Source organism: Candidatus Poribacteria bacterium (assembly GCA_028820845.1).
Taxonomy (GTDB): domain Bacteria; phylum Poribacteria; class WGA-4E; order WGA-4E; family WGA-3G; genus WGA-3G.
Genome location: JAPPII010000013.1, coordinates 1 through 57671, shown reverse-complemented (window position 1 = coordinate 57671; position 57671 = coordinate 1). Strand labels below are relative to the sequence as shown.

The following is a 57671-nucleotide window of genomic DNA, read 5'->3' as shown; positions in this document are numbered from 1 at the left end:
GGCGTTCCGTTGAAGTTCGTTTCGATGAGCATTCGATCTGCCAAAGCGTCGATGGAGAATCCGAGTCCGTGGCAATTCATGCAGACACTCCGAATCATCTTTTCATTCGGTCTCAGACTGTCATTCTGATTGTGCTGAACAACAACTTTTTCAATGTTAGCCTGCTTATGGATTTCGCGTGGTAGATGACAAGTAGCACAGGATACACCGCTACCCGCTTCTGCTTCACCGCTCATTTCTGATTCCCATAAGGCGAAGTGCTGTGAGTGCGTATATGCCAAACTGTGCGTATCATTATGACAGAAGAGACATGCATTCACGGCAGCATATCGTCTATCAAAGCGATGTGCACTGTGACAAGATACACATGTCAAGTTTCTGGCGTGTGCTTCGGACTTCATCGGGAGTCGTGCGATACCGGGGGACATCGGGCTTAGTTCCTGCGCGAGGCGCATGCCGTGCTTACCTTTTAGGAAACCGTCCACTTCACTACTATGGCAAGTCTGGCATGCGCGATGTGTGAGTTCATTTTTCCAGACCCCACTCTGTGTATGACAGTTCTGACAGTTGACCCCAGCTTGCGCATGTGCCGTGTTTTCCCATTCATATAGTAGCGTAGAATCCAAATTCACGTCAACGGGTGCATCTTGTTCAGTGGCACTTAGCGGTTCGGTCGCGATTCCCTCAAACAGATGGAGAAACTGTGTCATGTTTGGTGCTGGTCCGGTTGCTTCATCTAAAACATCCGGTTCATCAAGGTGTTTACTTAGGAAATCTTCGTATAATGCCCGATTGTCGTGAAAGTTGTGACATCCAGCAGAAGCACATGTATCAAATCCGAGGCCCTGATGACTCGGACGTTCATTACCGATATCAGCATGGCAGCGGAAACAGTAATCTGTTGGAAGCGTCAGTCCTATTGAACGGGTCATATCTGGCTCATGCTCCACATGACAGGTGATGCATCTCCGAGCATCCAAAACAGCAATAAGATCAGCGTTCCGTGGGTCGGTAAACTTTTTTTCTGGATGTGTATCGTTGGCAATTTTTAGTTCTGCGGCGTGGCACTGGAGACATGCCTCCTGTTTTACCCCTCGCATCGGTGTATGGCACGCTCCACATTTCACCTCAATTTGGTAATGTCCATGCGAAGTCTCACCGGGTAAGAATATCCGTTTGTTATGATCTGTTACCAACAAAAAGGTAAAATAGCAGCCAATACTCATGGTGAGTAGGAGCCAGCACAACCAAGAGGCGTTTCTTCTAATCCAACCCATTTTAAAAATAGTAGATGGCAATGATATGAAAAAGAATTAATACCGGTAGTGGCCAGAATAACACAGTATGCACTCGGATGAGCCAGTTCTGCCATCGATGCAATGGAGTACTCCCCCGTTTTGCTGACAAGGCTGTTATTCCTCCACCTAACGTCCCAACAAGGTTTAGCATAAGGAAGCTCATCATCAATATTTGATTTAGATTGTTCCCCAACCGAAAACCGGTATGGGCGACAAGAAAAACGAGGGTTCCAATCCCAATTAACGCATGAATGAGTCTCCAGATTCCGAAATCTCCAAACGGAAGCCATTTCCACCGCTTCCGTAATGATAAAATGAGTGCACCCGCCGAGAGTCCAAGGAGCGTATAACCAGTGACCTGTTTCCAGAAGTTATCGCGCCACAACGCGTCAATGACGTGATGGAGATTCTGCGCCGTAGCGGAAAAAGGGATAGGCCTTGAAAAATAGGTCAATAGCACCAGAAACAAACCGACAAGCGAAGCACCAAACAGTCCTCTCCATGAATATTGTAATGGAGGATTGTCTTCGTATCGCTCGCTAACAGTCGGCATCCCGATAATTAATTCTTCCAATAAAGGGACGCACATCCCACAAACAGTCGCGGCACCCGTGGTTTCCGACAACGCTGCAACAGTCCGACACCCGGTTGTACAAGCGTGACTCAGTTCACCGCGTTTCACACCAGTACAATTACAAATAACCGTGTCCTCTGACCAGTTTTGGACACCTTGCATACTTTGTTCACGCCAAAGTTTGCCTTTCCTTCGGAAACGCCAAGAGTTCCAGAACCATATTCGTCTATTCGCAGCCACTGCTTGTTGTACCTTTCCCATCTCTCGCCAAATTCCAACCACCGTTGCACCCACACACTTACCATTGCGGTACGCTAATTGTCGATAGACATCGCTATTAGCAAAGGTAATGTGTGCATCTTCTGAACGATATTCACCAAACACAGCAACATCAACGCCCATCAACTTCAGCGTAGTTGATACATCACCACCTTCAAAGCGTTGAAGCCGCTTCTCATTCTGTTTTTCTACCGCTGTGAGGTTTTTAGCCAGAACTTCAGCCATTTTATAGCCGGGCGAAACGAGCCCATAGAACTTTCCCTTATGTGAGGCACATTCGCCAATAGCGTAGATGTCGGTATCTGAGGTTTGTAATTCATCATTAATTTCAATTCCACCGTCAACACTACAAATGAGATTGCATGCACGTGCCAACTCATCCCGTGGTCGAACGCCTGCTGAAATGACAACCATCTCAACAGGAAGCAGAGATCCGTCTGTAAAGTGCAACACACGGGTTTTCCCCTCCGCTGTAATATGTGTTGTCTGTTTATTGAGATGCACCCGTATATCCATCTCTTCCACTTTGTTTTGAAGGACTGCGGCTGCATCTGGGTTCAATTGCCGCGACATCAAGTGGGAAGAACGATGTACAATATGCGCCTCAATGCCTCCCTCTTCTCTACTAATTTCAAGGGCGCGCGTCACTTCCAACCCCAGAAGTCCACCGCCTATCGCCGCTACACTCTTGGCATTGCGACTGTAGTCCTCAATATCCCTAAGATCATCAATCGTTCGGTAAACAAACACACCCGGTAGGTTCGTTCCATCAATAGATGGAACAAAAGGGTATGAGCCTGTCGCGAAAACAAGTTTATCGTACTCGATATAGAGATCTGAACTCGTATGGATAATACGCTGTTCGCGATCTATCGATTCAACCGAAGTACCAAGATGCAGCTCAATTCCATTTTCCGTATACCAGGTTTCCGGGGCTAACAGGAGGTCCTCTGTATCGTCACTGCCGAAGAATTCAGTGAGATGCACCCTGTCATAGGCGGGTACACGTTCTTCACCAAACACGACAACATGAAATTGGGCAGTTGCACCGTTCTCGACAAGTCTCTCACAAAATTTGTAACTCACCATGCCGTTACCGACGATGACTAAGGTTAGACGTGAATCTGTTTCCATAACAGGGTCGTAATTTTTTTTTATAAGCAACTGCGTTTAAAGGGAATTTTCAGCAAGGTATACCCAGATTTTATGCAAAAAACGGGTGGATTTTCACATCCACCCATCCAAAAATAAAGAAGCACTACAAAATCCACACCGACATCTGGCTACTGCCTCGATTGCACCAGGCATAATATGGAATCGCTGTAACTTCCAACTGCCGCATTTTCGGTTTTGTGGGCAGATAGAGATTGTTCTCCCACTCAGAAGCATCCAACATCGTTCCCATACCACGGATTAGCGTCACACCACCAAGCAATTCCTCATTAAATGTCGTTTCCAATGCGACATCCGCGGAGAGTGCCAACGTCTGAAAAACACCACCCGGATTGTCAACGTCTTCAAAACAGTAGACAATCGGACCGCGGCGCAAAGCGAAACGTCCAACATTTTCCCTAACGAGTGGATGCGCATAAACACGGGCAATAGGCATATCGAACTGAAGTTCAACACTATCATCAGCGTGCCACTCCCGTGTAATTGAGAGGTAACCCTCGGCGTTTGCTTCAGGTCTGTAGCGTCTACCGTTGATGCATGCTTCAAATTGCTCGCACCAACTCGGTACCCGTAAATTCAGACCAAAAGACGCCGGAACTTCGGGATCAATCGTCAGCGTCACATCACCCGTCCACGGATAATCGGTCTCTTGTGTCAGTTTCACGGGGATATTGCCTGCGACGGTTGCCTCGGCAGTGCCACCGACGTAGAGATTCACCCACACACCTTCAGCCGTTTCAGCGTAGATGTATTGTCCGACAGATGCGAGAAGCCTCGCGATATTGGGTGGACAACATGCGCAGCCAAACCATTCGTGTCGGGACCGATCGCCGTAACTCGCCAATGGATTCTGATAGAAGAAACCCGTACCATCAAGCGAAATTCCAGAGAGAGCGCCGTTGTAAAGTGCCGTCTCCAACACATCTACGAAGCGCGACTCACCATGCAACAAGAACATCCGATGTGCCCAAAATATCAGTCCGATTGAAGCACAGGTCTCAGCATAAGCCGAGAAATTCGGCAGTTCATAATCATTTGTGAAACCTTCATTGTGACCGGAGGGACCCACACCACCCGTGACATAGAGACGTTTCTCCGTTACATTCCGCCAGAGCATATCCAACGCCTTTGAAATCTCGGCATTGCCTGTTTGATGAACGATGTCAGCAGCGGCACTGTAGAGATACATCGCGCGTACGGCGTGTCCGACGCATTCTGTTTGTTGCTGTATTGGGAGATGTGCTTGGGCATAGTGTCCTTCAAATTTTCCGTCACGCGTGTAGTGATGCCGATAGGCATCAAGTCCGCCGGGAATGTCGGAATTTCCCAATTCTTCCTCAAAAACTGATGGAGAATGCCCGCGCCGGGTGACAAAATATTCGGCAAGCGCGGCGTAGCGTGTCTCACCTGTGGCCTCCGCCAACTTCACAAGTGCCAACTCAATGCCCTCGTGCCCCGGAAGACCGTCCCGTTTGTCGGGTCCAAAGATGCTGTTAATTAGGTCTGCGAATCGGCATGCAACATCCAATAACGTCCGCTTTCCGGTCGCTTGGTAGTGCGCGACTGCTGCCTCAAAGAGATGTCCGGCGCAATACAACTCGTGCATGATGCCGAGATTCTGCCACCGCTTCGTCGGTTCAACCAGTGTGAAATAGGTATTCAAGTAGCCATTAGGTTGTTGGCTCGCAGCGATCTTCGCGAGGACTTCATCCAATTCTGCTTCCCACACTGGATTCGGATGCGTCGAGAGAGTATACGATGCCGCCTCCACCCATTTATAGACATCAGAATCATTGAAAAAGATACCTTCAAACGCTCCAGACATCAAACCCGCAGCCTTTGCAAAGTTATCTATTCTACCGGTTTTTCGGCACTGTACCAATTCGTGCGGAATCGTCGCTTCAGAATTCGTTTTTTGTCGGGGTGCCCAAAATCGGTCATTAATTGTAACAGCCGTAAAGGGAAGTGCTGTGATACTCACAACGTCTAAAGACGTGTGCTTCTTGTTTCTCAATTTCGTGCCTCCCGCAAGTGGAGGACTTACAGAAACTCCACAAGCGTTTTACGTCTCGGTGTATCCCACCGCGACATGTTTTAAGTTGATGGCTGCGTTTTCGTCTCTATCTATAGACACACTGCAGTTGCTACACGGATATTCTCTGTCCGAAAGCGGTAAGTCGTCTTTCTTGTGTCCGCAACGACTGCACGTCTTGGAACTCGCGAAGAACCTGTCCGCCTGCACAATCGGTATACCCAGACTTTCTGATTTCGTCTTAAGTTTCTCAAGGAAACCACCTAACGCTGCGTCTGATAACGCCTTCGCGAGTTTCCTATTTTTCAGTAGGTTGGTAACTCGCAGCGTCTCAATTCCGATTTTCGATGCACATTTAAGTATATCCGTTGTTGCCTTATGGTGCGCGTCGCGTCGGATACAAGCAATACGATAATGCAGGCGTTCTACAAGCTGCTTTTGCTTATACCAATTTTGGGACAAAAACACCTTTCGGCTTAGCTTGCGTTGCTCACGGGCTAACTTTCGCTCGTAGCGTTTGAGTGCCTTCGGATTCTCGTATTTCGTGCCATCATCCAATGTTGCAAGTGTGGAAATGCCTACGTCTATGCCGATAGTGGGGTAGATGGATCGTTCCATCTGATGAGGTGTTCCAATATCGACGCTCGACGCAAACCAATCCACAAATTCTGACGACGCTGGGCATCTCTCCAAAGGCGGTTGCACTTCTACAGATACAGACGCAAACCAACGGTGTGCTGTTCTTGATATGGTGACAGATACGATTTTACCCACAAACCGCAACTTCTCAAAAGTGCGTATCCAACCGATTTTCGGCAACTTGATACGTTTGCCCTCTACACGCACGGCTTGTTCGTCAGTTGTGTAGGAATGACGACAACCGCGTTTCTTAAACTTCGGAAACTTGGCACGTTTACCTTTCCAATTCTCTATCGCACGCCCGAGATTGTGAACGGCATACATCGCAGCACGCTGATCTTGTGCCTTCGTCCAATCAAACGCCTTCTTTTTTTGATTATACTAAAGCCCATAATTACTTATACTATTTCTAAAAGTTTATCTCGCATTAACCGAACCCACTCACACCACACCCGGTAGGTGCGGTTTCTAACCGCACCGAGCATCGCTGAAAAATAGTCAACCTTTTAAGAGGAATTATCAATTAGAATTGGTATTATACACTTTTATAATATCATCAATGGAAGTCTCAGCGTTGTATTGACGTATCCGTTTGATGTTGGCGAAATCCTTCTCAATCGGATTTAGATCCGGAGAATAGGGCGGTAAAAATAACAAACTCGCACCTGAAGCCCGGATCAATGCCGCCGTTTCTGAACCTTTGTGAAACGACGCATTATCCATAATCACAACGTGGCTATCATCAAGCAATGGACACAGCATCTCCGAAAGCCACGTGTTGAAGGCAAGCGCATCACAACACCCCTCGAAAAGCACAGGGGCCCTGAAAGGTCCGTCAAGACGAGCCGCTATCAACGGCGGCGTCGTATACCGATGACTTGGCACTTTCACTTCAATACGGAGGCCTTTCGGGGCATAAGCATACCGGCGAAAATCGGTTTTCGTGAAACCACTCTCATCAATATAAACCGGCTTTTTACCCTTTTCTATTTCTGCCTGAAGCCTCGAGAGAGACTCTTGGCACTTCATAGGACACTGTTCTTTGTAGGTGTGTGTCTTTTTTTTCGCGTGATATTGAGCTTTCGCAACGCATACCAAATACCATGTTTCGAGACGCCAAAAGGAGCAGCACGCTCCTGCTCGGTGGCATCTGGGAAATCGGCAACGTGTTGCTTCAAGGCTTGATAATCGATGTTTCGAGGCCCTTGAGACCCCGGTTTCTTAGAGATCAACCGGTCTTGAGCAGCCAACCACTCATAGATGATGCCTCGAGAGATACCAAAACGGCGTGAAACTTCGGTTTTACTACCCCCATTAGCAACGAAGTCAAGCACGCATTTGCGGAAATCTGATGAATAACTCATAAGACTTAGAGGATACCAGCAATCTTAGAATATGTCAAATTATTTCAGGGCTTTACTATAAAACTAAAACGCTCTGACGCCACCACGGTTTTTTGCCTTGATACGATGAAAGGAGTTTTGAAATCTCTCTCGCCCTTTTGTTCAAACGCAACACCGCCTCACATGCCTCAATAACCTTCTCTTTGGCAGACTCGTCTTGGGTCGTCTCATAGAGATGGTGATAACTCTGGGCAACAGCTGTGTAATATGCTTCAAGGTCTACGCCTTCCGGTACATCATCAGGAAGCTGCGATAGCACTTCGACTGCTGCCTCCCACGCTTCTATCTCGGCATGACAGATAACTTGTCGGTAGCACAACTGCTGTTGTGATGGATCGAGCCAGAGTGCCTGTTCATAACACAGTATCGCCTCTCTATAATCCGAATTGTCAACGTGCAACTCGGCAAGTGCGGTATAAAAGGCGTACAACCCGCTCTCTGCTATCGTGTAAAGCGACATACCAGTGCTAACAAGCCATTCTCGTTCCAACAGGAAATCAATCGCTGAATTTCGTTCTTCTTCAGTAATCTGGATGTCGGTGAGGAGATGTTTGGCGATAGCGGCGTTCGGAAAGATTTTGGTGCGGCTTTTTAATAGCGGGTAGGCTTGAACGGGTTTGTCCATAGATATGAGTTTAATCCCCGTAGCGATTCGGAAGAGAGATACAATCTGATCGCTGTTCTTGCGGGTCATCTCATCCGCAATTAGTTCCCGATTCTCTGAAAAGTGCAGATTGAGTGCCTCAATCGCGTCTCGGATATCTGTGTCGCTTGGGGAAAGTTGATGTGCTTTTGCTAAAAACCGCTGCGCCGTGAAGAGTTCCCGCCACGTCCGATAGATAGTGCCAAGTCTAAAGTTAGCCAGCGCGAGTGTGGATGTTTCGTCGGTTGTGTTAAGGATGCTATCGTAAGCCTGAACGGCTTCGTTTAAGTTCCCTTCGGTTTCTAAAGCTTGTGCATGGGTGATTGAATTTGACATGAGATATATCCGTCCAAAAATTGGAAGTGAACATCCAGCCTACGGGGCCCCCTCCGAAACCCAATCCTCCGTCGCTGCTTCAAATTCCTGCGATAACTCATCAGAAACAGTCTGCTCTAAGAGTTGAATTATGTCCTCACGGAACTTAATCCAATCGTCCCCACGACGCGTAAACCGATGCCTATCTTCAATTTCAACAAACATCGTGTCGTTGGGGGTAGACATGGACTCAAAATAACGCCTAACGTTCATAATTGTTCTGTTCCTTTCTTATTTTTTTACATCCACTCGTGCAGCTCCCAACCAGAGTCAAGTGCTTTCTGGCGGAGTGCTTTTCCTGGGTTTACAACGACAGGATTCCCGACACATTCCAGCATCGGCAAATCCGATTGGCTGTCGCCGTAAGCATAACTGTCTTTTAGTGAAATTTCGTGTTGTTTGGCAAATTCTTGCATCACTTCCGCCTTGCGTTCTCCAATAAGCGGGGCAGTTGTGAGTTCGCCTGTAAATTGTCCATCTTCTTCGCGGAGCTGCGGAGCCAATACAGCGTCAATATCGAGATAATCGGCAATTGGTTGGACGATAAAATCGAGCGAGCCGGTTACGAGGATTACCGCCATGCCTTGTTGTTTGTGTTCCTGAATTTCCGATACCGCCTCGGAGAAGATTTTTGGACGAAGGTAGGTCTCAAACATTTCCACCGATAACGCTTTAACCTCGGCAGCGTCCATCCCGCGATAGTTCCGATAGAATACCTGGTTGAAACGGGTTCGACTTATCCTGTCTAAAATCAGGTAGTAGACAACCTTCGGTAGAAACCCGACAAGCCAGACCAACTTCAGAGGTCTCGGAATTTCAGCAGTACGCATCCAGATGTAGTAATGCACAATTGTAGACTTCAACAGCGTGCCATCTACATCAAAAAATGCGACTGTTCCTTTCATGTTAGGATCCCACATGATTATTTTTAAGCACCTTTCTGCTGTTTTAACGCTGCTCTCAGTTCCGCGACGCGATGCTGTGCCAATTCCAAGAATTCCTGATATTTGTCCGGATCGATCGGTGTTTCGTCGGGATCGCCCCAACCTTCAGGTGGAAAAGTGAGCGGTTCTCCAAAAATAATGCGCACTGGGTGCTTCTTCGGTAAATTCTGCCCTTTCGGCAAGGCATGATAGGTGCCGTCAATATACGCCGGTATAATCGGGACATTAGGACCATAGATGAGCAGGCTGAGGATTCCCGACTTGAACGGTTGAAGCTCCCCGTCAAGTGAACGCGTGCCTTCAGGAAAGATAAGCAAACCGTTATTTTCCGCCATCACCGCGTTCGCCATCCTCAGATCCTGCAGAAACTCCGTAAAATTGCCCTCCCGTTCTATCGGGAGTGCATTGAGACACGTTCCCGCGAACCAACCTTGGAGACGGGTAGCGAACCAGTAGTCCCGCGCAGCGAGCACCCAGAGTTGGTACGCCCTCTTTCCAAGCGCAGTGATAACCGTCAACGTATCAAGGTGACTCGTGTGATTTGGCATAATAATATAGGGTTTGCCTTGCGGAATATGCTCAAGTCCATAGCACTTCAGCGAGAAATAGTTCCTATAGATGCCAGTAATCACAGAACGGAAGGCACGTGCGTACCATCGCGGCACCTGCCGCAATTCCATCCTGTGAGAGGCGTCTCTAACTCCGAAATCATTAAGGGGTTCAGTCTGTCTCTCAACGTCAGATTGAAACGTCTCAATGAGTTTGACAACATCACCGACTGTCTCCAAGTTCGCGAGTAACGCATCGGGAATCGTCTCGCCGAGCCTGGCTTCAAGCATCAACAACAGGTCAAGTCGTGTGAGAGAATCAAGCCCTAAATCAATATCCAATCGACTCTCTAAGCGAATTTGATGGTCTGGCATGCGTGCCAATCGTGAGAGAGTAGAGAGTACTTCTTGCGGTACATCAGTCCTTGGTGCAGCGGATTCCGCGTCCATCGCCCCTGCTTTGGGGGTCTCATGAAGGCGCGTTGTATTTTCAATATGTGTTTGCAAACTGCACTTTAGGTGCTGCCGGTCTATAACACCGTCCTGAGTTTTGGGTAGCGCATCGTCCCAGAAATGGAACTTGTGAAATTGTTGGTAACTCGGCAGCTCCTTTGCCCGCGTTTGAAGATGATGCTGAATCGCCTCTTTGGTTGTTTCATCCGGCACTGTCGGTACAATTACGGCATGGATAGCCGTATCGGATCCATCTTCATAAGGAACACCAACCACACATATTTCAGAGATAGCCGGACTGTCTCGATAGAGTGCTTCCAATTCGACCGGATAGACATTCTTGCCAGAAGCAGGAACGATAACGTCTTTGCAGTGTCCTGTAAGATAGAGGTAACCATCAGCGTCCATATAGCCGAGATCGCCTGTGTAGAGCCAGCCATTCCGGACAGCCGCTGTTGTAGCAGCTGGGTTCTGATAGTATGCCTTCATGGTACTCGGTCCCTTAGCAACAATCTCACCAACGCCATCGGTATCTGGATTTTCAATCCTAAGTTCGACCCCTTCTACTGCGGGTCCGACAGAGGCGCGCTTACTCTTTTCGTAAGGGTTGACAGTCAACACAGGGGCAGTCTCGGTCATACCGTAGCCTTGGTAGATTGTCATACCGAATTTCTGAAATCCGTCATAAATTGCATCGGAGAGCGAGGCACCGCCGCTCACGAGGACGCGAATTTCACCGCCCATAACAGCCTTCGCCTTCTCCGCCAAAGTTTCACCGGGCGTGTCTTCTCGCACCGCCTGTCGTTCAATCGTGCTTTGGAGTAACTGAAAGAGACGTGGAACCCCGATAAAGGCAGTTGTTTTCGCCTCTCGCATCGTCTTCAGAAGCGTGGTCGGACGAAGAGCATTGACATAGGTCGCAGTCGTCCCACTGTAGAGCGCCATTAACAAACTGCACGAAAAACTCAAAGCGTGATAGAGTGGCAGCGCCGACAAGATGCGTTCTGTGTCTGTCGGTGGAAGTGCTTTTGCGACTGCTTGTACGTTAGAGAGGAATCCCCCGTGCGTGAGCATTGCCCCCTTAGCGTCAACGGTGGTACCCATCGTGAAAATAATAGAGGCAACGGTATCAGGGGATATTTCCACATTCGGAAAATCGGCAGGAATCTCTGGGGTTAGCGTTCCGTTCTCAGAAGGTTCGGAACCGACAATTTCGCAGCCATTATTGATGTTTTGTAACATCGTCCCCGCCTCCGATAAAACCGCACCAGACTTTTCCAAAACGGCATCGGAGGCTAAAATCGATTTTGCGGCAGTGAATGCTGCAATCGCTAAGATTTCGTGGGCAGGGGTCTGTGCGTCAAGTGGAACTACGGCAATCCCAATCTGGGTAGCTGCAAGGTAGGCGATACACCATCCCGGCTGATTTTCCGAGACTAATACGACCCGATCCCCTTTACGTAAACCGCTCTTCCATAACCGCCATGCGACCTCTCGCGAGCGCGTATAAGTTTCGGCGTAGGTGTACTCTTCCCATTCATCCTCTTTTACCATCTGCAGCGCAATCCTATCAGGGATACGCGATGCCTGGGTCTTAATCAAGTCTACAATAGTTTTTGGGTAAATATGTTCAGCGGGTGTAACAGACTCCTCCGATTCCTCTTGTGCGTCCACCTTACTCGGTTTTGTCTCCGAATCATCTGCTGTCCCATCTTCAATTTTCAAGACATGCCGCTTGATGCCGGGGATATGAATCTCTTGAAAATACCGCTTCCAGTGGATTTTCGAGACATCGAAGTTAAAACGCTGCTGTTCTGTGGGTGAGAGTGCCGTGTAAAGCCCTTGCATCTTCTCAGTCTCAAACTCAAAGTTGGTCCGAGTGTAGGGAGCATAAATTTTGATGTAATGCAGAAGTGCTTTGACCCCGCTCTGCTTCAGGACAAGTTGACGGCGTTTCCGTTTGGCAGCACGCATGGGGAGGTGTCCGAGTACTGCTGTGGTAAAATCAATGAGCCGCATCCGGCTGTCCAACTTCTGTTGGAATTCTTCCAAACTTGGATACTTCCAGATAGGCACAGTGATCGGTTTTCCATCTTCGAGCATCGGGTTTTTGACAAAGTAGTCGTAAGTCGCCTCAAAGATACCTCGAAAGTAGAGTGGGTTCTGTGTTCCGGTTGCAACATGATACACCTCAATGCCACCCCGTCTTGCTGTTGCTTCGGCAGCTGCCAAGGTGGCATTTACAACAAAGTCGACCGGGATAATATCCAAAATTATGTCTGGGTTCGCGGGGAAGTCCGGCAGTCGTCCCTTCCCGAAACCGACAATTAGCGGTTCAGACATCCGAAACTTTCCGAGCCAGCCAGGGACAGGTTCATCAAAACTACTTTCAATAATCGAAGGACGTATAATAGCCGTCGGAAGGTCGCCGCGCAATTCCATAACCATCTGCTCGGCAAGGAATTTCATATAGGTATAGGTATCGTTCCAGCCACGCGAGCGAGCGTGTTCTAATCCTGCTTCGACCAAACGATTTTCAAGCCATTCTGCTTTCAATTCTTTAACCTGCGCCGCCAGCCTTTTGCGAGTCCCTCTTATCTGCCCTTCAGCCACTTGCTCGAAACGTTCAAGATTCTCAGGGGCATCGGCTTCAGCATGAATAGCAGCACTGAGAGCTAGCAGTCCTTCGATCTCTTCGGAGAGCGTCTGTGGAATAGCTGTCCCGGTTTTTTCCTGATGCTGCGCTGCGTATTGTGGATATGGAAGCGGTAATTCCTCAGGCACCCGTCCGGATTCGCTTCCCCGAACGTACGCCGTTGAAATATGCAGGAATACGGTATCTTGGCAGCCTTTTGCGAAGTTAACCACATGCTTAGCAGCAAGAGCGTTCCCCCACAAAGAATCATCAAAAGGTGGATCGAAATCCACAAGTCCTGCGATATTAATAAAAACCTGTACTTCGTTTTGGAGCCGTTGGTATTCGGCATCGCTGAATCCGAGACGGTCGTGAGTCAGTTCACCTTCAACAGCAATTAACTTCTGTTGCGCCCATTCATCAAAATTTTCGCCGTGCAAGCGACGGAGAGATCCGAAAACATCTGAGACAAGGAGTTCATTTTCTAAGCGCTCTTGTGCAGAAACATGCTTCCCTGTTCTATCAGTGCGGCTTCGGATGAGAAGATAAATCTTTTCGACATCAGGCAATGCGGTCAAAATTTTTGCTACCATCGGTTGACCTAAAAACGCCGTGCCCCCGGTGATCAGCAGAACTTTCCCTCGAAAAAAATCAGTTATTGACATAATTTCCTTTTCAGTGTCATGATAGATACTGGAACGTATAGCACGAGGCTGCGGTCTCTTACATTATCTTCAACTTATCTTTGCGAATTTCGTCTAATTTTTTAGGTTGCCACATTTTAACACATTTTCTACAAAAAGTCAAAGGCTCAAATAGATAATGCTATCAGAAGCAGACAAGTTACAATTCTTACACAAAACAGAACTTTTCGCGGAAATTTCGGAAACTGAACTGAAAGCGATTTCTCAGATTGCAAACGAAGTCACTTATCCCGCGGGTTCACTACTATTTGAGGAGGGAGACGAAGGCGACTCACTTTACCTTATCGTTGACGGCAAAGTGAGTATCATCAAGGCAGGCACGGAGGTTTTGTTCTTTGATGAGAAAGGTTACTGTCTCGGCGAAATCGCCTTGATTGACAACAAACCCCGGAGCGCTACTGTCAAAACTGTGAAGCCGACCCGATTCCTGCGTATCACCCGAAACGACTTCTTCAACGCGATGGCGCGTGAACCTCGAATTGGCAGCGGTATGTTTCGGGTACTCAACGAAAAGATCCGACGCGACCTTGAAATTCAGATGAGTGCTATCCGTAAAGAAATCGCACAAGAAGAATCGATGCGTTTCGCCGCTGAAGTCCAACAGTCCCTCCTCCCGAACCAAGAAATTTCGCATCCCTGCGTCAGTACCGCTGGATATTGCCAACCGGCGAATAGTGTGGGTGGCGACTATTACGATTACATGGAACTCTCGGAAAACCGGGTCGCTATTTTTATTGGTGATGTTATGGGGCACGGTTACCACTCAGCGATGGTAGCCGCAATGACGAAAAGTTGTTTGGAGACACAGATTCGCTTTGACGCTTCCGTGCCGGAAGTCATGAAGGCTATTACACGTGTCATCGAAGAAGACTCGCAAGCCTTTATCTATATAACCTGCTGTTATCTGATTATCCATCCGGACAATCGATTGGAATACACCAACGCAGGCCACCCAGAGATGCTCTTGTATCGTGCCGACCCGAATAGGCGCGACAACGAAGACGAGGAACCACTTGAATTAGAATCTGCCTTTCTGCCAGTCGGCATTTCATTTTTTCCAGGACCATCGGAATATCACAGTATAGAGGTGGCGTGGCATCCGGGGGATCTGCTTGTCCTTTATTCAGACGGTATCACGGAAGCGTTCAACCCGAACTCGGAAATGTATGGATTGGAGCGGCTCAAATCACTGATCTCCAAAAAGCGTCATCTGTCTCCCGAAGAGATTAAAGATGAGATTCTGTCGGATCTCCGAGTACATCAGCAAGGCGAAGGTACGAACGATGACATCACGCTGGTTGTCGCGAAGTTCATGTAGAGATGCGAAAATCACACTCCCCAAAAATCGGCGTTACTTGATTTGGCTGGCTACATAGTGCATAATATTCTCTATGAGTTTTTTGTTCATCGCAGTTGTATACTGGCTATCGTTGCGGAGGCTGGTGATGACGTACATTCCCTTACCATATCGCCTTGCGCCGACAACTAACTCTTTTTTATCCTCGGTGGTCGCAAAAATTTCATCGCTGCGATGCCAGTCCGTCCACGCATCATCAATAAAGATTTTGCCTGACGCAACTTTGTTGGGTGTGGAGAAGAGAGATTTGCCTTTTTCAGTAACGACAAACTTCTGGGTTGGTGGGCTTTCAATGCCTTTCAATTTCCCTTGTAACCACCCGGTCTCGCACGGTTTTTCGTCACTGCTGTCCTGCCCCGCGACAACGACGACACCGCCGTTTTTCACAAATGCCTTAATCTTTTTCTCCGTTTCACGCGAAAGGAGGTAGTGTCCATAACTTGAGATCTCTTCGTAACCGATCCATAACACATCAGCACTTTCTAACTGTGGGAGCGCGTGTGCTCGGGTGAGTTCGTATGCCACGACACGTTTCCCTACCTCTTTCACAGAGCGTAGTGCTTTATACTCGTACGTTGCCGTGTTGGTGTACACAGGGGTCTGGCTCCATGTCGGATGTGTGCTGTTTGCAGTCAAGACTAAGACTTTTATTGCATCTTTGGGTGTACCAACCCACATTTTACCGGCTAACATATCGCTAACAATCTTCTGGAACGCCTTCGTTTTGCCATTAAACGTGCGTGACATCATCGGGTCAATGTGTGTAAAGGTCCACCAAGAACCGCTGTAGCCGCTCCGATAGGCACGCATCTGAAACCATGTATTATCAATAAAACACATACTATCAATGCCGTAATGTTCGCGGTAGAAAACGATAATAGGCATTTTGGGTTTGAGCAAACCCACCATTTTTTCTGGCGAGGTGCCTGACTTGTAATGTCCAGTGGCGAAGTTCATCTTAATTTCTTTGAGATTGCTCTTTCCTTTGACATCTTTTTTGACGGTAATAACACCCCGCAACCGTCTTTTGTCAACACTTTCTACTTCGCCGAAGACAATGTTCGTGCATGCATCAACGACTTCTCGAATTGTATATTCTCGCTCAATAAACGCCGAGGCAGATGGTGTGAAAAGCAAACCTACAAGACTAAACGCCAGAAGTGATGCAACGAGGCTGGATGTAAAGCGCATGGCGAAATCCCCTTTAAATGTTATAAACGTAGTTAATGAACCACGCTCGCTTTTAGATATGTTTGGATTTTCCAATTAACAATATTGTATTACATCCCAACGAATTTTCCAACACCTTTTTTATCAGGGTTGAGGGGTTTTTGGTTGACATCTTCGCTGAGACACGGTATGCTATATGTAATGTCAGGGAGGGTATTTTGAAAAAAAGTATGAATTATGGAAGAGTGTGCGGGACTTTTGGAAAACAGGTTTCGCACTGTTCCTGGTTTCGCGCATCGGTAGTATCTACAACTACATGGCACTGAATTATGAAATATCAAGCCGGGTCGGTGTCCGCATCGGGGGTCTGGTGTTTCTGAAGGGCTGCATCCTTATACGCAGCAACGAGTTCATTCTCAAACTCAATCCAGAGTTGGAGTTTCCGCCACCGAGAGACCGTCGAATCCGTGACGTTGAAGTGTGCGGCAATCTCAGCATTGCTCTTCCCTTTGAAAGACATCTCGCAGGCTGCAAGAATCCTGCCTTTTGCATTACTACGCATCGTCCCCTCCGTGTCAGTCGCCTTTGCCGATTTGCGGATGGGTGTGTAAATATTTCGTCGCCGGTCGCGATGCGGAGTTCCCTCCTACCCGCTGTGTTTGTAGGAGGGAACTCCGATTCCCGACTTTTGACCGCTGACTGTCAAAAACTTTACACACCCTTTGCGGATTGGCGGTTGTGCGCTGATACCGGTGTTTGTTTGCGGTGTGATTGGTTTGTTTGATAAAACGTAGCGATGAGAGTGTCGACGGTTCTCATCGCTACATTAGGTTTGGTCAGTTCCGCGCGTTGCGCGCATGGCCCCCTGACCGCCAGCATTTAGTTTGAATTTAGGAGGTTAATGTCGTCCTAAAAAGACAGGGTGAGTTTAGCGTCATCCCAGGACGTGTGTTCTTCCGTGGTTGCTGTCCGCGGTCCGCTATTCGCGGTTCGCGGTCCGCTAATCGCTATTTCAAAATCACCATTTTCCGCAGCGGTGAAGCCGTTTCGCCCGTCTGCAACTGATAAAAATAGATACCACTCGCCACGCGTTCACCGAGTGCGTTCCGACCATCCCAATACGCCGCACGACTCCGAGATGTGTAGTAACCCGCCGATTGATGACCCACGGTCAACGCACGCACCAACACGCCTTGCGCATCGTAGATGTTGATTTTCACAGCCGTGCTTTCTGCCAAGTGATACGGGATCCACGTCTCCGGGTTGAACGGGTTCGGATAGTTTGCCAACAAGACGGTCTCGTCCGGACGTGCGTTTGCCAACAGATGTTGCAGATACAACAATGCACGCTGCGCTGCGATCGACGCATCCCCCGATGCCAACAACACCTCGACCTGCTCCTGCACACGATCGAAGTCGATGTCAAGTGCCTTCACATCCACATCAATTGCCGGTGCCGCGACATCGTCGTCAAGGTTACCCAAGACGAGAATCAGGTCGGTCACATCCACTTCGCCGTTACCGTCAACGTCCGTGCGTGGGTTCGCGATGTCTGCACCGCTCTGTCCGATCGCTGCGGCAACTGCCCGTGTATCGGCATTGTTCACCGCACCGTCGCGGTTGATGTCATACCGTGAGAAATTCGTCTGCGCGTTGTTCGTCTGTTGCGTATTCCGAGTCCCTGGCTGCGTCGTCGCCATCTGTCCATCTGTCGCCGTGATGCTCAACGCAATACCTGTCGGACCCATCAGACCCGAAGCAACGTCTCGGACGAACTTACCCGCAAGGTTGGAACGTTGAATCTTACCGGCACCCTTCGTCCAGTAAATCTTGTTGTCCGCAGAATCCACAGCAAGCGAGGTCGGCACACCCGAGGCGAAGGTCTTCAACGCCTGCGCGTTAGACCCGTCAAGGTTCGACCGATTCAGACTCCCGCTGCCGTCAGCGTTCCGTTCTATCCAGTAAACCTTCCCTTTCGCAACGGAAAGTCCTAACGGCTCGCCTAAACCTGTAGCGATGTTCTGGATCGTTAACTGTGCGTCTGTGAGATCAATCCGACGGATCCTGCCGATAGATTCCGTCCAATACAGATGTCCATTAGAGACGACGATCGTCGGATTGCGAAGGTTCTCTAATACGTTCGTCAGTTTCGTGCTACCCGCCGTCGGCATGCTCTGGATACGACCGCGTGAGTTTGCCCAGTAGAGGGTATCCCCCGTGCTATCCACCGTTATCCCGCTCGGCACGGCAGTGATCGTCTTCAACGTCCGGATGTTGCCACCGTTCAGGTTCGCACGCCGGATGTCGCCCCGGTTCTCGCCTGTTTGCACACTCAGATACAGAACGTTATTTGCCGCATCCACAGCGACGTTCGTGATGCCCGTGACGTTCGGTGCGAGACTCTCGATTTCGTCGTCAACGAGTCGATAGAGTTTCCCCTCGTTTCTGCTAATCCAATACATTGGGGGACGTTGTGAAGCGTTGAGGTGCACCTGCATGCCGGAAGTCGCTTTGAAGGAGACTCTATCCGTGAGTCCTGTGACGCTTGCGCGGACGGTGTTCTCGCCGGGGTCATCGCCGAGTGTCAAGGTCGTCTGTGCGCGTCCGTTATTGGTGGTGGTGGCAGATGTCGGGGAGACGCTCCCGCCGCCTGCGGTGACTGAAAATGACACACTTACCCCAGAAACAGGATCGTCGTTCCTATCAATCACTTGCACAACAAACGGATTGGCGAGTCTCGCCCCGGGTCTCCCGCGCTGGTTGTTACCGGAGACGACCGTAATTGCATCGGGGAGTTCACCACCGCTAATTGTGAAGGTTACTGGCGAAATTGTGTCGATGCCGCGGACGCTTGCCTCGACCTCAATGTTCCCCGTGCTGCTCGGAGTGAAATTAACTTCCGCAAACCCTTGGTTATCCGTGCGTGCCGTGCGAGGCGAGAGTCGACCCCTGCCTTCGGTCACCTCAAACGCAATTGTAAGACCTTGAATCGGGTCCCCGTCTTGGTCTAAAAGTTGAACAACCAACGGAGATGGCAGCAGTCTATTCAGTTCCCCGCTCTGGTTATTACCCTCTTCAATCTCCAGTCGATTGGCGACGCTCACCCGTTCCGCTGTTGCGGTAAAGGTGACGACACTTGACACGCCACTCACACTTGCCTCCACGGTGTTCGTGCCCTCAGCACTTCCCAAGGTAAGCGTCGTGCCGGCTTCTCCACTGGAGTCGGTGGTATCCGTTGACGATGAGACGCTACCGCCACCCCCGGTTACCCGGAAGGTCACGGTTTGCCCTGGAATTGGATTATTGCTACTATCTTCTACTCGCACCACAAACGCCGAAGACAGTTGCGCACCCGGCTCACCTGTCTGTACAGGACTATCGCCAGAGACCTTTACAATCTCATCAGGAACAGCCTGCACGCTAACACTCAGGGAGCGCGAACCATAGTTAGAGGCACTCACAGAAATGGAAGTCGAGCTGCTCGGTAATGTGATAGAGACGGACTCACCTGTTCTGACAGAGGCAGGTACCGTAACGCCGCTGCTGCTGAGATTCACGGATATGCTCTGTTGTCTATTGTTCGCATCGAAAGCAGAAACCGTGAAACTCCGCTGTTGACCTGGGTTACCTGTGAGACTACTGGGAGAAATTGAGAGATATGGATTTCTGGTTTGTGGGTTGTTGTTTTGGTTGTTGCTAACACCGCCACTACCAATAGTGAACGTCTGATGCCTAATCTCGAAATCATACTGTTGCGCGCCCTGTTCCGAAGCAATCTCTGCTCTGACGGTCTGTGCACCGCTGATAGCCTGGTCCCTACGATAGAGAATCCAGGCTTCACCAGAAGCATCTGTCCGGACGAATATTTCTTGACCACTCCGAATCGGTGAGGTTATGTCAGCCTCGGCCTGGGCCTGATTGTTCGATATCGTTCCACGTCCATTCACATGAGTGATTATTCCGTGGGTTGTGGTCCATCTGATATTCACATCTGGGAGTCTATCTCCAAATACATTTTCCGCGCGAACAGCCAAAGTTTCAAGATTATCATCGTTAGGACGCAAATCGGGCACATCAATCTTCTTTAGATCCCCCGCAATTGTACCGGCTTGTGGTTGAACTGTGAAACTGACGCGCTCACTTCCCACTGGAAGTTGAGCTGTGATTGTGTGAGAGGCACCAGCGGTAGTACCCATCTGGAGATAAACTTTCGCCTCGCCCTGATCATCGGTTCTGACAAATATTTCCCCGTTATCAGCAGCCGTGTATTCTTCTTGTCGAAGAACAGTAGTAACGTGGCTACCGGAAGCCGGTGTTAAATCAGTAGGAGATGCGCCAGCAGACAATGTAAGACCCCTCGGTTGTGTGACAAATACTTCTGTCTCAGGAACAGGAATAAGAGCACCTCCACTGGTAGTATCGACTGTAAACTTGACAGTCTGCCCAGGTGCGGGTCTGCCTCCGATCATTGCTCTAACCACAAATGGATCATCGCGCAATCCGCCGAGGGCCCCTCTGACACGGGGGTTATTAGAGACCACTTCCAACTCAATACTACCTGCGATATACTGAATAGTACGCACGGCAGTATCTAGCGAACTGCGAAGGATTTGCGCCTTAACTTCTGCGATTCCAGAAGATGCCCTGACGAACAGAATCGGGGCAGCCGCAGTCCCTATATTACCAGTAGCATCGGTGCTGACACGGAGTGTTGTAACATATTGCGGTCTATCTGTAGATTGCTTCAGGCTAATGGCATCTAAATCCAGACGTGAAGGATCCAAATAGAGCTGTCCGCCGGTAACTGTAAACTCAACCTCAACTGGTCCAGTAGCCGAGGTATCCACCCAGATTATCTCCCGATCCGGGTCAGCATTCTCTACAGGTGTTACGGGTGCCCCGGTAATTGTCAATGGGCTCAATGTAGCGGAGTCCCTTTCCACTGCAAAAACCGAAAATCGCTCACTTAATTGCGCAAGCGGACTACCACTGCCATCAGCCCTCCCAACGACGGCGGGTGGTGTTTGTGCGATCTCAGCATTAACACTGACCGCTGCCGCTGCAGCGGGTACTGTGAGATACACTTTTGCTTGACCGCTACTGTCCGTCTTTATGGATATTGCAGTAGTAGCCTCCACTGAACCTGTCTCGTTAATGAAGGTCGAGCCTGTGACAGACCGCAACTGACCACCAGAGGCAGTGAATCTAACCCGTTGATCCCGAACCGGTCTAGTGCCATCCAACACACGCACAACAAGGGGCTGAGCGAGCCTCTCACTCTCCTTCGCATGTTGATAGTTCCCCGACACCCTGTCTATGGTAACCACTCCACTATCGAAATAGGTAACGGTATGCGATGCATGGTCTCCCGTGGTCCCAGAGATTTTTGCTGTAACCATGGCAGTTTGGCCTCTATTTGGGGCGACCGTCACGCCAGCTATGTCTCCGCCTGCACCGGTGAATACAGAAAGGTTTGTATAGCCGTTATCGTTAGCCTCGTTTGAACTATAGATCCTGTTACCGCTCACAAATTGACCTGTCGGATAGAGTCTACCATTGGTGATGTTCAAATCAACTTGAACCCATGTCTGCCCAGTCGACCCATCAGTTACCTGCACTTCCATGGCAGTATTCGTTATTTGGGGTGTTTGGGTTATATTGGCAGCTGCGATTTTATTAAGATGATAAGATGCGGCTCTACCCTTGCTTTGCACAACGTAAGCCGCTATCTCCGGACTAGCGGTATTGCCATCCACCTCTATGGAATAGGCTCCTAAGGCAGCAACCGTGTAGGTAACCTTGAATGTCCAGTCCGCTGTATTAGGGTCTCCAGTAGCAGTAGCGCTATCGCTATCATCCTTAGTTCCCAAACCGCCAAATGTAATAGTAGTGCCACTGATTATATCATCTTTGGCTGGACTTGGATCCGGATCATCAGTATCTTGTGGGTCAGATGTCGGATCGCTTGGTGCTTTTGTTACTCTTATCTCCGTCACTGTCGCGCCCGTAGCCTGAACTTCAACGGTATTCGTGTCTGCTGCCTCAGTTACTGTAAGCGTGAAGGAACGTGTAAGCAGATTGGTTGTGGATATATCGAAAACAGGTATGGTCGTAGTCCCTGCCGTTGCACTGGTAACGGCAGAGTCTCCACTCACCGATGAGGTTTGTGCCTCTACGACACCCTGCACACCCAACGCCAACACAAGAGCCATTAGTAGACCAAAAATGAATTTCTGTGTCATTAAGTTTTTCATAAGAAATACCTTCTCCATTTCTATGTAGGAGGGGTTTGTACCCCCGAGTTTTCTATTGTAATCTCAATTCTTTGATGTGTAAGAGGGTTTGTGGGGAAACACCCAAGCAAAAACACCCCAACCTGTAAAGAAAGCAGTTCCACTTTTTTATCGTTAAAAATATGATGTTAGATAATATTCCCGTCTGAAGCAGGATTTGCGGGATTATACGGATTTTCAGGATTACAGCACTTTTGATTGCCCTTTATTTTTCAGTAGATAATCAAGCTATTTGTTGAAACCGTATGCACGTGGGCATCTCAGCACGCAAACTAAAAGTTTGCGCTACACCAACTAATACTCTCTCATTCTGCAAATCCCAATCATCCTGTAAATCCCGCTTCAGACGATTTCCCATAATCCGCGTCCATCCGCCTCATCCGTGAAAATCCGAGATTCAGACAGATAAAGCCTTTTCGCCTGCGGGTGAGGTGCCGAGCCGTGCCACTTGATATCTTTGTAGCACAATCTTTAGATTGTGCATTTCATCACGCAAACTGAAGTTTGCGGTACAGCAACCGATACGCCCCTCCTCGTGCAAATCCCAATCATCCTATAAATCCTGCTTCAGACGATTTCCCATAATCCGCGATTCAGAAACGATGTAAAAAAATAAAGGCGGTGTAGGGATACACCGCCTTTATCGGTTGGTAGGTTAGTTCAAATAGATTGTATCCCTGAAATAACCTTGTTTGTCTCGCAGCTTAGTCAACATCTTTCAAATCACCCCAGGTCGTGGTGACCTTCCCTGCTGCAGAGACATGACCTTTCAGACGCGTCGTCGCAAGGCGCGTGCGCTTGCCGTCTAACGACACATCTTCGATTTGATAATAATAGACAACGTTGGGTTTCGCCGTGGTGTCCGTCCACTCGTAGACATGCTTTTCAGATGTCGTGCCGTGTCCGGGAACGATACCTTTGACGTTGACGACTGTGAATTCACCCGTCTTGCTTTCACTCCGCAGGATGTTGAATCCGGCGTTGTTCAATTCAGACTGTGTAATCCAACGGACGACGACGTGTCCAGTGGCGTCATCACGGACGGGACGGAAGCTGGAGAGCGAAACGGGCAGTGGACCACCGAGACGGTAGCCGGGGGTGCTGACATCATCGCGATGGCCGTAGTAACTGATACCCGCACCCGCAATATCGGATTGATTCCAAGAATCTACCATTATGCCATCAAGGGCTGCTTCGGGACCACTACCAATACTGCGGCTACCATATTGGCGTAGAAGCGACTGACGGGCTTCAGGATCGCGCATAGGCAGATCCCACATAATCACGCGCTCAGCACCCTTCACATCAACGTTCCCTGCTACATCGACCGGAACACCCGTTTGACGGTTCGCATCTTTGTCCCAAAGTTTCAGAACGAAACCTGTACGGCTCAGAAGCGTGCTTCTGCGACCCGCAGGCTCTAACCCTAACTCCGTACGATGTCGCTGATAAAGGTTATAGACACGATTACGTGCGACGTTGTTTGTAGCACTTCCTGAAACCAGCAAGAGCGTCTGGTTCGGTAGAATGATCGCACCATCTTCAAACTCGAAGATAGAGTCGACGTAGGACGCAACATCTTCCTTGTTGCGAATTTCCAGGTGCCATCCTTGGAGGTTAACCGCTTCTGTCATTGAGCTATTATAGAGTTCGACCCACTGGATGAGGTTCCAGCGTGGACCGGCATCATACATAATTTCGCTGATTGTGACCGTCGCAGTGGCAGCAGTTAAATCCGCGTTTTTGCCTTTGACAGCGTTGTTCGCATAACCGGGTGTACCCGGCGCAACTGCTAAATCTACACGGGCATCATAGCCGAGACCACCTTGATGACCGAAGGATTTCCAGTCGTCCTTGTGGAGCCTGTTGTCTCCGGTCTTCTGGGCATCCCGTCCGAAGGAGTTGTTCGCGGAAGCGAAGGTGTTATCACCACCGAAGTCACCGCCATCATCCCGGTCCCCCGGCACCGTCCAACCTTTGAGCGGAAATACATCCGTTTGATCGACTCTGGTTTTGTCGGTGACGGCGAAGAAACCGTTACCTGCGATATCAACAACCTTTTCATGGTTCGTCTTATCGTTGCCGTTCCGGAGAACGAGTAGGTATTTTCCGGTGTTGTTCAACTTCAGATCTGGATCAACGAAATACATGTGGCTCGCGCCTTTTTGGACGCGCTCATTGAGCGGATCCGCAATATTGACCCCATCTGCCAGAATGGTATCTGCGGGATCACGGTTATAGATAACCAAGAAACCCCCTGCGGGGATCTTCGCATAACCCGCATCGGGGAACTCTACGATCCGCTTATGATTCTTCGCAGCATCCGAATTGTTGTTGATGACCATATCGATCACCCACTTCTTGATTTCAACATCAGCAGTGCCGGTGTTGTGGAGTTCAATCCAGTCAAGATTGGCATCGGCTGTATCGTTACGGACTTCGTTGATAATAACAGAGGTAGCAGGCAGCGAAGCCGGAGCTTTCGCATAATCGATCTCTGTACCTACGGGAGGTCTGTGAACGGAACCGGGTGTACCGGTAAAGAACCCTGTCATGTTAAGGCGTCCTGAAGAGGCAGCCCAAGAACCGCCCGCACTGCCGTCGTTCCAACCAGCGACTTTGTATTCGCGATTCAAATCTACGAGATCATGTTTCCGATACATGGAGACGAGACGGGTCGGTTCAAACTCCAATGCTGCGTCTGCAGTGATTCCAGCACCCGAGCCACCGGTTTGAGCCGCTACTGGAAGGGAACCGCTGTTCCCGGGAATGCTGCCCCACCAATTAGAACCGAAGCGCGCTGTAGTGCTGATCATGTCAACGATGTAATACGTAACTTCATTATCCGCAGTACCAGGATCTGGATCATACGTTACTGTCTGTCCAAGACGATCCCTTCTGTTGTTCTCAGTGAAGATGAACAGCATTGTAGCATTATTAACACCACCAGTAGCTGGACCCTCTACCGCAACTGTCAAGGGATCGTCTACTACTCGCGTTGCATCCGGAAGCGTAAAATTATTGTAGATTTCAATCCATTGGGGCATTGCTCTGGGATCACCAGTAACAGACTCGTTCTCTCCCCACATAACCTCAGTCATGACGAAACGATGTGCATAGCTTTTATTGGCTTTTACACCTGTAGTACTGATCGCCAGTTCGATAGTACCCCCGTCACGAAGGATATGATACAGATTCGGGAACCTCTCGTCTTCAACCGAAACACCACCAATAGTAGGTCTTGGAGTCCGAGCAGCTGACGCTTCTGCCGTTATTATCGGTGTATTCGTAGTACTTCTGGCACCTGCTGCCGCTGGTATGACAAAGGTCCCTGAATCCGTACCTGCTTGTGCAACGATCCCATTGGCTGTTTCAATAGCTACTACGCTGGGTGTTGCAATAGGCATTTCAAAGACAGCAAAACCGTTGGCTTTTGGGAAAGTATTCGTCGTGCTGTTTACCGCAGTAGCAGTGGCATCACCACCGATTACCCGACTAATATAGGTCTTCTGTGCCTCTGCTGGTGTCGCAACAAAGATAAGCCCGACGGCTAACATTACAACTAAACTTGCTAAGGAAAATGTCAATTTCTTTGACAACATTACTTCTATTCTCCTTAATACTAAATATAAAGATAAACTTTTATCGGAGGCGCGGATTTTAGGATCCCCACCCTTCCGATGTCTCTAACACTATATACATAAGAATCTGTATCCAGAGATGTGGATATCTATTCTTTTTTGAACCTAACCTAATGTGCTGCATCGTGTGCAGCGATAACGAGGTGTTTTTCTTCGCTGCCTATTTGGATACAGCATCGTCCATTTTCAAACTTGTGCCGAGGGGGGCATTTATCCCCTGCGCGAGCCATGCCTTTAATAGATACGCGTTGTTTTCCTATTTCCCTTGTTACTTCTTATAATAGGAGAAACCCTTCGCGTCTCGGAAATCGACTCACATTCTGGCAAAACGTGTGTGAAAATTAACTTTGTAACACTCGTTGCTATTAAGTATAGGACATTTTACGTTAAACGTAACCTTCGCCGCAAATGCCAGGGGATGTCGTTCGCCTTTTTCCTCGCCTGGGGCTGATCGTGTCTACCTCCTTGTAATTGCGTTCGCTGGCAGCTTCTTTGAGAAATGTTGTGTTTCGGACGCGAAAAAGTGTTGACAAAAGGACCTGAAATGTGTTAGACTCTCTCATATAAGTAGGAGGCAGGTGCTGCGGATGCCCCCGTGTCCGAAGAGGAGAACGCATGTTAATAGAACGCGACCTGCGGGAGTTGTCGAATGTTTCGAGCCACCACTTCCCCGATAGGAGTGCGAAATGGCTGATCCGTCAGCGCGAACATCTTGAAGCGTTACTGAGAATGGTTGCAGGACAGATCGCCGATGCCCTTGACTTTGCACACGTCGAACAACTCAATCGAAGTTTCATCTCCGATGAACTGCGACCCCAAGAATCTGATATGGTCTTCAGGGTGCCGTTTCGGTCCCCGACGCAGACGCGTCAGGAAGTCATCGTCTATCTGCTCATAGAGCACCAATCCACAATCGATCCCTCCATGGCACTTCGCTTGCTCTCTTACATGATTCAGATATGGATGGAGGAGCGCCGGCAGTGGCAGGAAGAGAGACATCCACAGAGCGAGTGGCAGCTGACACCGATCGTGCCGATCGTCTTTTACACCGGTAAAGGCGCGTGGCGGGTCCCGCTCTCTCTGACCGCCCTCCTGGACATCCCGGAAGTCCTTACCCGTTTCGTCCCGACTTTCGACACCTTGCTCCTCGATGTCAAAGCCACGGACCCCGACGAACTGACAGAAGCCGGTCATCCGTTGGGATGGTTGTTGACTGTCTTACAGCATGAGGACTCCGATGCCCCTGTGATGCGGAAAGTCCTCCTTGAGGCTTTAGAAGGGCTCACGGACTTGCACACACACGATGCGGATCAGTATAGGCGTGCGATTTTGTATATTTTCCTACTCATTCTACACCGCAGAGACGCAGCTGAACATCAAGACTTACTTCGTATCCTCACCAAAGAGCATACACAGAATCAGGAGATCGTAGACATGGCAGCATCCATCATTGAACTCAGTGAACAACGCGGACATCAACTCGGTATTGAACAAGGTATTGAACAAGGTATTGAACAAGGTATTGAACAAGGGGCGCGTCGGACGAGTATCGAAAGCACACTCGCTATCCTCAACACTCGCTTCCCTGATGCTAACGTTCAGACGCTCACGCCTATCCTTGAAGCTATTGCGGACCTCAACCGACTCAAGCAACTCAATATCGAGGCATCTGTCGTAGACTCCTTTCACGCCTTCCAAGAACGCGTAGACGCATAAGCCGAAAGAAAAAGCGAGTTATCAGTTCATAAGAAACAACACATCTATTGAAGGATGTTTTTCATGGATCCTCTTTTCCGATTTAATGAATGAGCATTAACCACGCAGAAATCGTCCAAACTATAGGTTACCATAAATACCCCTAACCTTCTCTGTCCTTATGTCAGAACTGAAATTTCTGTTGCCTTCACGGTGGACATCGGCAAAAGTCTTTGGGACTGTAACCTATATCGGACTCTTCGTCTTTGTTTTAGCACTTCCCTTCGGTTACTCGACGGCGTTCCTTAACATCGGACTCTCGCTTGTGCTATTCGGATGGATCGGACGCATCGTTTCGGAACGGAAACTCGGCTGGCGACGGACCCCGCTCGACCTTCCTATCGCGTTGTTTTTAGGATCAGCCCTCATCGCATCCCTCTTCGCACCGCACCCTTCCACAAGCAGCCTCGGCTACTTTTGGAAATTACTGCGAGCGATCCTACTCTTCTATGCCGTTGTCCACAGTCGCTTGGGAACCCGATGGCGACACGTCGTCATTGTCTTTATCGCTACAGCGGGTATCTCTTCTACACTCGGGCTCTCGTATTACGTAAACGACACCCGTTTAGCACTCGACTTTATGGGACGAATTGGGTTACAATTTCAGGAGGAATTTACTGTAGCAGAAGGGTTCTCGGACGAATTACGTGCCGAATTGCGTACATGCCGTGTCCCGCTCTCGGAAACGGCTTTCCACGTAACCGACAGAAACCCGTCAGCGCAACCCGACACATGGCGTATTGACGATCCGGCGAGAGACAGACGCTACACAGTCCGTCCGGGTGAAACACACCTTATGGTATATATGATTGAGCAACGTCTCACGGGGACGTTCAAAATGCCCAATGACCTCGGTGCATACCTCGCGCTCAGCCTTCCATTCGTCATAGGCTACTTTGCTGTTGGTTTAATAGCCATCAGCGATCAGCGGTCAGCGGTCAGCGGTCAGCAGTGCGTCATCCGTAAAGATTCCTCTTTGCCGAAAACCGAAAACCGAAAACTGATAAGTATAACCGTAATATTAGGAATAATCTTAGTCTTGATGAGCGCGAATCTTGTCTTGACCTTGACGCGTGCGGCGTGGGTGAGTGTTACCCTCGCAATCATCTTCAGTGTCTCCTATCTTACCATCAGCACGCTGTCCACAACTATCCCATGGAAACGAGGCTTATTGGTATTGGTTTTAATGAGCATTGTGTGCTGTGTACTACTTCTGAATACAAATACTCGACAGATACTAATTGATATGGTGCCGCGGCACATCAAGACCCGTTTTCAGACCATGATTACGCATCCCACAGGCTTCATGAGTGAACGTCCACAGTGGTGGCGAATGTCCCTACAATTCATTCAGCAGTATCCACTTACCGGAATCGGACCCGGTAGATTTCGCTACGAGTACCAACTAAACGGACCCCCTGAACAATACGACACGCCTTATCACGCACATAACATCTATTTGCACATCGCCGCCGAGCAGGGGATTCCATCGCTTTTGCTGTTTTTGTGGATAGTAGCGATCATCTGCCAATCTATATTCGCCATGCGGCAGGCAACAGATTTTTGGGGGATGGGGACCTTTATCGGCGCGAGCGGATTCCTCATTTCTGCGCTTGTTTACGGGCTTGCAGATAACATTCTACATCAACGCACAGTGTTGCTTTTCTGGTTTATCATCGGCATAATTTTTTATTCACAACTATCAAAGGACACAAAATATGAAAAAAACTCGGACACCGGTTGATCTATCTTCCGTGACAACCTATCCACTCAAGGAACGTATCAATAAAGTCTCGGTTCACGATTTTGCGACGCTGCCAGAATCAGAGACGGATATTTCCGTATTTTTAGCGAGCCTCCCGAAAATTCTCAAAGGATCAGATTTCTTAGCACTCGTCGACGATATCGTCACAGCGCATCAGCGCAAGAAACCCGTTATCGTAATGATGGGTGGCCATGTCATCAAATGCGGATTGAGCCCACTCCTCATCGCTTTGGCGAAACGTGGTGTGATTACCGGGTTTGCCTTTAACGGCGCGAGCAGTATCCACGATTTCGAGATTGCCCTTATCGGGGAAACCTCTGAGGATGTCTCTGTGTATCTTCAGACCGGACAATTCGGGATGTGGGAGGAGACTGGACGTTTGATGAACACGGCAATTCAGCACGCTGCGGATACAGGTATGGGGATGGGCGAAGCGTTAGGTCAGCAGCTCGTAGAGATGAACGCGCCTTATAACGCGGCGAGTCTCCTTGCTACCGGTGTCCAATACGATGTCCCAATTACGGTGCATGTCGCTATCGGCACAGACATTATCCACCAGCATCCTGCAGCGAACGGTGCTGCCATCGGTGCTGCGAGTTTTACGGATTTTTGCCTGTTGACGGCGTTGGTAAAGGAATTAGAGGGAGGTGGGGTCGTGCTCAATTTGGGTTCAGCTGTGATTTTGCCGGAGGTCTTTTTGAAGGCTTTAACAATCGCGCGAAATTTAGGGAATACGGTATCCCATTTCACGACTGCTAATTTTGACATGAATCAGCAATATCGTCCTGTAGAGAATGTCGTCAAACGTCCGACGGAGATGGGAGGGAAAGGCTATACGTTCACGGGACACCACGAGTTGATGATTCCGCTTCTGGTGCAGGCAGTGCTTTCGCGGCTATAAGGAATTTTACCGTAATTGCACGAGAATATCTGCTGCTCTGACAATAAGAATATCTTGATAACTTTGGAGAGGAAGGAGATGCTTTCGATCACCAGTAACGATGTGAGTAGCACCAGCGACAATAGCACACTCTATTATCTTGTCGTCATCAGGATCCGTGGTGACCCCTCGGAGTTGGTTGGGAATTCTCACCGTCCGAAGAAAACTGAGGAGATTCGTAACTATTTCCGAGATCTGCAATGGAGGGACATTTAACTTGGTAGTCAACTTTTCTTCAAACTCATCAAGTATTTCAGAACATGTTATTCCTACAACTTTATCACTCTTTGCAAGTTTAATGCAATCGTAGGGAACGCCGCCCTAAATCATACCTGATATCAAAACATTTGTATCATAAACTACTATCAGCTGCATTCCCTGTCCTCATGAACAAGGTCATCAATAAAGTCCTCTCGTTCCTCTTCTGTCATGGTGTCCCAATTCAATCCTCGGGATGCACAGAGCTGTCGGACCTGCGACTCGGCATATTTCATCCGCTCTTCTTCACCGACACTGGTTCTCTCTGCAAGCGCAACCAAGACTGCCCGTTTTTCTTTTGGGGGCATCTGCTGGATAAAATCGATAAGCTGTTCGGTTGTTAACTCAATAGTTGCATTCATTCTATAATTTCTCCTTTGGAAGAAAAAATTACCTACTAACACAAACAACACAGAAGATACACTATTGCCCTCTCCTGCGTTGGAACGTCCTTTTTAATTCTGCTAACAATGCTCGGCGCGCCCGCAATTGTGGTAAAGACGGAATGTGCAAGTAGATCCTTAGGAGTTTGCCCCGTTTCGCACGATCCGCATCCGTGTAAGTTTCCAAAATCTTTTGATATATTGAACCGTCCATCTCAAATCCCTCCGGTCTCTATGAGATAGTGTCACCCAAATCAGTCACGACCTTTGCACAATGAGATCGCTGTAGGAAACAGCAACCGGGTCGGTAGTGTCTAAGCGAAGTATGGTTTTAACGTGTTGATGTTCGTTTACGGCTTCAGTTTTAGTTTGTCCCTGAAACACCGTCTCCAATTCAACGAATTGCCCTAAATCAGCAACCGTATCAAGGTGGATACGCGTGTGATTGAACATCCAAAGTTCTCGCTGTTTCTTGACAATTGCTTTGATACCCAGCGCGGCGGTTAGGAACGCTTTGAGGGTTACGGGATTAACGATCTCACAGAGTTGGTACTGACTGTAGCGGGACGCCTCCATGTTCGGACGTTCATAATAGATGAGCCACGCCTCTGTTATCTCATCAATTTCACGTAGTTTAAGACGAGGTTGGCACTTTTCCGACGGTACATAAAAATACGTATCAATTTGACGCACAGTTTCATGATATGTTGCATTTAAGTCAGCCAATCTTGGATAGAAACTCTCAAGCGACTGACACTGTGCCTTGAACTCTAAATTTGTTGCCATATTTGATCAGATATAACGTTAAGCACGCCTCATCAGACTGGGTAGGTGCGGTTTCCCAACCGCACTGGGCATCATTCCAGGTCTCTAATGTCTTCATCAGATTCAAAACCGTCAATACACGAGCGATTGCAGCGTTCTCCATGCGCCAACAACCAACAAACCTCATGTCGTAACTGAAGTGAACTCATCAGACAGGTACGCAACTGCTCTGGATCGAAATCGCGTCCTAATAGAAAACTGTAGCTGCCCAAACGCATCACGTGTCGTCCGGCATTGTTATTACGGACAATAGGAACAATTTTCACGTGAGGCTGATACCTCTCAACATATTCAAAGAGTCTCCAGCGCGAGCGCCGCAAACAATCAGGGATTACCATCTGATATTTTGCCACCTTCAGCATACCGATGGCTTCTCCAGTGCGTTCTGGAATATCGCATCCGTAGCCTGCAGAATGAACGAGATCCCTCACCTTATAATGTAAATCCTCGTTCCTTGAGAGGAACATCACATCGCCTTGTAATTCAGAGATGCCGAAATCCTCTTGAATATCAAGGGGAATACGTGCCTCCCGAGTCCGCCAATCCAAGGTTCGACGCGCCCGCCTCACCCGCTCGTTGACATCGTCAAGTCTCTCTTCCAAATCTGGGAGTGGCTTAAAAAATTTTCGCATTTTGTTTCTGCAAGCCCTTTGGTCAAAAAAATAGGAATCGATTACTGCTTTCTATTGTAGCACACCTCTTTGACGTACATCAACCAATTTTGTTGATAAAAACCGCGACATGCTATAAAATTAGGGCATTCAGAGATCAGTAATTAGCAGACAGCAGTTAGGGCGTTCGCTACCTGCTAACAAACGAGTCGCGAAATAGGAGCATCACAATGCCTACACTACAACTCCCACTCCCACCACATTTCGATGCAGATCGGGTAGACAAAGTTTGGCGGATTCCCTATCAAGAACGCCAAGGTGAAGCACAAGAGTGGGCACGGAAACACGCAATCCGCCCGGCATCGGAGGATACGTTTCGGACGTTTCTGCTACTCGTCGATGTCCAAAATACATTCTGTATCCCGGACTACGAACTTTTCGTTGGTGGAAGATCTGGGAATGGTGCCGTAGAAGATAATATCCGCTTGTGTCAATTCATCTATCGCAATCTACCAAATATCAGCAAAATCGCTTGCACGATGGATACACACACAGCGATGCAGATATTTCACGAAGTCTTCTGGATCAACGATGCCGGTGAACACCCCACACCCCTACAGACCCTGATTACACAAGAAGACATCGAAACAGGTAAATGGCGCGTCAATCCTGCGGTTGCGGAAAGCCTGATGGGAGACCAAAATCGGTACGAATGGCTCAAGGCTTACGGTGAACACTATGTCAAAACCCTCACAGCAGAGGGGAAATACCCGCTTGCGATATGGCCCTACCATGCAATGCTCGGTGGGATTGGGCATGCCGTTGTCTCTGCTGTTGATGAAGCCTGCTTTTTCCATACAATCGCACGTAAGACACAGATACATTACGAAATTAAAGGACAGAATCCGTTAACGGAAAACTATTCCGTCTTGCGTCCGGAAGTCCTTAACGATGCCGATGGAAAACCGATCGCTGAAAGAAACACCACCTTCCTACAAATGCTTCTCGAATACGATCGAGTGATTGTCGCTGGACAGGCAAAAAGCCACTGCGTCGCATGGACCGTTAGCGACTTGCTCGAAGAGATTCAGCAAACGGATATTGAATTGGCAAAGAAAATCTATCTTGTGGATGACCTAACTTCACCCGTTGTTGTGCCAGGTATAGTGGACTATACAGAACCTGCAGACGCTGTTTTTGCCAAAGTTTCGGATGCAGGGATGCATGTGGTGCAGTCAACAGAGATGATTGCGGAGTGGGTTAAGTAGCAACTTGGGTCATTACTGAAGAAGGCTTAGAATGATCGAAAATCTGTCCGAAACGAAGTGGAGGACAGTCCAGGAGTAAGAAATTAAAAAATGGAAAATAGACAAACAGGATTCGGAACTTACGTGCGCTTGTCAGGGATGATGTTTCTCCAGTTCGCTATATGGGGCGCATGGGCAGTACTTATTGCTGGACACATGCAAAACCTCGGATTCACCGGCAAACAGATTAGCTACGTCTTCGGCACGACCGCCATCGGTTCAATGATTTCTCCAATCATCGCTGGCTGGATTGCGGACCGATTAATGCCTGCTCAGGTGTTCGCAGCGATCTCACACTTACTCGGCGGTGTCTGTCTGCTTTTCGCCTGGAGACAGACAAGCTTCCCGATGATGTGGGGCGCGATTTTCCTGCATGCCGTCCTCTACATGCCCACGATCGCACTGACCAACGCTATCGCTTTCCACCACATGGGACAATCAGATAAATTTGGTAATATTCGGGTCTTTGGGACGTTTGGCTGGATTGCGATTAATTGGGCGTTGAGCCTGTATCTACGGTACTGCGAAGGCCAAGCGATAAACCTTTCATTCATCTCTGACTGGTTCTCCTTCTTAGGTAATGTTGTTTCTTTTCTCATCAATCACCTTCTTGATGGGGCTGTCTCCGACTGCCTCTTCTTCGGTGCCATCCTTTCCTTTATTATGGGCATCTACTGCCTGACACTTCCCAACACACCGCCAAGCAAAGAGGCAAAGAACCCGTATGCATTTCTTGAAGCGTTCTCTCTCGTCTCAAACCGAAATTTCGCTGTGCTTCTGATTATCTCCTTCGTTGTTGCCATTGAACTTCCCTTCTATTACAACTTGACCTATCTCTTCCTAACCGAAGCAGAGCATGGCGTTGGATTGGCAGGGAGTAGTGCCAATTTTGCAATGAGCCTCGGACAAGTTGCTGAGGTTGCACTTATGCTCCTCCTATTCCCGTGCCTACGGTGGTTTGGGATGCGGTGGACAATCTTCTTGGGGATCCTCGCGTGGCCCGTTCGGTACGCCATTTTCGCCATAGGTCAACCGGTGTGGTTAGTTGTTGGCGCGCAAACCCTACACGGGATCTGTTACTCGTTCTTCTTCGTTGGTGGAATGATTGCAGTAGAGCGGTTGAGTTCACAAGATATCCGAGCGAGTTCTCAATCCCTGCTCCTTTTTGTTACCAACGGGTTCGGGATGTTAGTCGGACATATCATCAGCGGACGCGTCCACGACTTTTTCGCCTACGCTGACGGTGGACACGCCTGGGCAAAAATCTTCATGGTGCCTATCGTTGTAACAGTCTTTGCCGCAATTGCCTTCATTGCGTTATTCGACGAGCAGAAGTATCAAGCAGACGCGGAAGCAATGGGACAAAATTCTACATAGTGCAAAATTGAGGTAAGAAATTATGTCAACGGATAAAACACTTGCGTTTTATCCGACTGGCGGCAAGCTAAGGATTTCAGCAAGGCGAAATCGCGTTGTGCCAGCGTTACAACATGTCACATGCCGCGGAAACACAAACAGCAGAAGCATATTTTGAAGAACTTCGTTGATCGCTGCTGGTTGTCAGGCTGTTCCGCTTTCAGGACGTTCCGCTGCACACTAAGATGTCAGTAACTTAACTTGTATCATGAAAAGACGCTCTAATAAGCAAACGCCCTGCTGACCGCTGAAAGCCTACGCAGTAGGCGACCTGACTGCTGACGGCTAAATATTATGTTTGATTTCCGAGCACCCCTTTTCTTAATTCTACTCGCTGCAATCCCGTTACTAATTTTTCTGCAACGACGGGCACACCGCAGCACAGCGCAGTGGCGAAAAAGCGCGATCTTCTTCCTCAGAGGTACCGCGCTTTTATGCGCTATCTTCGCCTTAGCCGATCTGCACCGAACCCATAAAGAACAACGTCTCGCAGTCGTTTTCCTGATTGATACCTCCGAAAGCATCCCATCTATACAACACGAAAAGGCACTCAAAAAGATAAACGCCGCTGTCGCGAGTTTAAAACCTACTGATCGGTTCGGTATTATCAACTTCGCGAGGGAGACCGCTATCCTACGAGAAATCCGTTCTAAACAAGACCTACCCGTTGCAGATGCGTCTGTAGCGTCAGTGGAAACACTCGCGGAACAGACGTTCCAGCGAGACGGCACGGATATCCTCACAGCACTCAAACGCGCAATTGCCCTCTTGCCAGACAATTATCATCGACGGATCGTACTGTTCAGCGACGGCATACATAACGCTGGCGGGACACCCATCAAAGACTACCTACCGCTGCTCTCTGCAAGCGATGTTGAAATATTAACAATCCCACTCGAAACTATCAAGGATGCCGTTCAAGTGGTGCAGCTGCAACTCCCCGCTGAAGTCCACAAAGGACAACATTTTGGAATCGACGTAGTGATTGAAACCGACGGGAGTATCCCAAACCTGAACGCCACCCTCTATCGCGAAGACACCCCGATTGACGAATTTGAATGGACATTACCGAGCGGCAGATATGTACGCTCTTTACTGACAGAACAGATTTCGGAAGAAGGAAGTCATACGTACCGACTGAAGTTGAACGTAACCGATGAAATTCCAGAAAACAATCAGGCGGATGCCGTTGTGCAAATTCAGGACAAACCCCAGGTTACCGTATACACAGAAGGTAATTTGTCAAACACTACGCCCCTTAAAACCGTTCTTGAGGAAAATGGCTTCAGTGTGGAGGTAATGTTCGCAACGGAGATGCCGACAGAACTTGTAGCACTCCAACGCAGCGATGTTCTGATACTGAACAACGTCCCTGCAGATGCGCTTTCGGTGGAACAACAACAACACATCGAAAATTACGTCCGCGACCTCGGACACGGATTGGTTGTTATCGGTGGAAGGCGTGCCTATGGACCTGGCGGCTATACCGATACGGCGTTGGAACGGACACTCCCGATAGAGATGACCCCACGTGAACGCAAGGACGCTGTCGCTATTGTCTTTGTGCTGGATACATCGGGGAGTATGGCGAACTACGTCGGGGCGCGACAGAAAATCCAACTCGCCATTGAAGGGGTCCGTACCGGTATCCGTAACCTCGACGAAGAAGATATGGCTGGCATCCTCGGTTTCAATACTGATGTTCATCGCATTTCTGACCTCATTTCCGACCAGAATGCGCTGATCTTTGCCGTGAGCAAACTCCGTCCAACGGGTGGCACTACGAAGATAAAAGATGCCACTGAGAAGGCGTACGAGATGCTCAAAGCAAACGAGGCAAAACGGAAGCATATCGTCCTCTTATCCGACGGTAAATCCGATGGTGCGGAATCTGCTTTTCTTGAACTCGCAGCGCAGATCGCTGAGGCACGCATCAGCCTCACAACAATAGCAATAGGCGATGCCAATAGACAACTCCTTACGAAAGTCGCAGAAACAGGCGGTGGACATCCTGTTTTTGTTGAAAATATCCAGCAGCTGCCGGAGGTCTTGACAGAAGCCGTCCGAGAGACCCGGCGTTACATCGTTCAAGAACCCTTTCAACCTGTTATTGCTGTTCCAGAAGAACCGATTGTTGCAGGCATCGACACACCTCCGGAACTTCTGGGTTACGTTTCAACAACAGAAAAGGGAGCCTCCCAAGTTTTCATCCGCTCACACAAAGACGAACCGATCCTTGCAGGTTGGAATTTCGGATTGGGGAAATCGGTTGCGTGGACATCAGACGCTCAACCCGTATGGGCGAAAGCGTGGATTTCGTGGGAAAACTTTGGGAAGTTTTGGGGACAGACTATCAACTGGGTACTTCCAGCAACAGATACGGATGCTGATTTCGATCTCTCGGTATCACTTCGGCACGGTGTGGCGCAAGCCAATATTGATACACGCACAGCGTCGCAAGCATCGTATAAACTTCACGTTGTAGGCCCGGATGGTACAAGCGAATCGGTTGAAATGCAACAGGGAACACCGACGCGTTACAGCGGCACATTTCAGATGCCCAACAGTGGTGCCTATATTGTTACTGCTCAGCGTGAAGGCGATGCCCACAGGCGTACCGAAGTTTTGTCGCTCTCTTACCCGGCAGAATACGCCGAATTTGAAGTCAATACGGTTCTGCTAAAGATGCTTGCTGCTGGCACGACTGGTATTTATGAACCGACACCGACTCAGATAACGAAACCGGCAGGTACACCCGTCGAGAAGGAGGTCTCACTGGCACGAGTGTTGTTAGTCGCTGCGGTTCTCTTGTTCGTATTAGAGATGATTCTTCGGCGTTTCAGCATAACAAATAGACATTTGACTGCGTTTTTTGAGCAATTGCGCGGAAAACTTATTGACGAATCGATCAGTCCCCAAACAATAGGTACACCTGTGAGCGTTGCACCTTCGGACCAACGCGTCCCAGCAGACACAATACCTCCACAACCTGCAGAAGCAACGATGACCCGATTATTAGCCGCCAAAAAACGTGCACGTTAGACTATACAAGCGGACGCTGGCGAATTTCGTGCCAAGGACCGGTAATCGCCAGTGTAATCCCGTGACTCTGTATGTTCACAAAGAGCGTCGTGCCGTCAGGCGAGAACGTCGCACCCGCAAGTTCAGACATATTGCCCGAATTCCGAGCAAACTTATAAAGATGCCCTTCAGGCGTGACACCAACCAAGAACTCTTCTTCGGGACCGTCTTCACAGATAATAAGATCTCCCCACGGCGCGACTGTCAGGTTATCGGCGTTTTCCATGAGATTCCTGTCGTTTGGCTCAATGAAGAGTTGAAGCGTTCCCGGTTCTTGCTCCTCACGATTCGTCCCTTCATAAGGACTCGGTATATACTTCCAGATCTGGCCCTTGTACGCAATACCACCATTCGTGCAAGCGATATAAAATTCTCCCGTTTCGGATCCACTCCCATACCATATCCCTTCACCGCGTGCAAACTTTGCCGCCCCTTTATCTTCGTTTCCCTGTATGCGGAGATCGTCATCCGGGGATGCTATATTCTCAACATCCACCCATTCGACTGCAAGTGTCTCTCCAACTGGAACTGGATTATACATCCAGCGAAAAATCTTCTGCATCCGGCTCTGCCAGTTCCGAGTATCCGCACCTTTGAGGTCGCGGATTTTTAGTGCTTGAAGTTTACCACCTGCAGCGAGTTCACCCGGTGTGTCCGGAATAAACCGATAAATTAAACTATCGCCTCTGTCTTCGGTTTGATAGACAATCCCCGTCTTAGGATCAACGGCAACGGCTTCATGATTGAAACGTCCCATCGCTTTCAAGGGGATGGGGTCAGTCAATCCTATCTCAGCAGTGACCGGGACCTCAAAGTTATATCCGTGATCTACTTCATAAGTCGTTTCTGGATCCGCCTTTTGCATAGTCTCTTCACAGGTAATCCATGTATTCCAAGGTGTGAGACCGCCAGCGCAATTTCGGATTGTTCCTACCAGACTCAAGAAATGCTTCTCCAATGTCTGCGTTTTCGTGTCATAGACGAGCGTTGTCGTGCCACCGAGGCATGGCAGTTCACCTGATCCAGCGTCATAGAATTTACCAACGGCAGCGCGTTCAATTTTCTCGTTATTCCATCCAAACGCGCCAACTGATTTGCTAGTCGCCTGCAATTCGTGATTGCGAATGAGAATAGTTTTGCCGTTGGGACCTGGGTAAGCCGCCATGCCGTCGTGTGCACCTGGCACCCAAAGCCCATCATCCATCAGTTCGCCTGTTCTCGAAAAGGCGTGAGCGGTAAACCCTTCTGGAAGATCAAGGAGGCGATTTGGACTCGGCTTGAATTCAAAGGGTGGCGGAGGTCCGAAGCCTGGCACCTTTTGAATCAGTGTCCGGCTACACCCCAAAAATCCGAGACTGACCGCTGCAGAGGCGGTCACAAGTGTACCCAAGCGTAGAAACTGTCGTCGAGATAACCTATTCTTCATAAATTTCTCCTCATCAAGGCACTAAAGAGATACCAAAAGCTCCCGTATTTAGATGCAACATTTTTTATCTGTAAAGTATAACTTTACTATTTTACAATATTTTTAAAATTTTTTCAAAAGTTTGTGACATGTTGCCGGACAATAGCCGCTTCTGGTTCAAACTCCCACAATTACGTTGTTACCAAACAAAACTGAGAAACCTTAGCAAGGGTGAAAGCAAATACTCAGGTTAGGACAAATCCTTCGTCTTGCATCATCCTTAAAAAAATGCTTGACACGCTTTAATATTTCTCATAAAATTCCAATTATTGGAAAAAGGTCCGATGCGCCGATTGAACATAGGGTATACAATCCACGACTTAAGGTAATATTCCAAGGAGCTGCGGCCTTATGAAAATCACTGGCATTGAATACCGAACCGTATCTATCCCGTTTGTTCCGGCAATACAGGAGCACTGGGACATGGATTATCCAACCACTTTGGTATGGGTCCACACGGACGAAGGTCTCACAGGATTGGGAGAAAGCAATTCTCTGAATAGCAATATTACAGACCAAGCGGATGCCATTGCCGAAAGGTATGTCGGTAAAAACCTTTGGGATATTGATCTGGCTTCGGAGTCATTTGCTTTCCAATGCGCCTTTTACGACTTGGCAGGACAAGCGTTAGGGGTGCCTGCTCATAAGTTAATCGGCGAAAAATATAGAGACAGGGTTGAACTCGCCTACTGGTCGCCACCAATGCCAGCAGAGGTAACGGCGGCGGAGGCGGAACGTGCTGCAAAGATGGGATTTCGGGTGCATAAACTCAAGGCTCGAAGCGCAAACATCGTCGAAACCGCCCGGTTAATCAGAGACGCGTGTGGTCCTGATTTCCAGATTCGTGTCGATCCAAATACGGAATTCGGGGATTTAGAGACCGGGCTCCGGCTCGCACGGGAGTTGCGACCCTATAACGTCGAGGTCTATGAGGACCCAATTCGGTTCGAGAACTTGTCTTGGTACCGTCGGCTTCGAGAAGAAGTAGAGGTACCGGTTGCTCGACATCTTGGGGCACCGCAAGGGATTTTAGAGAACATCCGCGCAGATGCAGTGGATGCTGTCAATATGGGTGGGAACGTCGCGGGACTGCGAAAAAGTGCCGCTGTTGCTGAAGCCGCAGACTTGCCAATTTGGGTGCAGATCTTCGCGTTCGGTTCCTGTGTCGCTTCGACCTTCGCCGCACATATCGCATGTACACTGCCAAACTGCACGATGCCAATCGATGAACTTCCACATATCCGTGTTGACGATTTATCCGGCGGTAGTATGGACCTCTCTAACGGCGCAATCACACTGATAGAAGAACCTGGATTGGGGGTCAGTCTCGACATGAATGCTGTTGAACGGTATCAAATCCGTTAGGCATAGCATTCAAACCCAAAAGATTAAAGCCTATTTCTTCTACCACATTAAAGTCATATTGAATCATTTATAAAACAATTTTTTATTTCCGTATTCATATATTATTTATGTCAATTATAGATTTCCTCAAGCAATTTGGGAATTGCTATGTAGATTGTATTTGACTTAAAGGCGATCTACAGCAGATAAACATATAAAGGAGATTTTCTGTGTTTATTGAGATTATCAATCCGAAGGGTAGACATCAAACATCCTACAAAGGAATGGTAAATATTACCTACATCCAACAGGTAAAAATAATTAGGGCAAAGAATGATTCTTACGAGATACATATTAATTTAGTCGACTCACCCAGCATAGAGTTCCTCGGTACGAAAGCAGAATGCGAGGAAACCTACAAGATGCTGCAGCGAGTATTGGAAAAACATGAAATGTCCATAGCGAAAAAGATTGTTTTTCCACCACCATCAAAACTATCAGAGCAGGAGAGCGAGAAAAAACAAAACGCCTGAAAATACGGTCGTTTGAAACCAAATCCGCCACTCCAACGTTTCTATCTTTAGCATATAAATGGTTATTTTCCTGAAGATATCTATCGTCGAATGCAACATATTAATGTTAAGAGATTATAATGACGTAGGATATATTGGCTGAAACGTTGAGAAGATCTTCTCTCAGGTGTGCAATAAACAACTGTACAAGGAGAGGTATGATGATTTCAGAAGGGCACTGGAAAGTGCTACAGAAAACAAACCGTATGCTGACCTTGAATTGGGAAACGCTTGTTAAAGCGCGAATTGAAGGCAATCAGAAACGGATAAAGTTGGCTGAGATGAGTTATTTTCAGTCGTTACGGAGTGTTCTCTCTGCCACGCAAAATGCGGTAGTAACAGAGCGAGCGCAATAACACAGTGTAAATCTGGAATATTAGGTATTTATTGACGGACAACCGCTAGCGGATTCTCCACTCCCGCCTTTTCCCCTTTAAAATCGGTAGGCGAGGTTCCTTAACCTCGCCTTTTCTTTTTTCACCTCTCGCCAAAACCCGAAAAATCCGCCTCATCCGAGATTCAAACAACCCATAACTAATGGAAGGAGAACGACTCTATCTTGACAATCAAGCGAAGTTGTGGTAGAATTTATATCATCAAGCCAATACCAAAAGGCTGAAAAAGGAGCAGGACGCGAAATGGAGAATCATCCTTATGCCCCGGCGAGAATAGAGCCGCATTGGCAAGCCGAGTGGCAAAAAAAAGAAGCATTTAAAATTCCAAACGATATCGAAACATTAAAGACCAAGCCGAAATTTTATGTACTTGGCATGTTCCCATATACCTCAGGTGCTGGGCTGCACGTGGGTCACTCGAAAAACTACTTGCCTACCGATGTTCTTGCGAATTTCCGACGTATGCAGGGCTATCACGTCATGCATCCGATGGGTTGGGATGCCTTCGGTCTCCCAACGGAGCGGTTCGCAGTGCGCGAAAACGAACATCCAATAGATATCACCCGACGAAACACGGACACCTTCCGGCACCAGATGCAACGTATCGGTTTCTCGTACGATTGGTCGCGTGAAATTGATACCTCCCTACCGGATTATTACAGGTGGACACAATGGATTTTTCTCCGTCTCTATGAAAAAGATCTTGCATACCTCGCCGATGTCCCGGTGAACTGGTGTCCCGCGTTGGGAACTGTCCTCTCAAATGAAGAGGTCAAAGATGGGAAATATGTTGAAACTGGTGACCCTGTTGAACGCCGCCTCATGCGGCAGTGGATGCTCAAAATCACTGCCTATGCCGACCAATTGCTGGAAGACTTAGATTTATTGGATTGGCCTGATGGACTCAAGGAGATGCAACGGCACTGGATCGGTAAGTCGGAAGGGGCAGACATCACCTTCAGCATCAAAGACAGCGATAAGACTTTCACAGTTTTCACGACCCGTCCGGATACGCTGTTCGGTGCCACTTATTGCGTGCTGGCACCCGAACACCCGCTCGTCTCAGAAATCACACATCCTGATGCGGCACCGACTGTTAGTGCTTACGTTAAGGAGGCTATCAACAAATCCGACCTCCAGCGCACCGACCTCGCCACTGAAAAGACGGGGGTATTCACAGGTGCTTACGCTATCAACCCATGTAACAATACGCCTATCCCAATCTGGGTTGCGGATTACGTCCTTATGACTTATGGCACGGGTGCCATCATGGCGGTCCCGGGACACGACGAACGTGACCATGAATTCGCTTCAACTTTTGATATTCCTATTATTGAGGTTATCAAGGGCGGCAAAAAGCCTATTGAAGAAGCACCTTTTGAAGGCGATGGTGTCTGTGTTAATTCTGATTTCCTCAACGGCTTGCGGGTTGATGCGGCGAAGGAGAAGATGATTATATGGCTCGAAAGTGAAGGGAGAGGCAAGCGGCAGGTTCAATATCGTTTACGCGACTGGCTCTTCTCGCGACAACGGTATTGGGGGGAACCTTTCCCACTTGCCCATCTTGAAGATGGCACCATCGTTCAACTGCCTGACGAAGATCTACCCCTCGAACTTCCACCTATTGATGCTTACAAGCCGACAGAAGATGGGCAACCCCCGCTTGCTCGTGCTGGATCCGAGTGGTTGAACGTGACGCTACCAGACGGACGAACCGCGACGCGGGAAACGAATATCATGCCGCAGTGGGCGGGTTCTTGCTGGTACTATCTCCGTTTCCTTGATGCCCACAATGTTGAAGCACCTTTTGACTCGGCACTTGAACAATATTGGATGCCTGTTGACCTTTACCTGGGTGGTGCAGAACATGCAGTACTCCATCTACTCTACGCCCGGTTTTGGCATAAAGTTTTGTATGATTGTGGTTTAGTTTCAACGAAAGAGCCTTTCCAAGGTTTGGTCAACCAAGGTACGATCCTCGCTGAATCTTATCAAGATGCCCGAGGCAAGTACTATTATCCGCACGAAGTCGAGCAGAATGATGGAAAAGCGGTTGTGAAAACCTCTGGTACACCACTCAATGTGCAAATAGAAAAGATGTCTAAATCCCGTTTTAATGTCATCAACTCAGACGATGTGATTGATAAATACGGTGCGGATGCAATTCGGCTTTATCTGCTGTTCATTGGACCTGTTACAGCCAGTACGCCGTGGCAAGATGCCGGGGTGGAGGGGGTCTACCGATTCCTGCAACGCGTCTGGCGACTTGTTGTGAATGAAGAGAACGGTGAACTCAGCGAGAAACTCACCGACGCTGATGGCATAACGGCACCTGAACTTTGGCGCGAACTCCACCAAACTATCAAACAGGTAACAGAAGACACTGAATCCATTGATAAGATGAACACGGCAATTAGTCAGATGATGATTTTCGTTAACGCTGCCACACAAGCGAAATCGCTGCCGAGAGAAACCTTGAAGGCGTTCTTGCATCTGCTTTCGCCTTACGCGCCGCACATCGCACAAGAATTGTGGCACCGTCTCGGTGAAACAGGATTCATTGCACATGAACAGTGGCCCACACACGACGAGGCAGTCCTGACAAGTGCAACTACAACCATAATCGTACAGGTCAACGGGAAACTCCGTAACCGGCTCCAACTACCTGCCGATGCAACCGACAAAGAGATTGAAGCAGCAGCACTCGCAGATGATCGGGTTCAACGGTTTACTGATGGCAAACCGATTCGGAAGGTCATCGTCGTACCAAACCGTCTTATTAACATCGTTGTTTAAAAAGCGAAAACCACTTATATGAGAAAAAATCTTGAAGATATAACTGAAGCGAACGTCTCAATCATCCCATTGGGCGGCTTAGGCGAATTTGGGATGAATATGATGGTGTATGAAACCGAGGACGACCTTATCGTCATCGATACCGGTTTCATGCTCCCGAATGCAGACATGCCCGGCGTTGACCTAATATTCCCAGATATTCATTATCTCGTTGAACGGCAGAAGAAGATTCGCGGAATCCTTCTGACTCACGGACACGAAGACCATATTGGTGCTTTAGCCTATGTCCTACGGCAGTTAGACGTGCCGGTTTACGGCACGCAGCTCACCCTCGCAATCGCAAGCGGCAGACTCCGTGAATACGGTGTACTCGGCAAAGCACAACTCAACACAATTGCCCCGGGCGATACCGTTGAACTGGGTGCCTTTTCTGCCGAATTCATCCATGTCACACATAGCATTCCCGACAGTGTAGCAATCGCACTCCACACACCCGTCGGTGTTATTGTTCATACGGGTGATTTCAAGTTCGACATGACCCCTGTCGATGGTAAGCTAAGCGATGTTCAGAGGCTCGCCCGTTTAGGTGCAGAAGGCGTCACGATGCTCGTCTCCGACAGCACAAACGCAGAACGTCCCGGACAAACACCGTCCGAGCGAAGCATCTATGATACTATAGACAATATCTTTCAGAAAACGGAGCAGAAACTGTTCCTTTGCACATTTTCCTCAAGTCTCCACCGTATCCAGCAATTCATTGATCTCGCGAATATTCATCGGCGACTCGTTGCTGTCACCGGACGTTCTCTCATCAACAATGTCCGCACGGCTTCTGAACTCGGCTACCTCAATGTGAATCCTGACTATCTTATTGATGCCCGCGATGCGTCTCTGTTCAAACCACACGAGGTTGTGATTTTAACAACCGGCAGCCAAGGCGAACCACGTTCGGCACTGGCATTGATGGCACTTGATGATCACGCGTTTTTAAAGGTGGAACAGGGTGATACTGTGGTTATGTCGGCACGCATCATTCCAGGTAACGAAAAGTCAATCGGGAACGTGGTGAACCATTTGCTTAGGCGTGGCGCGAAGATATATCATGAACGCAACGCCAACGTACATGTCTCCGGTCATGGTTCGAGTGAAGACTTGAAGTTAATGCTCAACCTCCTGCAGCCTAAATTCTTTATGCCGATGCACGGTGAATACCAAAATCTGATGCGGCACGCCGAACTCGCTGAATCTGTCGGGGTGCCGAGTGAAAACATCAAAGTCGCTGAAGATGGCGAACTTATCCGCCTTACATCTGAAATGTGTGAAGTCTTTGGACGCGAGGGCCGTTCCGGACGGGTCCTTGTCGATGGCAAACCAGAAATCGAACTTGAGGATATTGTCCTGCGTGACCGTATCCAACTTTCTGAAGACGGCATCCTCGTGCCTATTATTGTCCTACAGAGCGACACAGGTGATGGCGACCAGCAAGAGAATATTTCTGCGGATAGCCATTCCAAAACAGGATTGAACGCTGGACAGATAGAAATCATCTCGCGTGGATTTGTCTATATGGACGAATCGGAAGAACTCATAGAAGAGGCGAAAGAGATTACCCGACGCGTCATCGAAAATCTGAGCGATGAACAGAAACACGAAACGGAGATAGTCCAAGATGAGATCCGAAGCGCGCTCCGTCGCTTTTTCTCAAAACAGATGCAACGGACACCGCTCATCTTCCCAGTTGTTATGCGGGTTTAGAGGGCAATTCAAACATCTACATCCGATGGAGCAGAACAGGCATTCCACTTCCGTTTGCATACGTGAGGATTGCAATTATGAAACTCTTAAACTGTCCCCTACGAGAGAAGTTTTTACTCTTCCTAACGACACTCTTAGTTCCCGGTTGCGCGATATTGAATCAACCGCCGCCGACAGAGATTCCCGCTGTCCAACTTCAGTGCAAGAATTATCCGCGGCTGGTTGATGGGAACATGGGTACGTCCAGCATTCTGAAGGTGGAGGGTTCTGTTGAAAAGGATCATACGGACGGAGTCACACTTCCCTACAGGTATCAGGACTCCATACAAGGAACGAATAAGGTCCAAGCGTTGATTCAGCTTAATTCTGCTGAGTATGTAACTTACGTTGAGATTCATCCTGCATCAAACATTCTGAGCCTCACAATAGACACAGCAGAATCAGACCAAGCACACCGCTTCACACGTATTTCTGACAATCGCCGGGCAAAATCTGAAAATGCCGCTGTGATACGTGTTAGCATTGAACGAGATATACTGTTTCTCCGACTCACTGCCACATCCGAGCGAGACAGTGCCAAATCGACACGAGAACCGTCAACAGATAAAATCACAGTGCCGTTCAAAGATATTGTAATTCGAGAAGTTAAGTTTTATGGGAAATAAAGCGAAATTTAATAAGGAGTAAATTGAATTGAAATTATTTACATCTATCGTGGCAATTGCTACCCTGATAGTAGGTTTCTCTGCCTGTGAGCGGGCATCACAAATTGTCCAACCTGCTACACCTGAAATAGAAGAGAAGCGTAGTGAGATTGCTATCGGAATCGTTTTACCTTTGACAGGACACGTGGCTGCTACGGGTGAACGTATGGAACAGGGGTTCGCACTCGCTATTGATGAAATCACCAAGGCAAATGTCAGCGAGGTCCGACTCAAGTTTATCTTTGAGGACGATATGGGCACGCCAGAAGGGACGGTTCAGGCATTCAATAAACTCATTGGGACAGATAGCGTGGTTGCTATTCTCGGTCCCTCAACATCGAGTGCAACACAAGCGGGTTTCCCGATTGCACAAGCACACAAGATCGTGGCACTCAGCCCGACAGCGGGAGCAAGCGGCCTTACTGACATCGGTGACTTTGTTTTCCGTATTCCACTCACGACGGCGGTCGCTATTGCCGCGGGCATCAAGGAAACGCATGCGAAACTCGGTTATCAACGAGTAGCCACGTTATATGACGACACGGATCTCTTTTCTACAGATCAAGACACGGTATTACGGAAAATATTTGAAGCAAATGGTATTGAGGGGCTCACCCCAGAAACTTTCCAAACCGGTGATACTGACTTCTCAGCGCAACTCACTCGGATAAAAGCGTTGAATCCGGATGCTATTTTCGTCTCAGCATTGCCACCGGAAAAACCAGGAATCCTGATTCAAGCACGCCACCTCGGTTTAACGGCTCCCATTATTATTTCTTCGTTAACCGATGTTGAGGTAGCAGCTGCGGGGCCCGCCGCCGAGGGGGCAGTCACGTTCGTAAGTTGGATTAGCACAGATGACACCCCCGGAAATCAAGCTTTCGTTCAGAATTATAGCGAAACGTTTGGGATGGAACCAGACGGATTTGCTATGGTCGCGTATACTTCCGTCTATATCTTAGCGGAGGCAATTAGGAATGCCGAATCCACCGATTCGGCTGCGATTCGAGACGCGCTGGCGGACATCAAAGACTTTGACACAGTTTTCGGCAAATTCTCTTTTGCTGCCAACGGGGACGCTATCTATGATCCGAAGGTCCTGAGAGTGAAAGATGGCACGTTGCAGGCGTTTGAATAACTCCGTCAGAGACATAAGGTAAAACAAAATTATGCCAAAAACAATGTACGAAAAGATATGGGAGGCGCATCTCGTTCGCGCTTCCGCAGACGAGGTGCCGATCCTCTATATCGACACGCACCTCGTTCATGAAGTCACATCCCCACAAGCATTTGAAGGATTGCGGCTTAATAACCGAAAGGTACGCCGTCCGGATCTGACCTTCGCGACCATGGATCACAACGTACCGACAACAGACCGATCACTACCGATTACCGACCTGATTGCCGCGAAACAGATGGAAACGCTGGCGGAAAACTGCGCTGAGTTTGACATTCCGCTCTACGATATCGACAGTCCCGAACAAGGCATCGTCCACGTCATCGGACCCGAACTCGGTATTACACAACCCGGCAAAACCATCGTCTGTGGTGATAGCCACACCTCAACGCACGGCGCACTCGGCGCACTCGCTTTCGGTATCGGTACGAGTGAAATTGAGCATGTCCTCGCAACGCAGTGCCTCTTGCAACAGAAATCGGAGACCTTCGAGATTCGGATTGATGGCACACTGCCTTATGGCGTTACCGCAAAAGACATTATTCTCGCGATTATTGGACACATCGGTATCGACGGTGGCAACGGTGCCGTCGTGGAGTATACAGGTGCTGCGATCCGTGCCCTTAGCATTGAGGAACGGATGACCGTTTGCAACATGTCGATTGAGGCAGGTGCACGCGCGGGAATGATTGCACCTGACGAGACTACCTATGAATACATCGCTGGCAAGCGTTTCGCACCGAAAGGCGAAGAATTTGACGCAGCGGTTGAACGCTGGAAGCAGCTCCCGACCGACGATGGAGCAACCTACGATCGGACTCTACTACTCGATGCAGCGGACATTGCACCACAAGTAACGTGGGGGACAAACCCAGGTATGGTAACCGATGTAACCGGTCGCGTGCCGGATCCAGCAGAGATGACGACAACCGATGAGAAGACTGCCACTGAACACGCCTTAGCATACATGGATCTCAAACCCGGTACGCCAATCACAGATATTCCGGTAGACAGAGTCTTTATTGGCAGCTGCACCAATTCCCGCATCAGTGATTTACGGGCTGCCGCTGAAGTCGCGCAGGGCAGGAAGGTTGCAGAGACCGTCAGCGCGATGGTCGTCCCAGGTTCACAGGCGGTTAAACGCCAAGCGGAAGCAGAAGGACTCGACGAGATTTTCCGTGCTGCAGGTTTTGAATGGCGCGAAGCGGGATGTAGCATGTGCCTCGGCATGAATCCCGATATCTTAATGCCAGGTCAACGTTGTGCCAGCACGTCGAACCGAAACTTTGAAGGCAGACAGGGCAAAGGCGGACGCACGCACCTTGTGAGTCCACAGATGGCTGCCGCCACTGCGGTAACGGGACATTTTGTAGACATCCGAACGTTTCAGTAGAAAGCATGGAAAACTGGAAGATTGGAAGGAGGACCTTTGCCTTCAATCTCGAATATAAAGGAAACAAAAAATATGGAAGCATTCAAAGAACACGTTGGACGTGTCGTCCCACTCGATCGAATTAATGTTGACACCGACCAGATTATCCCGAAGCAATTTTTGAAACGGATTGAACGCACCGGATTCGGCGAGTTTCTCTTCAACGATTGGCGTTACCTCGAAAACGGCGATCCGAACCCAGAATTCGTGTTGAACCTCCCGCGCTACGCCGGTGCAAGCATTCTCATTGCGGGCGCGAATTTCGGTTGCGGTAGCTCGCGTGAACATGCCCCGTGGGCACTCCAGCAGTACGGTTTCAAAGCGATTTTGGCACCCTCGTTTGCAGACATATTCCGTAATAACTGCTATAAAAACGGCATTCTCCCGATAGCCTTACCTGCGGATGTTATCGCCTCACTCAGCCAAACAGCACACGACACTGAGGGTTACCAGTTGATGGTAGACTTGGAGGCGCAATCGGTGATTTGCCCTGACGGCACTGCACACAATTTTGAGATTGGCGATTTTGAGAAGTATTGTTTACTGAACGGACTTGATGAAATCGGCTGGACCTTGCAGTATGAAACGGATATTGCTGCCTATGAAAATCAATAGTCTTGTATCGGATTTCTTCGCCAGCGAAGGAAGCTGAGAAAGTCCTGAAGGAGTCAGGAATTGGTGTTCCCTCTTACAAGAGGGCTAAAAGGCCCCGCCCCCATGAAAAAACAACTTGATTTCTAGGAGCACTGAGGCTATACTATTCTTCAAATCTCATCTTCAGTCTGAATGGATTGAAAATTTAGGTACTTATGTTAAAAGCCCCGAAATCTCTTGAACCTTCTGATATCCTGATAGAACATTTCCCTGACCGAAGTATCAGACGGTTGCTCCAGGACCCGGAGTATGTGCGAGGCTTAGTAGAAATCATCGCGCCTGACCTTGTAGGGCTCCTTGATTTCAGCAGAGGTACGCAGCAGAATCGGAGTTTTATCTCCGATGCGTTGCGGGAGCGGGAGTCGGATGTCCTGCTACGTGTGCCGTTTCAGAGGACGACTGAGAACGAAGAACTCCTTATCTATATTCTGATTGAGCATCAATCGACGGTAGATCCTACGATGGGATTTCGGATGTTGTCTTATATGATGGAGATATGGCAAGGGCAGTGGCGGGAGTGGCAGTCGGAGGCTGGGTCGAGACGACGTTTGGATCCGATCTTACCGATAGTATTTTACACAGGGGATCGGCGGTGGACTTCTCCGTTGTCGCTGACGGCAATAATGGAGGTCCCCGAAATCCTGGAGCGATTTGTGCCGACGTTTGACACCCTATTTTTAGAAGTAAAAACAGCAGATCGAGAGACTCTAACGAAGCCTGGGCATCCATTAGGGTGGTTGTTAAGTGTTCTTCAAAAAGAGCGTTCGGGGAAATCAGCACTCAGTGAAGCGTTAGCATCCGCGGTATCGGCGTTAAGTCGGTTGGATGAAGCACAAGTATCGCAAGTGCGTCCAGCACTTCTCTATTTTATCCAATTGATTCTGCATCGTCGGTCAGCTGAGGAGCGTGAAGAGTTAATAGAATTGGTCAAACGCCATAGTCAAGATGAAAGTGAGGTAGTAATCATGGCACAAACAGCGGCTGAATTCCTTATAGAACAAGGCAAAGCCGAGGGCATCATAGAAGGCAAACAGGCAGCAATCCTACAGCTTCTACGGATCCGATTTCAGAACGTCCCAGAAACACTCACCGATCGGATCACCTCCATCCAAAATCTTTCACACCTTGATATCCTTTTAGAGCGGGTGATGACCGCCCAAAGCCTTGAAGATATTCAGGGCTGAATATTGTAACATCTGTACGTAAATGACCTTGTTCCCCCGACGAAGGGTTTTTGCTCACAAGAAACGCCCAAGCAAATTTGAATACCATACGCATATGAAAAAGAAAAAAACAGACAATTCCCAAGAACTACCATGGCAAATAACGGATGCTGTTTGGGATCAAATACAGCTTTTTCTCGCTGATTACCCAAAGGTCCGCGTTGGAAGTCCAGAAAAATGTCGTTTGTTCCTCTCTGCTATTTCGTGGCTAGCAAAAGAGGAAACCACCTGGAGTGATTTACCTGATAAGTATGGCAACATGCATACTATATACCAACGTTTTAGGCACTGGTGTGATGCTGGTGTCTTTGAATCGCTACAGGCACACTTCCACGCGGATGAAGAAGTATCAACCATCCTTAACACCTTATACGCTAGTCCTGTATACGCCAAAACCCTTAAAACTCGCATTACAAATTCTCTTAAAACCCAAGGTTTTAAAGTTCAAGACAACGAAGTTTACTTACCTGAATACCTTGATAAGAGAAAAATTAGGAAACTGCATAATGAGGCAGTTTGCCACAAAATTGAGGAAAATAAAAAAGGTCTTATTGAACATGAGCCATCTTTACTACAATGTTTTGCTTCTGGAGAAGAGATTGTCCCGGATAAAATCAATCCTAAACTTGTTGAAGTACATGCGGGGTCAAAAGAAGCACTTTTGTTTCGATACGCTGGCTTACATTGGAGTATACCAGTATCTTCAGGGTATGGTCGAAGACTCAGATACCTTGTAATGGACCAACATACAAATAAAGTGATGGGTTTGTTCGGTTTGGGAGATCCCGTTTTTAGTTTGAGACATCGTGATCAATGGGTAGGTTGGAATCATGAAGATAGAAAAGAGAGACTCCATCATGTTGTAGATGCTTTTGTATTGGGAGCAGTTCCACCTTATTCGTTTTTGTTAGGCGGTAAACTCATAGCACTATTGGCCACCAGTAATGAAGTTCGTGAAGCATTCAAGCACAAATACAAAGGAAAAAAATCAGTAATTCGAAAACGAGAAAATGCTGGCGATATCGCAATGATAACAACTACTTCTGCGCTTGAAAGATCGTCAATGTATAACCGTCTCAAATGTGCAGAACCAAATCTATCAGCGCAGCCGGATATTGAGATAGAACATCTTGAGAAACGACTTGTTTTTCAGCGCGTAGGACACACGCAGGGATTCGGTGAATTTCACTTCTCCAATGGAATTTACGGTTCACTAATAGCGTATGCGAAATCAAATGCTACTGCCACAGCTAGCCATGAATCTTGGGGGTCAGGATTTAGAAACAAACAAGAGGTGGTTCAAAAGGCACTTGGTAAGTTAGGGTTACCTAAAAGTTGGCTTAATCATGGAATTAAGCGAGAAATATATGTGGCACCATTGGCAGAAAATACTCGCGCTTTCCTATGTGGTAATGACCGAGAACTGCACTATTACGATCAACCCGTAAGTGAACTATTCAAGTGGTATCGTGAAAGATGGTTGCTGCCTCACAGTAAAAAAAATAAATACTATAGGACGTGGGAACCTCAAGAGTGGAAGTTATGGGAAGGTAACCAGAGCAGTTTTTTTGCAATTAAACAAGCGAACTCGAGTATTAACCAGCAGAGCATAAAGAAAGCCAAAACTGGTGATGAAGAAAGGGAACGCGAGCAACTTGTCATCAAAGCAATAGAAAAAAGGCAAACGCTCGAAAATACTTTTAGTAAACATCAACTCTCAGAGCATCTCACCTACGAGGAATTCATAGACGAATGTACCACAAAAAAGATAGCATTCACAACGACTTCTCGATCCTATGCTATTAGCAACGAGGCAATTAGAGGTTACAGCAACTACTTGAGGGGTATCAGAAGCATAATTGCCGACTTTGAGAAACTGATCAAAGCAATCAACTACGGAGACAAGGGAGCAGTGTGGATTCGCAATTTGCTTAAGGAATTAAAATCGAAGGTTCAATTCTCCGTAGACCTCCTCTTACCCGAAGTAGATAGTGAAGGAGTAAAATAATAATGAACGAATCGGTTGATTTTAGTGAACTCCCAAAATCTCTCGTTGATGAGGTCCTTAAACGAACTGAAGGAATAGGGCAAGAGTTATTAGAATCTTTTGAAGAGCTGCGAAACAAAAGAGAAGTATGGCGCAAGCAACTTATTGACTCTGGTTTGGTGATGCATGATTCCAGCTTGCCTGTAACACAAAGCCCAACTACTTGTGGTGTTGACGGGTCCTACGCTGTTGAAAGACTTTTAGCGACAGATTTGGTGGTAGCTGGCGCAGTAGCAGTTGAGGGTTTGACCCCCCCTTCCGAAAAACGTTTTTGGCCGGAACCTAATCATTTTGTCCATGTCGAAACTGAAACTCATAATCCCGACACGAGTTCCATCTTACGCGCAGGGATGATTGGAATGGAGTTGATTTTAGCCCAACAAGCCCCTCATGAACTTGTTCTTTTGGATGGTTCATTAACCACTCCTGTCATTTACTTTAATCAAGGTTTTAGCAAAGCCAAGGAATGGCCTCATCTCAAAACCGTTAAAGGATATTTAGTTAATAAAATCCAGTCTTTTCTTGAGGCGTATTACTGCCTTTTAAATCCTCCACGTAATGACCGGCAATGGATAGCTATACCTAAGTATACCTCTCGTAGGGAAATAGGCAAAAAATTGGGATGGCCCGACTCTCATGATGATCGCGGATTGCTAAGTTCTATTTTGGAACCGGGTGAGTATACAACTCCTGCTTTACTCTCTACCTACTCCTGGCATCTCGGCACTTCAGTAATTAACGATTTCACTGATGTTGCTACCTTAAACGAGATAGACCAAATCGTTGAGCAAGTTTTACAATCTTTGAACAGGGTCCATTTTCTTTATTATCGACCTCACGCTTATATGCCAGCTTTACGTTTGGAAATGAGTCAAACTATTGCCAAAAATCGCCCCAGATTAGGTATCGTTTTACAAGGTATCAAGGATCAGTGCAGCACAGCTGCTATTATGGAGCCATACCCTCTTTATCTGGCAGACAGAATGGTTAAACATTTACCTAGGGCCGTCCCCGCTTTTCGCCAGATAACCAGTCAACATCTTGCAGAAGACTATCAGGGAAACATCGATGACGTTTTCGTTGGTCTTCACAGTTACCGCACAGAATCAGGGAGGTAAAAATGTCCGATCAAAAATTAAGCCAATTGATTGATCAGGCCGAAAGAATTGGCGTTATTGGTTCACCATCTTCTACAACGGAACTTGCCTTGGATATTTTATCAACTGCCGTTGATAAGAAGTTAGTCGGTGAATTGGCTATTTTCGACTATATACAAGACGGTCTTGACCATTACGCGTTGGGACAGATCACTGAAATCGCCCTGAAGAACATCTGGCACGAAGACCCTACCATGCGGAGTTTGATACGGCAGCGTGGCAAAGTTGATGCAGTCAGTGAACGGCAGGACACGCATCAAGGTGAAATGATTGTCAGTGCTGTCTTTTCCGACGAAAACGGCAGTTATCGCCCCAGTAGTTTAGGGACGGTCCCATCTACAGGAACACCGATTCAACAAGTAAATAACGATGTTTTGGATATGTTACTTTATCCATATAAGGAGCAGATTGTCTATTTAGGACGCGTTTATGGCTCAAAGCCTAAATTACCTCTATGGTTTAAACATTTTGATACTGGCGAAGATGGAGCAGGCGAGGCATATCACTTGGGAATTTTTGGTAAGACCGGTTCTGGTAAATCAGTCTTGGCAAAAATGATTATGCTGGCTTATGCTCACCATGAAAGTATGGGAATATTGGTAATTGATCCACAGGGAGAATTTTCACAAGAAGCTTCAGGAACAGGAGTTTTGGGTAGTTTTCAACTACCGGTAAAAGAGGTCTTAGACAGCCTGAACAAAACAACAAAGGTCATTAGCGTCCAGAACCTTGTTTTAGATAGATGGGAACTATTTGCACAAATACTTTATGAATCACCTTTTTTTGAAAAACTCACCATTCCAAAAACCGAAAATCGAGATATAGCAGCCAATACTTTAATCGACGAACTTAAGAAGAAAAAAGTTAAACTATCGGATTTACATAAGCGAGAATCTTTTAATGAGGCTTGGTCCCTTCTCGGACAAGAATCTACTCAACAAATTTTTTACCGTTCTCCGGGACCTCTTAAGCGTTTTTCATCCGCGCATACAAGTGCTGATCCTAATGAATTTTATCGTGATATTTGGGCACCAATTGCCCGATTATTTGATTCAAATCGTGCAGGCGCACAAGCTGTAGAGAGTATTCTATATAGTTTGTTCAAAAAGGGAAACAAGCCTTTGATTATCATTGATTTAGCGATTAAAGGTGAAACAGATCTATTTTGGAACGACACTATTCAGGCATTAGTGATCAAGAGACTTTTGGAAGGCATTCGTCTATCAGCTGAATCCGCCTACACTGAAAAACAAAACCTTAACACCCTAGTTCTAATGGATGAAGCTCACCGTTTGGCTCCTGCTGATAGCCCTGATAATGATACAATGAAACAAATCCGCAATATCTTTATTGATTCGGTGCGAACCACTCGTAAATATGGTGTAGGTTGGATGTTCATATCTCAAACCTTGTCGAGTCTGCACCGTGAAATTGCCCAACAGTTGCGTATTTACTTCTTTGGTTTTGGATTATCAATGGGCGCAGAGTTTCAGGCATTGCGTAATCTTGTTGGTGGCCGTAGTAAAGCCCTTGATCTTTACCAACTTTTTCGCGATCCACAATCTTCGTTTGATATCGCGTCTCGAGATTACGCGTTCATGACTATTGGTCCTGTTTCACCGCTCTCATTTGCCGGGACCCCACTTTTCTTAAACGCTTTCACAGATCCTAATAATTTTTTGAAAGAGAATCAAATTTCAGTACAGCAACAAAGTAAAGTTGAATCCAAAGCTATTCCTTCTGTCACTTCTGAACTTTCTCACGACGAAAAGAAAGAATTGATTCGGGAAATGCGTGGCTCAATGAAAGGCACATGGGGAAGTACCGTTGAAGAAATTGATGCTTATCTTGCGTCAGAGAGGGAAGCATGGAACAGAAAGTTTTAGATATTCACTCAGCTGGTTCCAAAGCCACGTCAGTGTTCTTGGATACCCCAGTTCTTATATATTACCTTGAAGATATTGAACCGTACTATCTTTTAGCAGAGGAAATATTCAACAAAATTAATGATGAGAAAATTAAAGGTTTCCTCTCAGCAATATCAGTGACAGAATTTGTAACTAAACCGTTTGCAGATGGAAAGATAGCAGAGATTGAACGTTTCAAGCGATTTCTCTCCTCATTGTCAATTCAAGTGCTCACAGTTACCTATGAGATAGCGGAACGGGCGGGAAAACTGCGTTCAGAATATCCATCCATCCGAACCCCTGATGCTCTAATTGTTGCTACAGCATTAGAGAATGGCTGTGATATCTTTGTCACTAACGACAAAGATTTGAAGAAACTGGAAGTTAGTGAGTTAAATGTAATTGTACTTGAGGATTTTGTTGAGTGAGGAAACGCAATACAAACAGGGTTGAATTAATACAATAACAATCTGACCGGGTTTGTCTCTATAGGACTTACGCAAAATTAGAAAATGAGTTGATATATTCTCAGTCGTCGCTT

The 57671-nt window shown here is 48.0% G+C and carries 41 protein-coding genes and 1 pseudogene (1 of these 42 running past the window's edge); 21 read left to right on the top strand and 21 right to left on the bottom strand.

The window, feature by feature from the left end:
* The 10 genes and pseudogenes from OXN25_03315 to OXN25_03270 all read right to left on the bottom strand — a co-directional run.
* A protein-coding gene (locus OXN25_03315; protein MDE0423882.1) for a cytochrome c3 family protein crosses the window boundary here: on the bottom strand, positions 1–1277 show its 5' portion. The gene continues 61 nt to the left of window position 1, outside the view; 1277 of the gene's 1338 nt are visible here — the first part of the coding sequence; its start codon is at positions 1275–1277; its stop codon lies off the left edge, out of view.
* A 1-nt stretch (position 1278) separates the two neighbouring features.
* A complete protein-coding gene (locus OXN25_03310; GenBank protein ID MDE0423881.1) occupies positions 1279–3285 on the bottom strand; it encodes an FAD-dependent oxidoreductase in 2007 nt (668 codons plus the stop codon).
* 124 nt (positions 3286–3409) lie between these two features.
* Positions 3410–5338, bottom strand: coding sequence for a glycoside hydrolase family 127 protein (locus tag OXN25_03305; GenBank protein ID MDE0423880.1), 1929 nt, complete (start codon positions 5336–5338; stop codon positions 3410–3412).
* A gap of 48 nt (positions 5339–5386) precedes the next feature.
* A pseudogene (locus tag OXN25_03300) lies at positions 5387–6355 on the bottom strand (RNA-guided endonuclease TnpB family protein).
* A gap of 159 nt (positions 6356–6514) precedes the next feature.
* Entirely contained in the window at positions 6515–7024 is a 510-nt protein-coding gene (locus tag OXN25_03295; protein MDE0423879.1) for a transposase, read from the bottom strand.
* On the bottom strand, positions 7021–7359 hold the full coding sequence (locus OXN25_03290; protein MDE0423878.1) for an IS630 transposase-related protein: 339 nt from the start codon (positions 7357–7359) through the stop codon (positions 7021–7023). The genes OXN25_03295 and OXN25_03290 overlap by 4 nt, the downstream gene beginning before the upstream one ends.
* Before the next feature lie 55 nt (positions 7360–7414).
* Positions 7415–8377 carry a hypothetical protein gene (locus OXN25_03285; protein ID MDE0423877.1) on the bottom strand — a complete coding sequence of 321 codons (963 nt, stop codon included), beginning with the start codon at positions 8375–8377 and terminating at the stop codon, positions 7415–7417.
* A gap of 39 nt (positions 8378–8416) precedes the next feature.
* Positions 8417–8629, bottom strand: a complete 213-nt coding sequence (locus OXN25_03280; protein ID MDE0423876.1) for a hypothetical protein — start codon at positions 8627–8629, stop codon at positions 8417–8419.
* A 26-nt stretch (positions 8630–8655) separates the two neighbouring features.
* Complete coding sequence (locus tag OXN25_03275) at positions 8656–9321, bottom strand: HAD-IB family hydrolase (protein MDE0423875.1); 666 nt, start codon at positions 9319–9321, stop codon at positions 8656–8658.
* A 23-nt stretch (positions 9322–9344) separates the two neighbouring features.
* Entirely contained in the window at positions 9345–13661 is a 4317-nt protein-coding gene (locus OXN25_03270) for an AMP-binding protein (protein ID MDE0423874.1), read from the bottom strand.
* A 157-nt stretch (positions 13662–13818) separates the two neighbouring features.
* Here OXN25_03270 and OXN25_03265 point away from each other — a divergent pair, with 157 nt between their 5' ends.
* Positions 13819–15018, top strand: a complete 1200-nt coding sequence (locus OXN25_03265; protein ID MDE0423873.1) for a SpoIIE family protein phosphatase — start codon at positions 13819–13821, stop codon at positions 15016–15018.
* A gap of 33 nt (positions 15019–15051) precedes the next feature.
* Here the strand turns inward: OXN25_03265 and OXN25_03260 are convergent, their stop codons facing one another.
* The 5 genes from OXN25_03260 to OXN25_03240 all read right to left on the bottom strand — a co-directional run bounded on the left by OXN25_03260 (position 15052) and on the right by OXN25_03240 (position 26122).
* The gene (locus tag OXN25_03260) at positions 15052–16248 is read right to left on the bottom strand and encodes a hypothetical protein (GenBank protein MDE0423872.1); all 1197 of its coding nucleotides are present in this window, start codon (positions 16246–16248) and stop codon (positions 15052–15054) included.
* A 316-nt stretch (positions 16249–16564) separates the two neighbouring features.
* Positions 16565–16789, bottom strand: a complete 225-nt coding sequence (locus tag OXN25_03255) for a helix-turn-helix domain-containing protein (GenBank protein ID MDE0423871.1) — start codon at positions 16787–16789, stop codon at positions 16565–16567.
* Positions 16790–17234: 445 nt separating this feature from the next.
* Positions 17235–22481 carry an Ig-like domain-containing protein gene (locus tag OXN25_03250; protein MDE0423870.1) on the bottom strand — a complete coding sequence of 1749 codons (5247 nt, stop codon included), beginning with the start codon at positions 22479–22481 and terminating at the stop codon, positions 17235–17237.
* 381 nt (positions 22482–22862) lie between these two features.
* Positions 22863–22988, bottom strand: a complete 126-nt coding sequence (locus OXN25_03245; protein ID MDE0423869.1) for a hypothetical protein — start codon at positions 22986–22988, stop codon at positions 22863–22865.
* Between the two features lie 236 nt (positions 22989–23224).
* Positions 23225–26122 carry a lamin tail domain-containing protein gene (locus tag OXN25_03240; protein ID MDE0423868.1) on the bottom strand — a complete coding sequence of 966 codons (2898 nt, stop codon included), beginning with the start codon at positions 26120–26122 and terminating at the stop codon, positions 23225–23227.
* 654 nt (positions 26123–26776) lie between these two features.
* On the opposite strand from OXN25_03240, the gene OXN25_03235 reads away from it, so the two are divergent.
* The 3 genes from OXN25_03235 to OXN25_03225 all read left to right on the top strand — a co-directional run bounded on the left by OXN25_03235 (position 26777) and on the right by OXN25_03225 (position 30582).
* Positions 26777–27877, top strand: coding sequence for an Rpn family recombination-promoting nuclease/putative transposase (locus tag OXN25_03235; GenBank protein MDE0423867.1), 1101 nt, complete (start codon positions 26777–26779; stop codon positions 27875–27877).
* 160 nt (positions 27878–28037) lie between these two features.
* Entirely contained in the window at positions 28038–29660 is a 1623-nt protein-coding gene (locus OXN25_03230) for an O-antigen ligase family protein (protein ID MDE0423866.1), read from the top strand.
* Entirely contained in the window at positions 29635–30582 is a 948-nt protein-coding gene (locus tag OXN25_03225) for a hypothetical protein (GenBank protein MDE0423865.1), read from the top strand. Before OXN25_03230 ends, OXN25_03225 begins: the two co-directional genes overlap by 26 nt.
* Before the next feature lie 6 nt (positions 30583–30588).
* On the opposite strand, the gene OXN25_03220 is transcribed toward OXN25_03225, so the two are convergent.
* From OXN25_03220 to OXN25_03200, 5 genes are all read right to left on the bottom strand, one after another.
* Complete coding sequence (locus tag OXN25_03220) at positions 30589–30873, bottom strand: PIN domain-containing protein (protein MDE0423864.1); 285 nt, start codon at positions 30871–30873, stop codon at positions 30589–30591.
* Positions 30874–30986: 113 nt separating this feature from the next.
* Positions 30987–31241, bottom strand: a complete 255-nt coding sequence (locus OXN25_03215) for a hypothetical protein (GenBank protein MDE0423863.1) — start codon at positions 31239–31241, stop codon at positions 30987–30989.
* 61 nt (positions 31242–31302) lie between these two features.
* A complete protein-coding gene (locus OXN25_03210; GenBank protein MDE0423862.1) occupies positions 31303–31476 on the bottom strand; it encodes a hypothetical protein in 174 nt (57 codons plus the stop codon).
* A gap of 44 nt (positions 31477–31520) precedes the next feature.
* A complete protein-coding gene (locus OXN25_03205; GenBank protein MDE0423861.1) occupies positions 31521–32048 on the bottom strand; it encodes a class IV adenylate cyclase in 528 nt (175 codons plus the stop codon).
* A gap of 71 nt (positions 32049–32119) precedes the next feature.
* Positions 32120–32719: a hypothetical protein gene (locus OXN25_03200; GenBank protein ID MDE0423860.1), complete on the bottom strand. Its 600-nt coding sequence runs from the start codon at positions 32717–32719 to the stop codon at positions 32120–32122.
* 209 nt (positions 32720–32928) lie between these two features.
* Between OXN25_03200 and OXN25_03195 the strand changes: the two genes are divergently transcribed.
* From OXN25_03195 to OXN25_03185, 3 genes are all read left to right on the top strand, one after another.
* Positions 32929–33966 (top strand): isochorismatase, encoded by a 1038-nt coding sequence (locus tag OXN25_03195; GenBank protein MDE0423859.1) that lies wholly within the window; start codon positions 32929–32931, stop codon positions 33964–33966.
* Positions 33967–34056: 90 nt separating this feature from the next.
* Positions 34057–35382: an MFS transporter gene (locus tag OXN25_03190; protein MDE0423858.1), complete on the top strand. Its 1326-nt coding sequence runs from the start codon at positions 34057–34059 to the stop codon at positions 35380–35382.
* Between the two features lie 333 nt (positions 35383–35715).
* Positions 35716–38463, top strand: coding sequence for a VWA domain-containing protein (locus OXN25_03185; protein MDE0423857.1), 2748 nt, complete (start codon positions 35716–35718; stop codon positions 38461–38463).
* A gap of 1 nt (position 38464) precedes the next feature.
* Here the strand turns inward: OXN25_03185 and OXN25_03180 are convergent, their stop codons facing one another.
* Positions 38465–39928, bottom strand: a complete 1464-nt coding sequence (locus OXN25_03180) for a DUF839 domain-containing protein (protein MDE0423856.1) — start codon at positions 39926–39928, stop codon at positions 38465–38467.
* A gap of 390 nt (positions 39929–40318) precedes the next feature.
* Between OXN25_03180 and OXN25_03175 the strand changes: the two genes are divergently transcribed.
* From OXN25_03175 to OXN25_03110, 14 genes are all read left to right on the top strand, one after another.
* Positions 40319–41332 (top strand): hypothetical protein, encoded by a 1014-nt coding sequence (locus tag OXN25_03175; GenBank protein MDE0423855.1) that lies wholly within the window; start codon positions 40319–40321, stop codon positions 41330–41332.
* Positions 41333–41541: 209 nt separating this feature from the next.
* Positions 41542–41844: a hypothetical protein gene (locus OXN25_03170; GenBank protein MDE0423854.1), complete on the top strand. Its 303-nt coding sequence runs from the start codon at positions 41542–41544 to the stop codon at positions 41842–41844.
* Positions 41845–42041: 197 nt separating this feature from the next.
* Positions 42042–42239, top strand: coding sequence for a hypothetical protein (locus tag OXN25_03165; protein ID MDE0423853.1), 198 nt, complete (start codon positions 42042–42044; stop codon positions 42237–42239).
* Positions 42240–42521: 282 nt separating this feature from the next.
* Positions 42522–45074, top strand: a complete 2553-nt coding sequence (gene leuS, locus OXN25_03160; protein MDE0423852.1) for a leucine--tRNA ligase — start codon at positions 42522–42524, stop codon at positions 45072–45074.
* An 18-nt stretch (positions 45075–45092) separates the two neighbouring features.
* Positions 45093–46829 (top strand): ribonuclease J, encoded by a 1737-nt coding sequence (locus OXN25_03155; GenBank protein ID MDE0423851.1) that lies wholly within the window; start codon positions 45093–45095, stop codon positions 46827–46829.
* 77 nt (positions 46830–46906) lie between these two features.
* The gene (locus OXN25_03150; protein MDE0423850.1) at positions 46907–47494 is read left to right on the top strand and encodes a hypothetical protein; all 588 of its coding nucleotides are present in this window, start codon (positions 46907–46909) and stop codon (positions 47492–47494) included.
* 28 nt (positions 47495–47522) lie between these two features.
* Complete coding sequence (locus OXN25_03145) at positions 47523–48671, top strand: ABC transporter substrate-binding protein (protein ID MDE0423849.1); 1149 nt, start codon at positions 47523–47525, stop codon at positions 48669–48671.
* Positions 48672–48699: 28 nt separating this feature from the next.
* On the top strand, positions 48700–50103 hold the full coding sequence (gene leuC / locus OXN25_03140) for a 3-isopropylmalate dehydratase large subunit (protein ID MDE0423848.1): 1404 nt from the start codon (positions 48700–48702) through the stop codon (positions 50101–50103).
* A gap of 72 nt (positions 50104–50175) precedes the next feature.
* Positions 50176–50757: a 3-isopropylmalate dehydratase small subunit gene (leuD, locus tag OXN25_03135; protein MDE0423847.1), complete on the top strand. Its 582-nt coding sequence runs from the start codon at positions 50176–50178 to the stop codon at positions 50755–50757.
* Between the two features lie 194 nt (positions 50758–50951).
* The gene (locus OXN25_03130) at positions 50952–51980 is read left to right on the top strand and encodes an Rpn family recombination-promoting nuclease/putative transposase (protein ID MDE0423846.1); all 1029 of its coding nucleotides are present in this window, start codon (positions 50952–50954) and stop codon (positions 51978–51980) included.
* A 94-nt stretch (positions 51981–52074) separates the two neighbouring features.
* The gene (locus OXN25_03125; protein MDE0423845.1) at positions 52075–54027 is read left to right on the top strand and encodes a DUF4338 domain-containing protein; all 1953 of its coding nucleotides are present in this window, start codon (positions 52075–52077) and stop codon (positions 54025–54027) included.
* A gap of 2 nt (positions 54028–54029) precedes the next feature.
* Positions 54030–55184 carry a DNA double-strand break repair nuclease NurA gene (locus OXN25_03120; GenBank protein ID MDE0423844.1) on the top strand — a complete coding sequence of 385 codons (1155 nt, stop codon included), beginning with the start codon at positions 54030–54032 and terminating at the stop codon, positions 55182–55184.
* A gap of 2 nt (positions 55185–55186) precedes the next feature.
* Positions 55187–57109 carry a DUF87 domain-containing protein gene (locus OXN25_03115; protein MDE0423843.1) on the top strand — a complete coding sequence of 641 codons (1923 nt, stop codon included), beginning with the start codon at positions 55187–55189 and terminating at the stop codon, positions 57107–57109.
* On the top strand, positions 57091–57558 hold the full coding sequence (locus OXN25_03110; protein MDE0423842.1) for a PIN domain-containing protein: 468 nt from the start codon (positions 57091–57093) through the stop codon (positions 57556–57558). Before OXN25_03115 ends, OXN25_03110 begins: the two co-directional genes overlap by 19 nt.
* The last annotated feature ends 113 nt before the right edge of the window (positions 57559–57671 follow it).

Excerpts from the sequence above, each read along its gene's own strand:
- OXN25_03310 (MDE0423881.1), bottom strand. The coding sequence starts at position 3,285 with ATGGAAACAGATTCACGTCTAACCTTAGTCATCGTCGGTAACGGCATG.
- OXN25_03295 (MDE0423879.1), bottom strand. The coding sequence starts at position 7,024 with ATGAAGTGCCAAGAGTCTCTCTCGAGGCTTCAGGCAGAAATAGAAAAG.
- OXN25_03290 (MDE0423878.1), bottom strand. The coding sequence starts at position 7,359 with ATGAGTTATTCATCAGATTTCCGCAAATGCGTGCTTGACTTCGTTGCT.
- OXN25_03285 (MDE0423877.1), bottom strand. The coding sequence starts at position 8,377 with ATGTCAAATTCAATCACCCATGCACAAGCTTTAGAAACCGAAGGGAAC.
- OXN25_03280 (MDE0423876.1), bottom strand. The coding sequence starts at position 8,629 with ATGAACGTTAGGCGTTATTTTGAGTCCATGTCTACCCCCAACGACACG.
- OXN25_03275 (MDE0423875.1), bottom strand. The coding sequence starts at position 9,321 with ATGAAAGGAACAGTCGCATTTTTTGATGTAGATGGCACGCTGTTGAAG.
- OXN25_03270 (MDE0423874.1), bottom strand. The coding sequence starts at position 13,661 with ATGTCAATAACTGATTTTTTTCGAGGGAAAGTTCTGCTGATCACCGGG.
- OXN25_03265 (MDE0423873.1), top strand. The coding sequence starts at position 13,819 with ATGCTATCAGAAGCAGACAAGTTACAATTCTTACACAAAACAGAACTT.
- OXN25_03260 (MDE0423872.1), bottom strand. The coding sequence starts at position 16,248 with ATGCGCTTTACATCCAGCCTCGTTGCATCACTTCTGGCGTTTAGTCTT.
- OXN25_03255 (MDE0423871.1), bottom strand. The coding sequence starts at position 16,789 with ATGCGTAGTAATGCAAAAGGCAGGATTCTTGCAGCCTGCGAGATGTCT.
- OXN25_03250 (MDE0423870.1), bottom strand. The coding sequence starts at position 22,481 with ATGAAAAACTTAATGACACAGAAATTCATTTTTGGTCTACTAATGGCT.
- OXN25_03240 (MDE0423868.1), bottom strand. The coding sequence starts at position 26,122 with ATGTTGTCAAAGAAATTGACATTTTCCTTAGCAAGTTTAGTTGTAATG.
- OXN25_03235 (MDE0423867.1), top strand. The coding sequence starts at position 26,777 with ATGTTAATAGAACGCGACCTGCGGGAGTTGTCGAATGTTTCGAGCCAC.
- OXN25_03230 (MDE0423866.1), top strand. The coding sequence starts at position 28,038 with ATGTCAGAACTGAAATTTCTGTTGCCTTCACGGTGGACATCGGCAAAA.
- OXN25_03225 (MDE0423865.1), top strand. The coding sequence starts at position 29,635 with ATGAAAAAAACTCGGACACCGGTTGATCTATCTTCCGTGACAACCTAT.
- OXN25_03215 (MDE0423863.1), bottom strand. The coding sequence starts at position 31,241 with ATGAATGCAACTATTGAGTTAACAACCGAACAGCTTATCGATTTTATC.
- OXN25_03210 (MDE0423862.1), bottom strand. The coding sequence starts at position 31,476 with ATGGACGGTTCAATATATCAAAAGATTTTGGAAACTTACACGGATGCG.
- OXN25_03205 (MDE0423861.1), bottom strand. The coding sequence starts at position 32,048 with ATGGCAACAAATTTAGAGTTCAAGGCACAGTGTCAGTCGCTTGAGAGT.
- OXN25_03200 (MDE0423860.1), bottom strand. The coding sequence starts at position 32,719 with ATGCGAAAATTTTTTAAGCCACTCCCAGATTTGGAAGAGAGACTTGAC.
- OXN25_03195 (MDE0423859.1), top strand. The coding sequence starts at position 32,929 with ATGCCTACACTACAACTCCCACTCCCACCACATTTCGATGCAGATCGG.
- OXN25_03190 (MDE0423858.1), top strand. The coding sequence starts at position 34,057 with ATGGAAAATAGACAAACAGGATTCGGAACTTACGTGCGCTTGTCAGGG.
- OXN25_03185 (MDE0423857.1), top strand. The coding sequence starts at position 35,716 with ATGTTTGATTTCCGAGCACCCCTTTTCTTAATTCTACTCGCTGCAATC.
- OXN25_03180 (MDE0423856.1), bottom strand. The coding sequence starts at position 39,928 with ATGAAGAATAGGTTATCTCGACGACAGTTTCTACGCTTGGGTACACTT.
- OXN25_03175 (MDE0423855.1), top strand. The coding sequence starts at position 40,319 with ATGAAAATCACTGGCATTGAATACCGAACCGTATCTATCCCGTTTGTT.
- OXN25_03165 (MDE0423853.1), top strand. The coding sequence starts at position 42,042 with ATGATGATTTCAGAAGGGCACTGGAAAGTGCTACAGAAAACAAACCGT.
- leuS (MDE0423852.1), top strand. The coding sequence starts at position 42,522 with ATGGAGAATCATCCTTATGCCCCGGCGAGAATAGAGCCGCATTGGCAA.
- OXN25_03155 (MDE0423851.1), top strand. The coding sequence starts at position 45,093 with ATGAGAAAAAATCTTGAAGATATAACTGAAGCGAACGTCTCAATCATC.
- OXN25_03150 (MDE0423850.1), top strand. The coding sequence starts at position 46,907 with ATGAAACTCTTAAACTGTCCCCTACGAGAGAAGTTTTTACTCTTCCTA.
- leuD (MDE0423847.1), top strand. The coding sequence starts at position 50,176 with ATGGAAGCATTCAAAGAACACGTTGGACGTGTCGTCCCACTCGATCGA.
- OXN25_03130 (MDE0423846.1), top strand. The coding sequence starts at position 50,952 with ATGTTAAAAGCCCCGAAATCTCTTGAACCTTCTGATATCCTGATAGAA.
- OXN25_03125 (MDE0423845.1), top strand. The coding sequence starts at position 52,075 with ATGAAAAAGAAAAAAACAGACAATTCCCAAGAACTACCATGGCAAATA.
- OXN25_03120 (MDE0423844.1), top strand. The coding sequence starts at position 54,030 with ATGAACGAATCGGTTGATTTTAGTGAACTCCCAAAATCTCTCGTTGAT.
- OXN25_03115 (MDE0423843.1), top strand. The coding sequence starts at position 55,187 with ATGTCCGATCAAAAATTAAGCCAATTGATTGATCAGGCCGAAAGAATT.
- OXN25_03110 (MDE0423842.1), top strand. The coding sequence starts at position 57,091 with ATGGAACAGAAAGTTTTAGATATTCACTCAGCTGGTTCCAAAGCCACG.